This window comes from Sulfitobacter sp. TMED3, assembly GCF_002167505.1.
GTDB classification, from domain to species: domain Bacteria; phylum Pseudomonadota; class Alphaproteobacteria; order Rhodobacterales; family Rhodobacteraceae; genus Sulfitobacter; species Sulfitobacter pontiacus.
Genome location: NZ_NHBI01000062.1, coordinates 1 through 51,620, shown reverse-complemented (window position 1 = coordinate 51,620; position 51,620 = coordinate 1). Strand labels below are relative to the sequence as shown.

Here is a 51,620-nt window from a genome sequence, read left to right as displayed (position 1 = left end):
GATCAAGAACGCGTCAGAGGCGGCAGGCCCCTCGGGCGGGACGATCCGGTTGCACAGCTACTATGAACATTCGTTCCGCATGCGCCGATCCGACGGCACGGCGCAATCGTTGCCCTTGCAGATCGAAGTCATCGACGACGGCCCCGGTCTACCAGAGGCGATCCGCGCTGACGTGTTCGAACCCTTCGTATCCGGGCGCGAGAACGGCACCGGGCTGGGGCTGGCGCTGGTGAGCAAGATCATTTCCGACCACGGCGGCTGGATCACGGTGGATTCTGTGCCCGGCAAGACCGTGTTCCGCATCTCACTGCCGCGGGCCGATAAGACCCAAATTGAAAATACCGCTTCCGATCAGGAGAATTAACGATGGATGGCACCGTTCTGGTCGCTGATGACGACCGCACAATCCGCACCGTTCTGACACAGGCACTGACCCGCGCGGGCTGCAAGGTGCACGCGACATCCAGCCTGACNACCCTGATGCGTTGGGTGGGCGAGGGCAAAGGCGACGTTGTGATCTCGGATGTGGTGATGCCCGACGGNAATGGGCTCGAGATGCTGCCCAAGATCGCGCAGGACCGCCCCGGTTTGCCCGTCATCGTGATCTCGGCGCAGAACACCATCATGACCGCGATCAAGGCGGCAGAGGCGGAAGCCTATGACTACCTGCCCAAGCCTTTCGANCTGCCTGACCTGATGAAACGNACNGCCCGCGCNCTNGANCGCAGNGGNCCNNCNCGNCGTCCGGCGCAGACNAGCTCTGACAGCGATGGGGACCGCGATGATCTGCCGCTGGTGGGGCGCACGCCGGTGATGCAGGCGCTCTACCGCGTGGTGGCGCGGGTGATGAACACGGATCTGCCGGTGTTGATCTGGGGCGAATCCGGCACAGGAAAGTCGCTGATTGGCAAGGCGATCCACGATTTTTCGGACCGGCGGAACCTGCCCTTTGTCACCGTCATCTCGGCCGAGTTGCAAGACCTTGAAGGCCCGACNCGTGTCTTGGCGNGGGTCCGCGGCGGGACGCTGCTGATTGACGAGATCGGNGATTTCTCGGAAGAGATTCAGGCCCGTATCGCACGCATGATGGACACGCCCGGCGAACATGCGCCGCGGTTCCTTGCCACCAGCCAATCGGATCTGGCCGCCGCGATGAANGCGGGCACCCTACGGCGCGATCTGTATTATCGTCTNTCGGGGGCGACGCTGCATGTGCCCGCGCTGCGCGACCGCGTGGATGATATTGCCTTGCTTGCCGCGCATTTCCTTGAACGGTCCGAAACCGGCAATACCGCGCCGCGCGCCCTGTCCGAAGGGGCGGCGAAGGTCTTTGCCAACTATCAATGGCCCGGCAANGTGCGACAGTTGGAACACGCGATGCGGCAACTGGCGCTGACCAGCCGCGCGCCCGAAATCACCCAATCCGAGGCAGAGCATGTGCTGGGGGCGCAACCCGACCCCGAACCGCTGCGCGCGCAGGCCAATACCGAAAAGCTCGGCGCGTCGGTCGAACGTCACCTNCAGNGNTACTTTGACCAGCACGGATCNATGCTGCCGCCCCCCGGGCTNTANGCCCGTATCCTGCGCGAGATCGAAGCCCCGTTGATCGAGATCGCCCTTGCCGCNACCGCTGGNAATCAGGCGAAATGTGCAGACCTTCTGGGAATCAACCGCAATACGCTGAGAAAAAAGATCACGGACCTCGATATTGAGGTGACACGCGGTCGAAAAATGATGTAAAAGCGCCACATAACCGTGGCCATCTAGCCTCAAAGCCGGATCAGGACCACAAAAATGGGCGGTTGATGCATAGGTGCATCACATCATCGGTGAGGATAGCGGGTGCTTACCCGGTCACGCAGCTATTATCTTATGCGGCTTGAGCGCCTGCGCCGGATCAGGCGCGTGCGCAATCTGGCGACCCTGGGNCTTGTNGTTCTGGGGCCGGTGCTGGCGCTTGTCACCTATCTGGTGCTCGGCCCGCTTGAACAAGGCGGAAACACCCCCAGCCTGCGCATCATTCTGCTGATCGATCTGGTCTATATCCTGCTCGTCGCCGCCCTTGTGCTGAGCGAGGTCGCGCGGCTGGTGGCGGCGCGGCGGGCGAAGTCTGCGGGCTCNCGGTTGCACCTGCGTCTGACGGGGGTNTTCGCGCTGATGGCGCTGATCCCGACGGTGAGTGTTGCGATCTTCGCGGGGCTGACGATCAACGTCGGGCTTGAAGGCTGGTTCTCGGATCGGGTGCGGTCGGTGGTGGGCAATTCGCTGGCCGCCGCCGAAGCCTATGAGAACGAGCAAAGCGACGATCTGCGCGAAGATGCCATCGCCTTGGCCCGCGCGATTGATCAAGCGCGCACGCAGGGCGTTGATGTACCTGACACCCAGCTTTTGGCGGACGGGCAACGCCTGATCCAGCGCGGCTTGCGCGAGGCCTATATGATCGACGGCACCGGCCAGATCCGCGCGCGCGGCGACCGGTCCTATCTGTTCGATTTCGAAGAACCGACACCCGAACAGATCCGCGAGGCACAAGAGCTCGACGGCGCGCCGCTGGTGATCGAGGATTGGGACAACAACGAATTCCGCGCGCTGGTGCTGATGGAAGCCTTTGTCGACCGCTATCTTTACGTCAGCCGCGATGTGGACGGAAAAATCCTGTCGCTGCTGGACGATACCAAGGAAACGGTGCGGCTNTACCAACAGCTTGAAAACGAGCGCGGCAAGCTGCTGTTCGAATTCGGTCTGCTTTATGTGGGCTTTGCGGTGATCCTGATTCTCGCAGCGGTCTGGCTGGGGCTGTGGTTTGCCGANCGTCTGTCAGGGCCAGTNGGNCGNNTNACCGGCGCGGCGCAGCAGGTCGGTGCCGGTGATCTTGAGGTTCAGGTCCGCGAGGAAGAAGGCGATGACGAGATCGCCATGCTTGGCCGCTACTTCAACCAGATGACCAAACAGTTGAAAGGCCAGCGCGAGACGTTGCTGGATAACACCCGCCAGATCGAACGCCGTCGNCGCCTGTTCGATTCGGTGCTNAGCTCNGTNACNTCAGGCGTCGTGGGGCTGGACCCCGAAGGGCGGGTNACCTTCGTCAACCGCTCTGCCGCGCGGCTGCTGGANTGGAGCGAGGACCAGCAATCGCTGGCGCTCTCTGTCGCGGTGCCGGAGTTCGGCCCGCTGTTCAATTCGGTCGTCAAAGGGCAGAACGAGGTCGCGCAGGGCGAGATCAAGGTCTCGCGTCAGGGGCAGATGGAAAATCTGCTGGTGCGCGTCGCCACACGGCGCAGCGAAGACGGGCGGCTAGAGGGCTATGTTGTCGCCTTTGACGATGTGACCGATCTGGTAAGCGCGCAGCGCATGGCCGCATGGGGCGACGTGGCGCGGCGNATTGCCCANGAGATCAAGAACCCGCTNACCCCGATCCAGCTGAGCGCCGAGCGGATCAAACGCAAGTTCGGCCCCAAGTTGCCCGACGACNCCGCCAGCCTTGACCAGATGACCGGCGTGATCATCCGCCAGACCGGCGACNTGCGGCGTATCGTCGANGAATTCTCCAANTTCGCGCGCATGCCAGAGCCTGANACCTCTGTGCAGAATGTCGTTCAGGTGNTGCAGGATGCGGTCGTGTTGCAGCAGTCGGGCCANCCNGACGTGACCATCAGCGCCAATCTGCCGACACAAGAGATACTGGCGCGNGTNGACCAGACAATGCTGTCGCAAGCCTTAACAAATTTGATTAAGAACGCNGGCGAAGCCATTGAAAGCCGTAAGCAAAANGACCCAGANGNCGANATAGACCCGCGCATCGAGGTGCAGTTGACCACAACCCAAACGGCGCTACAAATCACCATAGCGGATAATGGCATCGGATTGCCGGAAGACCGCGCGCGACTGTTCGAGCCATATGTCACCACCCGATCCGAAGGGACTGGCCTTGGCCTGCCCATCGTGAAAAAGATCATCGAAGAACACGGCGGGACGTTGTCGTTGGAAAACGCGCCGGTCTTCGCGGGCGAAACACATTTCGGCGCAATGGCGGTTATCACGCTACCCCTTGCTGCCCCCACCGGAACCCCAGAACTGGAGACCCATAATGAGTGACATCCTGATCGTTGACGACGAACGCGACATCCGCGAGTTGATTTCGGACATTCTGGAAGACGAAGGCTTTGTCACGCGGTTGGCCGGCAATTCGGACGAGGCNATCTCGGCCATCAACGCGGAGCCGCCNGCNCTGATGATCCTTGATATCTGGTTGAANGACAGCCGGATGGACGGGATCGACATTCTGAAAACGGTAAAGCGGGACAATCCGGATGTGCCTGTTGTCATCATCTCGGGGCATGGGAACATCGAAATCGCGGTCGCGGCGATCAAGCAGGGTGCCTATGACTTCATCGAAAAACCCTTCAATATCGACCAGTTGATGGTGGTGATCCGCCGCGCGATGGAAACCTCGCGCTTGCGTCGCGAGAACCACAGCCTCAAACGGCGCGAAGTCGCGAGCACCGATATGATCGGCAGCTCGACCGCCTTCAAAACGCTGATGGGGCAGCTTGACAAGGTCACGAAATCGAACGGTCGGGTGATGCTGCGCGGCCCTGCGGGGGCGGGCAAAGAGATCGCCGCGCGCTATATCCATGCCAATTCCAACCGTGCCTCGGCCCCCTTCGTAACGGTCAACTGCGCCAGTGTGGCGCCAGACCGCATGGAAGAAGTGTTGTTTGGCCGCGAAACCCCTGACCGTGGGGTAGAGCCGGGCCTGCTGGAACAGGCGCATGGCGGGGTGATCTTCTTTGACGAGGTGGCCGATCTGCCGCTGGGAACACAATCGAAAATCCTGCGTGTACTGGTGGACCAGCAATTCACCCGCGTCGGTGGCAACGACAAGGTGCGTGTCGATCTGCGCGTGATATCCAGCACAAACAAGGATTTGGACGCCGCGATTAAAGCGGACAACTTCCGGCAGGAGCTATTTCACCGGCTCAACGTCGTGCCGATCTCTGTCCCCTCGCTAGAGGACCGCCGCGAGGATATCCCCGTCTTGGCGCGCCACTTTATCGCGGACTTCAACGCCTCGCAGGGGTTGCCGCTGCGCGAATTCTCGGGCGACGCTGAGGCGTTGTTGCAGACAATGGTCTGGCCGGGCAACGTGCGGCAGCTCAAGAACCTGGTGGAACGTGTGCTGATCCTTGGCGACGGCACCGGCCCGATCGAAGCGCGCGAGCTGCCGGGCGAAGAAGAAACCACCGATGAAGAAGGCCGCGTGGTGCTGTCCGGTGCCTTGGCGACCTTGCCCCTGCGCGAGGCCCGCGAGGCGTTTGAACGCGAATACCTGCTGACCCAGATCAACCGCTTCGGCGGCAACATCAGCCGCACCGCGAATTTCGTCGGCATGGAACGCTCGGCGCTGCACCGCAAGCTCAAAAGTCTCGGGGTGGTGACCTCGGCCAAGTCGGGCACGCGGGTGGCGCATGTGGATGATGACGGGGCAGCCGATAGCTGACCCCGCTCGCTACCCCCGCGTCACGATCTGGAAACTGCCGTCGTCATTGCGGATCACGCAGGCGTTTTCAGTCAGCGCGGGCAGGGCGGTTGTGCGCCCCTGCGGCGCGGCCTTGGCGATGCCTGCGGGGCATTGCGGGATCGACACCGGCGCAAAGCCGGCATCGGCCATACATTGCGTTTCAACCCTTTTGCGCAGATCTGCACTGGGATCGACCGTATAGGTCTGCCCGGGCTCGAGATACCCCGCGCGGGAAGTGCAACGGCCATCGGACCGGCAGACGCGGCGCGGCGGGATGAAACGGGGCGGGGTGCGCACGGTTTGCAGCGCCACAGGCACCTGCGCCAAGGCATCGACCTGACATTGCGTGGTCTGCCGTTCAACCATCGCGACAGTGGCGCCGGGTTTGTAGTAGGTGTTCAACGGTGCGCAGGCCGCCAGTGCCACGCCCCCCCAGATGATCAATGCCGTTTTCCGCATATGCGCCCCCTTCTTGCTATGGAAGCAAGTCTGACATTTGAATTGACCCTTGCATAGCCATCTGTCATTCAAATCACTGGCATATCACGGGTCACGCGGGCACGCCCCAGCTGGTGACGCAAGGCAAGGCTTCACGCCAAAGGAACCCCATTTATGAAAGTGATCATTTGCGGCGCAGGGCAGGTCGGGTGGCAGATTGCCCGCCATCTTTCGGGCGAACGCAACGACGTCACAATCGTTGACAGCAACGCCGATCTGGTGCGCCGCGCCACAGATACGCTGGATGTGCAAGGGATCGCTGGCTTTGCAAGCTACCCCGACGTGCTGGACCGCGCCGGTGCCCGCGATGCCGAGATGATTATTGCCGCCACCCATTCGGACGAGGTGAACATGGTCACCTGTCAGGTGGCCCACTCGGTCTTTGGCATCAACCGCAAGATCGCGCGGCTGCGCAGCCAATCCTATCTGACGGCGATCTATTCCGATCTTTATCGTCGCGATCACATGCCGATCGACGTTGTGATCTCGCCCGAGAAAGAGGTGGCGAATGCGGCTTTGCAGCGGCTTTCGGCCCCGGCAGCCTTCGATACAGAGACGTTCATGGACGGGATGGCGCATCTGATCGGCATCCAGATCGACGAAGACTGCCCGGTTGTGAACACGCCGCTGCGACAGTTGACCGATCTGTTCTCGACACTGCGCGCCGTTGTCGTTGGTGTGCGCCGCGACGGGACGCTGTTTGCGCCGGAATCCAAGGACCAGCTGTTTGTCGGTGACGCCTGCTATGTCTTTTGCCACCGCGATGACATCCCCCGCACGCTCGAGATTTTCGGCAAGACCACCAGCAAGCTTGAACGTGTCGTGCTTGTGGGCGGGGGGAATGTCGGGCTGGCCGTGGCCCAGAACCTCGAGGCGCGCGGCAAGCGGGTGCGCACCAAGATGATCGAGAAGAACCGCCGCATCGCGGAACGCGCCGCCGAGGCGTTGGAGCGGACGATCGTGCTTAACGGTGACGGGCTGGACGCGTCCCTGCTGGCCGAAGCGGGCATTGGCCGCGCCGATGCGATGATGGCGATCACCGATGATGACAAGACCAACATGCTGGCCTGCGTGCGCGCCAAATCCGAAGGCTGCCCCTATGTCATCGCGCTGATCAATGACCCCACGCTGGTCCCGCTGATGGAGCCTTTGGGCATCGACGCCTATATCAACCCGCGTTCCACCACCGTCAGCTCTATCCTGCGGCACATCCGTCACGGGCGGGTGCGGTCGGTCTATTCCATCGGCGACGCCGAGGCAGAGGTGATCGAGGCCGAAGTGCTGTCGACCTCTCCGATTGCGGGCAAACGCGTGTCCGACATTGATTTCCCCGAAGGGGCATTGATGGGCATGGTCCGCAAGGGCGACGAGGTCATGCGCCCCCTTGGCACCACACGCATCGAAGAAGGTGACGTCATCGCTGTGTTCTGTCTGGCCAAAGACGTGCCGCAGGTCGAACAGCTGATGCAGGTCTCCATCGACTTTTTCTGATGGTGCCTGCGTCCAAATTACCGGAGCGCCGCACGTGAGACGCAAATCCTATATCCGCCGCGAGATCCTTGAACTGCCGCTGTTCTTGCTGATTTTCGGCGTGTTCAGCGCCTCGACAATCTTTCCGGCAATCTTTGCGCTGACCACCCAAGACCATCTGGCATCGCGGGCGTTTTTCTATTCGGGGCTGCTGGGGGTGATTATCTTTACCCTGATTGCGGTCGCCCATGCCGGACGGCGCGCGCGGCACGGGGCCTTGGGGCCGTTGATGTCGCTGTTTTCCAGCTTTGTCTTTTTGCCCGCGCTGCTGGCGATCCCGTTTCTCGAGGCTCTGCCGACCACGCGGTTCCTGCACGCCTATTTCGATATGGTCAGCGCGATCACCACGACCGGCGCGACGCTGTTCGATGATCCCGGGCGGATCAGTGACACGCTGCATCTGTGGCGCGCGCAGGTCGCCTGGATGGGCGGGCTGCTGATGTGGATCGCGGCCTCGGCCATTCTGGCCCCCTTGCACCTTGGCGGATTCGAGGTGACCTCGCAGGCCGAACCCGGCAACCCGGACGAACGCCGCAGCAATATGGGCCAGATCGACCCGCGCCAACGGTTGCTCAGGTCCGCGGCGGCGCTGACGCCCACCTATCTGGCGCTGACGCTGATGCTGTGGCTGCTGCTGCTGGCCAACGGAGATCGATCGCTGGTGGCGCTGTGCCATGCGATGTCGGTGCTAGCGACCTCGGGCATCTCCCCACTTGGGGGGACGCATGACACCGGTGTCGGTTTCGGGGCCGAGGCGATGATGATGCTGTTCATGCTGTTCGCGCTGTCGCGGCTGACCTTTTCCAAAGACACGGTGACGGCGACGCAAGGGGGGCTTTTTACCGATCCGGAATTCCGCATGGGGCTGGCGCTGATCCTCGGCGTGCCTGTGGTGCTGTTCGTGCGTCATTTCCTTGGCGCTTTCGATGTGGATGCCAGCGCCGAAGCGCTTGAGACCGGCAGCGCCTTCTGGGGGGCCATGTTCACAGTCACCTCCTTTCTGACCACCACCGGATTTGTCAGCGCGTCCTGGGCCGAAGCCCAAAGCTGGTCGGGGCTCGAGACTCCGGGGCTGATCCTCATGGGGCTGGCGCTGATCGGCGGCGGGGTGGCGACCACGGCCGGAGGGGTCAAGCTGCTGCGGGTCTTTGCGCTGTATCGCAACGGCGTCCGCGAGATGGAACGGCTGGTCCATCCGCACTCTGTTTCAGGCGCCGGTCAAGCGGGGCGGCGGCTGCAAAGCAACGGAGCGTTTATCGCATGGATCTTCTTTATGCTCTTCGCGCTGTCGCTGGCGGGGGTGACCCTGCTGCTAACCTTCGTCGGCGCGCCCTTTGCCGATGCGCTGGTGATGTCGGTGGCCACACTGGCGACAACCGGCCCGTTGATGGAGTTTGCCGCCGATGCCCCCATCGCGTTGATCCAGCTGGGCGACGGGGCAAAGATGATCCTATGTGCGGCAATGGTGCTGGGGCGGCTGGAAACCTTGGCAATTATTGCGCTGCTCACCCCTGATCTGTGGCGCGCGTGACACGGCATGCGGCTTTGCGTGCAACAGTTCTGACATTTTGGGGTGGAAAGTCTGTGCGCGGGTCTTCATAGTCTTCCGAAGGGGTGAACCGATCCGCGGTTGCCAGCAAGAACAACAGCAAGAATAAGAGCGAGACCAACAATGGCGGCTGACCGACAAAACCTGCAAGACGCATTCCTGAACCATGTGCGCAAGACAAAGGTGCCGGTAACGATTTTCCTGATCAACGGTGTGAAGCTGCAAGGCGTCATCACATGGTTTGACAATTTCTGTGTTCTTCTGCGCCGTGATGGCCAATCGCAGCTTGTGTACAAACATGCGATTTCCACGATCATGCCAAGCACGCCGATCTCGCTATACGAGGGTGAAGACGCTAATTGAGCCGTCCTCCGTTTCAAATTGATGACACCGCAGGCCCGAAGCGTACCCGGGCTTGGGTGATTCACCCTGACATCAAGTCAGACAATGACCGCCGCATCGCGGAGCCCGCCTTGGCGGAAGCCGTTGCATTGGCTCGTGCCCTCCCGCATCTGGACGTGGAAGGGGCCAATATCGTGCCCCTGCGCACCGTCAGCGCGGGCATGCTCTTCGGCTCTGGCAAGATCGAGGAGCTTAAGCACATCTTTGAAGAGGCCGAGGTTGAACTGGTGCTGGTCGATGGACCAGTAACGCCGGTCCAGCAGCGCAACCTTGAAAAAGCATGGGGCGTCAAACTTCTTGACCGTACCGGTCTGATCCTCGAGATTTTCAGCGATCGCGCCGCCACCCGCGAAGGTGTGCTGCAGGTCGAAATGGCTGCGCTGAACTACCAGCGCACGCGTCTGGTCCGTGCCTGGACCCACCTTGAACGTCAAAGGGGTGGATTGGGCTTTGTCGGGGGCCCCGGCGAAACCCAGATTGAATCGGACCGCCGCGCCATTGACGAACAACTGGTGCGCTTGCGCCGGCAGTTGGACAAGGTCGTCAAGACTCGGGCCCTGCACCGCGCCGCGCGTGCCAAGGTACCGTTCCCCATCGTGGCGCTGGTGGGCTATACCAACGCAGGCAAATCGACGTTGTTCAACCGGATGACCGGTGCCGATGTGATGGCGAAAGACATGTTGTTTGCGACGCTGGACCCGACCATGCGCAGCCTTGTGCTGCCCGACGGACCAGAGATCATTCTAAGCGACACCGTGGGCTTCATCTCTGACCTGCCGACTGAACTGGTCGCCGCCTTCCGCGCGACGCTAGAAGAGGTTCTGGCCGCCGATATCATCTGCCACGTGCGCGATATCTCTCATGCAGAGACGGAAAGCCAGGCACGCAATGTGCGCGATATCCTGACGTCCTTGGGCGTGCCCAAGGATACGCGCAGCTTCGAGGTCTGGAACAAGCTTGACCAGTTGGATGACGACCGAGCCGCCGCCGTACGCGCCCGTGCGCAGCGCGACGACAGTGTTCTTGCCATCTCTGCCATCACGGGTGAGGGGTTGGAGGAGTTGCAAGCGGTCATCGCCGAAGCGCTGCAAGGTGCTGTGCGCGAAGGCGAGCTGACGCTGGCCTTTGCCGACGGCAAGAAACGCGCCTGGCTGTTCGAACAGGACGTCGTGATCGAGGAAACCCAAACCGAAGACGGGTTCAATCTGGTCGTGCGTTGGTCGGCACAGCAAGAAGCGCAATACCAGCGGCTGTAAGGCCGGCAGGTCTCGGGACCATTCAAAATAAGATAAAAAACGCCCGGAAAAGTCGCATTTTCCGGGCGCTGCTGCATATGATTGGGGAGCGTTGATTTTTCCCGGAGCCCCCGATGACTTTGATTATTCTTTATGTACTGACATTCGCGATCTTTCTGGGGCTCGACTTTCTTGGCCTGAGCTATCTGATCAAGCCGGTTTTCAGCCGCGATATCGGCCCCTTGCTGCTGGACCAGTTCCGGCTGCTGCCTGCCTTTGTCTTCTATGCCTTCTATATTGCTGTGCTGCTGTATTTCGTCAGCTGGCCCGCGATTGCACAGGATAAATCCTTGCTGTGGGTCTTTGGCAATGCGGCGCTGATCGGGGCCTTGGGGTATGGCACCTATGAGTTCACCAACCTCGCGACGTTGAAAGACTGGACACCGCAGATGGTGGCGACCGATTTCTCTTGGGGGGTGGTGTTGACCGGGACCTCTGCCACCTTGGGGGTCTGGGGCACGCGGGTGTTTTCCTGACGGTTCAGGGGTCAGGGAAAAGGGGGCCAGCCCCCCGGCCTTTGGCCGCCCCCCGGGATTTTGGGCCATTTGGAATTAGCGGCCAAGCTCGGACGAGAAGCGCCATGCGCCGGGTTGGAGCTTGTGCAGTTCCCAGTCTCCGACGCGCGCGCGGATCAGGCGGAGTGTCGGCAGGCCAACATGGGCCGTCATGCGCCGCACCTGACGATTGCGACCTTCGGTGATCGTGATCTCGAGCCAGGCATCAGGGACGGATTTGCGAAACCGCACCGGCGGGTCGCGGTCCCACAGAGGGTCGGGCGGGTCCATCAGCCGCGCCTTGGCGGGGGCGGTCTTGCCGTCTTTGAGCGTGACACCGCTGCGCAAAGCGGCGAGGGCTTGTTCATCCGGCGTGCCCTCGACCTGCACCCAATAGGTTTTGGCCAGTTTATATTTCGGATGCGAGATACGCGCTTGCAGCGGGCCGCTGTCAGTCAGCACCATCAGCCCTTCGCTGTCGCGGTCCAGCCGTCCGGCTGGGTAGAAGCCTTTTTCATCGATATAGGCCGACAGGGTCGGACGCGGCGAGCCCTCGGTGCCCTTGTCGGTGAATTGGGACAAGACGCCAAAGGGTTTGTTGAAAAGGATCACGCGGTTCATTCTGCCTCCGGTATCAGCTTGGTGATGCCGACGGGGGCGGCGCGGGCAAGCTCTTCGTCCAGCGACATGGGAATGTATTCGCCACGCCGCCAGAGCTGTGCCAGATCGTCGTAGTGATGCGACAGGAAGTGGCCCGATTGGCCCGTCGATGTAATGAACACCGATGAATCCGGATCGGCAAAGTCATAAACCCCGCGAAAGCCTGCGCCGTGGACATTGGCGAAAGGGTCCGGCCCCGTGCCACGGGTGCGGCCACGCAGCAGGGTGTTGTCACCGCCCGAGGTCGATTGTCGGATGTTCATGAAGTAGCGCAACACGGGTACTTCACCCAAGGTCTGGTGGTCGTGTGTGGCTTGGTGTGCGTCGCCCCACCGCAGGGATTCCAGCTGGGTGCCCCATGTCTCGTTGATCCAGATCAGCGCGTCGTCCAGCGCCATGCGGGCCATGTCGGGGCAGGTCTCTTTCGGGGCGGATTGCAGCACGTCGCACCATGCGGCCGCACCGTCCACATCGCGGAAAACACGTTCGATGAACAGCGGATCGACATGATCGAATTCCTCCGCCAGGGCCCCAAGCTCGTCCTGGATCAGCCGTTGCTGCAAGGCGCGCAGCCAGGCGGCATAGATCAGCGGTTCGGGCAGATGTTCGTTCATCTCGCCCGACCAGCCGGCAAGCAGGGTCAGCGCGCGTTGGCGTTGGCGCTCAGACGTGCCTTCGGGCGCGGTTTCGCCGGTGAACCAAAGCTCGGCCCCGATCAGCGGTAGCAGAGAGCGCGCGGTGAAGCTGACCGTATCCAGCTGCGCTTCGATAAAGCTGTCGCGCGTGTGCACCTGGCGGCGCTGCATCAGATTGCGCCACCGCTGGATGCGTTGCGTATCGCCCCAAAGGAAGGACACGTGGTTGGGGAAGGGGCGGTCCACCGTCTTGTTGTTGGTATTGCCGATGATCCCACCACGGGGCGAGAGGAATTCGGGGTTTGCGCTATAGGGCAGGCGGCCCTGCCAGCGGTTCGCGGCGATCCAGCCCGGTGTGGGCATGCGCCCCTGGCTTTGATGCGCGGCGTCGCGGGCNGGCAGCGCGCCGATGGTTTTCATCGCGATGGTATTCACATCCACCAGCGTCAGNTTTTGCGACGGCGCGATATAGGCCNCGCCCGCGGTGATCCCTTCCTCGACGGTCTTGGCCTCCATCANCTGCATGGCCGCGGCGATCGAGGTATCGGCGGGGTCAAGCGCGGTCCAGTTCAGCGCGGCGACATGACCGGGCGGGGTGATCGCAGCGAGGTTATAGTGGCTGCCGGGAAGCACTGGCCCATTGTCGGTCCAGCGCAGGGTCAGCGTGATCGGATCGGCATCCTTGACCGTGATAATCGACGCGCGTTTGGCGAATTTCTTGAACCCGTCGGGGGTGCGNTATTCNTCGCTGTTGTCGGGGTTCAGNTCTTCGATATAGNCGTCCTGATCGTCNGCATAGGATGAGGTGATCCCCCAGCCAAGCGCGCTGCTGCGCCCTGTCAGCACCACGGGGATACCGGGGATNGTGCCGCCGATGACNCCGCCCGATTGCAACTCGAGCCGCGCGAGGTACCAGATGGTCGGNGCGGTGAAGCCCAGATGCGGGTCATTGGCGATCAGCGTCCCGCCCGAGGCAGAGCGATCCCGTGCGGCAGCCCAGGCGTTGGANGCNCCNGCCAGATCAAAGGATTTGAACGGCGACAGCGGAGAGGGATCGAGGGGGATATTGGCGGCGAACTGCGGCAGGCCGGGGGCCAGCTGCGCATATTCGGGCAGGGCGGCGATGCCACTGCCGGGGGCGTCNGGCAGGATATCGGACAGGCGCTTTTGATCGGGCAGCGCNAGCGAGGTGCGGGCGCGCTTGACCTCGGCATCCAGATGCCCCGACAGCTGCAAGGCCATCANCTTGACCAGCGCNACGGAATCCGCNGCGCGCCAGGGNGCGACGGGNGCATCAAACAGCAGCATTTCGGGGGCACCGCGNCCCAGGGCTTCGGTGTTGATCTGNTCCANCCGGGCATTCACCCCGGCGGCATAGGCATCCAGCGCNGCGCGGGTCTTNGGGTCGAGCGCCTGAAGCGANTGCACCGACAAGGTATAAAGATCAAAGCGGCGCAGCAGGCGGTCGATACGGACNGTGGTGGTGCCGAAAACCTCGGACAAGCGGCCTTGNACCGTGCGGCGCATGGTGATCATCTGCCANAGACGGTCCTGCGCATGGGCAAAGCCCAGCCCGTAGAACACATCTTGGTCANTTTCCCCGAAGATATGCGGCACATTGGCGTTGTCGCGCACGATCTCCACCTCGGCCCCGAGGTTGGGCACGCGGACCGTATCGTCGTAGTCNGGCAGCGACCGCGAGGCCAGCCAATAGGCACCGCCGACACCAATCACCGCCAGCACCACCAAGAGCGTTGCAATTCGCATCAGCCACCGAAAAACCACTGCCATGTCACGCTCCTGGGTATNTCTACGCGCGATTGACCAATGCGCGCAGGGTGATAGGTTCCTCTCAGGCAATAGCGCAACTGAATGACAAGGAAAAGACGATGGCAAAGCTCGCATTTTTGGGATTGGGCGTGATGGGNGCGCCAATGGCCGCGCATCTGCAAAAAGCGGGGCATGACGTGACCGTGTACAACCGCACCACAGAGAAGGCGCGCGCTTGGGCAGAAACNCACGGTGGCAANATGGCAGAGACGCCCAAAGCCGCCGCTGAAGGGGCAGAGATCGTTTTTTCCTGNGTCGGNAATGATGACGATCTGCGNTCCGTCTGCGTTGGCGACGACGGCGCTTTTGCCGGAATGGNTGAGGGCACGATTTTTGTCGATCACACCACGGTCTCGGCCGCGGTTACGCGCGAATTGCACGCGGCGGCGGATGCNCGCCAGATCAGCTTTGTCGATGCGCCGATTTCCGGCGGGCAGGCGGGGGCGGAGAATGGCCAGCTGTCCATCATGTGCGGTGGCGATTCCGGTGCCTTTGATCGTGCGCTGCCCGTGATGGAGGTTTACGCCAAGATCTGCCGTCGCCTTGGCGANAGTGGTGCNGGNCAGATGACCAAGATGTGCAACCAGATTGCCATTGCCGGTCTGGTGCAGGGCCTGAGCGAGGCGCTGCATTTCGCCCAGAAGGCCGGATTGGACGGGCGCGATGTGGTCGAGGTGATCAGCCAGGGTGCCGCAGGCAGCTGGCAGATGGCCAACCGCTACGAGACAATGCTGGANGATAAATTCGACCACGGGTTTGCCGTGGACTGGATGCGCAAGGATCTGGGGATTTGTCTGGACACCGGTAACGAGATTGACGCGAGCCTGCCTGTCACGGCGCTGGTCGATCANTTCTATAAGGATGTGCAGAAAATGGGGGGCGGACGTTGGGATACGTCGGCGCTGTTCAAACGTCTGAACGCCTTGGGTTAGGCCCAAAGCTGCCCGATCCGCGATGGTGCGGATCGGGCGTTTTGCTTAGGGAATNATGCGCGAATATTTCGTGCCTTCNAGCGTGGCNCCGATACGCAGACCGGCGCGGCCAAAGACGGCGGCCAGCACGGGGGCAAGCACGGTTGTGGTATCCGCTTCGACGCTTTCGCCACGATCCGAGATGACATATTCCAGATCGGCACCCGCAGCCCAACCGGGGGAGCGGCGGAAATCGCTGAGTGCTGCTTCGGTCATGAAGAACAGCACATGCGCATATTGCTGCGCCCCGATCTGCAAGCCGCCCGTCGCCTTGGTGACCGAGTAATAGTCGACAGTCACGTTATTCACCCGCAGCGCACCACGGCCATAGGCACCGCCAAAACCAAGGCCNGCCTCGGTCACCAGCGGCATGATCAGCATACCGTTGGATTTTTCCGCCAGNTGCCGCGTGTTGGGNAAGCTGCGGTACATNGCGTTGAGCGTCGCATCNACGCGGGCGTCGATCATCCCGCTGCCACGGCTGCCGACACCGTTGCCACATGCCGCAACGGCACCCGCGCTTGCAATCGCACCCAAAGCGAAAGCCCGGCGCGAGAAAGTGTTGTTTGTCATAGTCTTCTGCCTGTAATTGCCTGTGCCGGTTCATCCGGTTTCTGCGCGATCTTATGCTCAAAACCCGCGGGTGTCACGAATTTAGGGCTTGAATCGGCGGTGATCTGCCACAAGTGGCGTGNTATTTGCGCATCGAAGCNGCGTTATCCGTTCATCAACCGCGCCACGGCGGGGGCAAAATAGGTCAAGACCCCGTCACAGCCCGCNCGTTTGAACCCCATCAGGCTNTCCATCATCACGCGNTNTTCNTCGATCCAGCCATTCTGGGCGGCGGCTTTCACCATGCTGTATTCACCCGANACCTGATAGGCAAAGGTCGGCGCCCCNAAGCTGGATTTCACGCGGTGGCAGATATCAAGATANGGCATGCCGGGTTTGACCATGACCATATCGGCCCCTTCGCGCAGATCACGCTCGATCAGGCGGATCGCCTCGTTGCTGTTGGCGTAATCCATCTGATAGGTCTTCTTGTCGCCGGTCAGCGCCCCCGAGGCCCCGACAGCATCGCGGAACGGGCCATAGAAGGCCGAGGCGTATTTCGCCGCATAGCTCATGATCATCACATCCGAATGGCGCGCCCCTTCAAGGCCCGCGCGGATCGCGGCGATGCGCCCGTCCATCATATCGGACGGCCCGATGATATCCGCCCCCGCGTCGGCCTGNGCCAGCGCCATCTTGACCAATGCCTCGACCGTGCGGTCGTTGACGATGATCCCGTCTTCGACAAAGCCGTCATGGCCGTTGATATTATAGGTATCCAGCGCGACATCGGTCATGAGGACCATATCGGGCACCGCCTTGCGGATCGCGCGAAGGGCGCGGTTGGCGTTGTTTTCAGGATCCCAGGCACCGGCGCAATCCTCTGTCCGGTCCTCGATACCGGTGTAAGGNAAGATACACATCGCCCCGATCCCCAGATCAGAAGCCTCGCGCGCGGCATCGACCAGCTTGTCAACGCTGCGCCGATAGACGCCGGGCATGGAGGGGACGGGCTCTTCCACGCCCTCACCGCTGCGCACGAACACCGGCCAGATCAGATCCCCCAANGACAGCGCATTTTCACGNACCAATGCGCGGACGCCCTCGGATTGACGGGTGCGGCGCAGGCGGGTGGCGGGAAAGGGGGCTTGTTGGGGTCTCATGCAAAAATACCTCAGATGCTATCGGGCAAGGCTTGCCACGTATTTTTGCACGGCTCAAGGCTAGGAATTTCGNGAACGCGCNGCTATGACAGGCAGACGATTGTAGGGCAGCACGTCTGAACACAATGATTTCACTTCAAAGATGAGCGCACCTTGACCCTCTATCAGACAATTTTCGAAGTCATCGACATGCGGTCTTTTTCCAACCTGTGGTACTGGATCGCCGTTGCTGTGATCTGGTCTTCTGCCAGCCATTGGGTCTTGGGCGTGCCCTTTGATATGGTGCTGCGCGCGCGGCGCAACGGTGAACAGGCGCTGGTCGACCTGGAGGATATGGCGCGCATCAACGTGAACCGTATNCTATATATNACCCAAGTGTCCGGCATCTGGATTTTGGGGTTCACCTGCTTTTTCATGACGATGCTCTTTACGCTGGCGGTTTTCTACCGGTTCGAATTCGCCCANGCCGTGCTGTTGCTNGCNTTTCCGCTGTGTCTGGTAGGGGTGCTGAGCGTGTCGACCGCGCAGCAGATCCNCGAGGATTCCGGCACCGGCGACCGCCTGATCAAACGGCTGAACCGTCACCGTCTTTATACCCAGATCATCGGGATGATTTCGATTTTCATCACATCGATGTGGGGCATGTACCAAAACCTTTATACAGGTCCGTTTGGCGGTTGAAAAAACCGCGATNGGATACAGGTAGCTGCTGATGTCAGAGAAATCCCAAATCACGCTGTCCGGCGTTCCCGAAGGTTTTGACGCACAGGCGGTGCTGAACGAACTGGGCAAAAACGGCACACCGGTGTTGCATATTGCCCGCGATGACAAACGCATGGCGGCNATGCAGGCGGCGCTNCGCTTTTTCGCGCCGGATGTGCCTGTGGTCGTCTTCCCCGGATGGGATTGCCTGCCCTATGACCGCGTGTCGCCCAATGCCGATATCTCGGCGCAGCGGATGGCNACGCTNGCGGGACTGGTGCATGGAATGCCGGACCGTTTTATCCTGCTNACCACGCTGAACGCNGCGACCCAGCGGGTGCCTGCGCGCGATGTGCTGCGCGATGCCGCGTTTTCGGCCCGTGTGGGCGACCGGATAGACGAGGCGGCNTTGCGCGGNTTCCTTGTCCGCATGGGCTTTGTCCAGAGCCCGACNGTGACCGAGCCGGGCGACTACGCGATCCGCGGCGGCATCATCGACATTTTCCCNCCCGGTGATCTTGGCCCTGTGCGGCTGGACCTCTTTGGCGATACGCTGGACGGNGCGCGNCGCTTTGATCCGGTGACACAGCGCACCACAGAAAAGCTGGAGCTCGTGGAGCTTGCCCCCGTCAGCGAAGTCATNCTTGANGAANGNGCNATCACCCGTTTCCGCCAGAACTACCGGATCGAATTCGGGGCCGCGGGCNCCGACGATCCGCTATACGAAGCGATCAGCGCAGGGCGCAAGCATCAGGGCGCGGAACACTGGATGTCGTTCTTTCANGAGACGCTCGAGACCTTGTTCGACTATGTGCCGCNGGCGACGATCACGCTGGACGACCANCTGACCGCGCAACGTCTGTCGCGGTGGGAGAGTATCGCAGATCAATACGAAACCCGCAGGCTGGCGATGGCGAACCGGTCGAAAATGGACAGCGTCTATAAGCCCGCACCGCCCGAGGGGCTGTACCTGACAGACACCGCATGGGAAACCGCGCTGATCGGCAAACGCGTGATCAGTTTCAAGCCGCTCCCACAGCCGACGGGTCCGAATGTGCTGGATGCGGGTGGACGCTTGGGGCGCAACTTCGCGCCCGAGCGGCAACAGGAAACTGTAAGCCTTTTCGGTGCCTTGGCCGCACATATTAAAGCAAAACTTCAAGAAGGGCCGGTGGTCATCGCCAGCTATTCAGACGGCGCGCGCGAACGGCTGACCGGCCTGATCGAAGACGAAGGCATGGGCGAGACCATCGCCATCAAGAACGGCACCCGCATCGGCAAACGCGGGCTGCATCTGGCGGTTTGGGCGTTGGAACACGGGTTCGAAGCCCCGTGGGAAAGCGGCAGCAGCGCGTCGAAACTGACTGTCATCTCAGAACAGGACATCCTTGGCGACCGCTTGATCCGCGCGCCGAAACGTAAACGGCGGGCCGAGAACTTCCTGACCGAGACACAATCGCTGAGCCCCGGCGATCTGGTCGTGCATGTGGATCACGGTGTCGGCCGCTATCTGGGGATGGAGGTGGTGACCGCCGCCGGTGCCGCCCATGAATGTCTGCTGCTGGAATACGCCGAAAGCTCGAAGCTCTATCTGCCGGTCGAGAATATCGAACTGCTGTCGCGCTATGGCCATGAGGAAGGGCTGCTTGACAAATTGGGCGGTGGCGCGTGGCAGTCCAAGAAAGCCAAGCTCAAGGAACGCATCCGCGAGATGGCGGACAAGCTGATCCGCATCGCCGCCGAACGTGCGCTGCGCAAGGCGCCTGTCATGGATCCGCCCCCCGGCATGTGGGACGCGTTTGCCGCGCGCTTCCCCTATACCGAGACCGACGACCAGTTGAATGCCATCTCAGATGTGCTGGACGATCTGACCAGCGGCAACCCGATGGACCGGCTGATCTGCGGCGACGTGGGCTTTGGCAAGACAGAGGTCGCCATGCGCGCCGCCTTTGTCGCGGCGATGTCAGGGCTGCAGGTGGCGATTGTGGCGCCGACGACCCTGCTGGCACGTCAACACTATAAATCCTTCGCCGAACGCTTCCGTGGCTTCCCGCTTGAGGTGCGTCAACTGTCGCGTTTTGTCTCTGCAAAAGAGGCCACAGCCACCCGCGACGGCATCAATCGCGGCACCGTCGATGTGGTGGTCGGCACCCACGCGCTGCTAGCAAAGACGGTCAAGTTCAAGAACCTCGGCCTGCTGATTATTGATGAAGAACAACACTTTGGCGTGGGTCACAAAGAACGTCTGAAGGCGATGCGCACGGATATTCACGTGCTGACCCTGACCGCCACGCCGATCCCGCGCACCCTGCAGCTTAGCCTGACCGGCGTGCGCGACCTGTCGATCATCGGCACGCCCCCTGTCGACCGTCTGGCCATCCGCACCTATGTCAGCGAATTTGATGCCGTCACGCTGCGCGAGGCGCTGTTGCGCGAACATTATCGCGGCGGGCAGTCCTTCTATGTTGTGCCCCGCATCACCGATCTGCCCGAAATCGAAGCGTTCCTGAAAGAGCAACTGCCCGAGCTGACGTATCTTGTTGCCCACGGCCAGATGGCCGCCGGAGAGCTCGACGACCGGATGAACGCCTTTTACGACGGGAAATATGACATCCTGCTGGCCACGACGATTGTGGAATCCGGTCTGGATATCCCGACCGCCAATACGATGATCGTGCACCGTGCCGATATGTTTGGTCTGGCGCAGCTGTACCAGATCAGGGGCAGGGTGGGCCGGTCAAAAACCCGCGCCTATGCCTATCTGACAACCAAACCTCGTGCCAAGCTGACTGCCACCGCAGAGAAGCGTTTGCGGGTGTTGGGCAGTCTCGACACGCTTGGGGCAGGCTTTACGCTGGCGTCGCAGGATCTTGATATTCGGGGTGCGGGCAACTTGCTGGGCGAGGAACAATCCGGCCAGATGCGCGACGTGGGGTTCGAGCTTTATCAATCCATGCTGGAAGACGCGATTGCCAAGATCAAGTCGGGCGAGCTGGAAGGCGTGATCGACGACGATGGGCAGTGGGCACCACAGATCAATCTGGGCGTGCCGGTGCTGATCCCCGAGGATTACGTGCCTGATCTGGATGTGCGGCTTGGGCTCTACCGTCGCCTGTCCGAACTGACCACCAAGGTCGAGCTGGAAGGCTTTGCCGCAGAGCTGATCGACCGTTTCGGCAAGCTGCCGAAAGAGGTGAACACGCTGATGCTGGTCGTGCGGATCAAGGCGATGTGCAAACGCGCCGGTATTGCCAAGCTGGATGGCGGGCCCAAGGGCGTCACGATCCAGTTCCACAACGACAAATTCGCCTCGCCCGAGGGGTTGGTCACCTTCATTCAGGACCAACGCGGGCTGGCGAAGGTCAAAGAGAACAAGATCGTCGTCAAGCGCGACTGGAAAACCGATGCTGACAAGATCAAAGGGGCCTTTGCCATCGCCCGTGATCTGGCAGAGCATGTGATCGCCAAGGAAAAGAAGGCCAAGAAAGCAAAAGCCTGACCCGTTGCCGGATCAGGCTTTCACAACCGTCTGTGGTCAGGCCGCGCCGCTTTAGGTGTAGAGCGACGGCACCCCCATCTGCGCGTGGATCTCGTTCACTGCGGCGGGCTGCATTCCATAGGCGCTGGCTAGCTTGTGCAGATATTGCGCCTCTTCCTGCGTATCCAGATCAATCGCCAGCAGCGACATCGCATAGATTTGCGGGCCCATGCCGTCGGGGGTCTGGGCAACCAGCGCGTCGACATCCACAGGGGCTTCCATCTGGCCTTGTACGAATGCGGCCTCGTCGGCGTCCACGTCGCCCAGATGGTTCAGCAGCTTTTCACGCTCGGACTCATCAAAAGTGCCGTCGGATTTCGCGGCCTGGATCATCGCGGCGATCATCAGCGCGGCGGTGGCCTCCTGATCGCGCGAGGGGGTGATTTCGGGGGCAGGGTTGCTGTCGAATTGCGAGTTCAGCACCGCGCCAAAGTCCGCCTCTGGCCGTTCGGGGGCTTGTTGGCTGGCACCGCCAAAGCTGGACAGCAAGCCTCCCGCACCGGCGGCACCGGCAAGCCCACCCAGCAGCCCGCCAAGGCCGCCCGAGCTTCCAGACGTGCTGGTGCCTGTGCCGCCACCAAGCTGGTTCAGCAAACCGCCCAAGCCGCCGCTGCTGGCACCGGACGATCCCCCCATCAAACCACCCAGCATGTCCTGCAGGTTACCGCCCGAGCCGCCCGTGCTGCCGCCAGTCAGACCGCCCAGCAATCCACCCAGTCCGCCGCCGCTGCTGGCGCTGCCGGTCGTGGATTTATTCTTGTTCATCATCGCGCTGGCCCCTTTGGCCACAGCCACGCCGATCGCCACTTTGGCCAATGTTTTCATCAAGCTCATTATCGATAATCCTTTTGGGTCAAATCGCCTGCAAGTCTGTTGCAGTTTACTGTGCAAAACAACCAAAAGATCGCGGGGGTTCCCGCTTGTCGACGTGCTTGACGGNGGGACAACGGGTGGCACCTGCCACCCGCTGGCCGCTCAGGTGCCGCAGAAGGTGGCCGGCACGATTTCCTGNGTCGTCGGCGCGCGGTGCAGATCGGCGTCGGTTTCGCGGTACGGGNNGGCAAGCGCTGTCATCAGCCGGTGGAACGGGTCCATATCACCGGCAACGGCGGCGTTGATCATCGCCTCTATCCGGTGGTTGCGCGGGATCACGGCGGGGTTGGCGGCATCCATGACCGATTTAGGGTCAGGCTCAAACGCGATGCGCTGCTGCCACGCGTCGCGCCAGTTGGCAAAGGCCGCGCGGTCGGTGAANTGNNCGGCGGCATCATCGCCTGACAGCGCCCGGAAAGCATTGGTAAAATCCGCGCCATCCGTTTGCATCAGCGACAATAGGGCGTCGATCAGCNCAGTATCTTCAGCCTTGGGCGTCGTGATCCCGATCTTGGCAGCAAAGCGTCTCAGCCAGGCTTGCTCGATCAACGCGGGCATGGCGTGCACGATCTCTGTCGCCTCGGCCACNCCGCTTTCGGGATCATCAAGCTGCTGCAACAACGAGGTTGCAAGCTGCGCCATATTCCACACGACGATCTGCGGCTGATTGGCATAGGCATAGCGCCCCTGACGGTCGATGGAGCTGAACACACGGTTGGGGTGNAACGCATCCATGAAGGCGCAGGGGCCGTAATCAATCGTCTCGCCCGAGATGGCGCANTTATCGGTGTTCATCACCCCGTGAATAAAGCCNACNGACATCCACGCCGCGACNAGATCCGCCTGTGCNGNGCANACCNCGCGCAGCAGNCNCAANGGCCCGTCCGCCTGCGGGTANTGCCGCTGGATCGCATAGTCGGTGAGGCGGCGCAGGTTTTCGNCCTCGCCCCGATGGGCAAAGACCTGAAACGTCCCCACACGCAGATGGCTTGCGGCGACNCGGGTCAGCACGGCACCGGGCAGGGCGGTTTCGCGNAAGACATCCTCGCCACTTTGCACAGCGGCCAAGGCGCGGGTGGTGGGGATGCCNAGGGCGTGCATCGCCTCNGACACNACATATTCNCGCANNACCGGCCCAAGCCAGGCGCGCCCGTCGCCGCCACGGGAATAGGGCGTGCGCCCNGATCCTTTCAGCTGGATATCGCGGCGCTGGCCCTTTGCATCCAGCACCTCGCCCAAGAGGATCGCGCGACCATCGCCAAGCTGCGGGTTGTAATTGCCGAANTGNTGCCCCGCATAAAGCTGCGCCAGCGGGTCGGCACCGGCGGGNAGTTCGTTCCCGCTGAAGATAAAGGCCAGATCCTCGGTCGATCCGTGGGTGATCCCCAGGGTCTTNGCCAGCGGCGCGTTGAAAGCCAGCAGTTTGGGNTCNGCCACCGGNGTNGGNGTGGTGCGGGTNAAAAAGCCANCGGGCAAGGCCGCGTAGCTGTTATCGAAGGGGGCTGATACTGTCATAGNGCAGATATAGGGGCCGCGGCCCCANCTTGCCAGNCCGCGTCAGAATTTGCGCGACATGAACATNTAGTTTTCGCGGGGGCGAAAGCCTGCACGGTGGTAAAGCTTCTGCGCGATCTCGTTGCTACGCTCTACCTCAAGATGGATCGCGCGCAGACCGCCGCCCGCCAGCGCATTCGGGACGGCCAGCAATGCCTCTGTCGCGATNCCACGGCCACGCACGCCGGGGCGCACGTAGATTTCATCGATGATCGCGTCCAGACCGCCGAACTCAACCGACCAGCCGAAGGTGATGATGATATAGCCGATGGGCGCACGGGCAGGGCCGATCAGATAGGCCACCCCATAGGGCGTGCCTTCNAGCAGAGGTGCCAGCCCGTTGCGGCGGTCGTCATCCGTCTGCTCGATCCCCGTCTCGGCGTGAAAGCTGCCCACGAGGGCAACGAGACGGTCCAGATGCTCTGGCTTGGCAAGGGTGAAGGCCGCGCTCATAGACGGGCCAACCGTTCGGTCAGCAGGGCAAAGAAGCCATCAGAATCCAGATCGCCCATAAAGGTCGCATTGGGGGCGCGGTCGGTCACGCCCCACCAATCGGCGACGGTCATNCCCATGGTCAGCTCTGACTCTGTCTCGATCTCGACGTTGATATGGCGGCCTTTGAACAGATCGGGGTTGATCAGATAGGCGGTGACGCAAGGGTCATGCAGCGGCGCGCCGTCAGAGCCGTATTTCTCTTTGTCGAACCGTTCGAAGAAATCGGTCATTTCCGCCACGGCGATGCCCACAGGCGTGCCAAGGGCGCGGAAAGCGTCGTTGCGCGCTTTGGTCACCAGCGCCTTATGGGTAACGTCCAGCGGCATGACAACGATAGGAGCGCCGGATTTAAACACGATATCAGCCGCTTGCGGATCGACATAGATGTTGAACTCCGCCGTTGGGGTGATGTTACCCCCTTCGAAATAGCCNCCGCCCATCAGCACGATCTTGGCGATNCGATCGGCGATATCGGGTGCTTTTTGCAACGCGGTGGCGATATTGGTCAGCGGNCCCAGCGGGCATAGCGTGACGGTNCCCGGAGCGTTATCGCGCAGCGTGTCGATGATGAAATCCACCGCATGGCCTTCGGCCATCGGCATGGTAGGNTCGGGCANATCGGGGCCGTCCAGCCCGGTCTTGCCGTGCACATGCTCTGCCGTGACCAGNNCGCGGCCCAGGGGGCGGTCGCATCCGGCAAAGACTTTGACATCCCGTTTGCCTGCCAATTCGCACACGATCCGCGCGTTGCGCGANGTGAGGTCCAGCGGCACATTGCCCGCGACGCAGGTGATCCCCAGAACATCAAGCTCTTCGGGGCTGGCCAAAGCGACAAGGATCGCTACGGCGTCATCCTGACCGGGGTCCGTGTCGATAATGATCTTGCGCGGTGTCATGGGCTCTCCTGTCTTGGCTGTGCCAGAGCCTTGCCGCAAGTGCCGCGACTTGTCCAGCAGGCACGGGCGGTCCTAGCTGCGTTCCGCCCGTTTTACATCCTCCCACANGGCATCCATCTCGGCGAGATCACTNTCCGAGGGNGATTTACCTCGTGCGGCCAACCGCGCCTCTACCCCGTTGAAGCGGCGNATGAATTTGGCGTTGGCNGCGCGCAGNGCGGCTTCGGGTTCGACNCCAAGATGCCGGCCCANATTGGCCATAACGAACATCAGGTCNCCGTATTCCTCGGTNACCTCGGCCTGGGTCAGNGTATCACGCGCCTCGACCAGTTCGGTNGCTTCCTCGGTGATCTTGGCGATCACATCATCGACCTGCGGCCAGTCAAACCCGACACGGGCCGCNCGTTTTTGCAGCTTGTAGGCGCGCAGCAGCGCGGGCAGGCCNACNGCNACNCCGTCAAGCGTTCCCCCCTGGGCCTTGCCCGCGCGTTCTGCCGCCTTGATCTTTTCCCAATCCGCGGTCTGNTGNTCGGCNGATTTATCGCGGCTTTCATCGCCGAAAACATGCGGGTGCCGNGCGACCATCTTGTCCGAGATATTGCGCACCACNGTCTGAAAGCTGAACCGCCCGTCCTCTTCGCCCATGGCCGTGTGATACACGGTCTGGAGCAGCAGATCGCCCAACTCTCCCTCAAGCTCGGGCCAGTCGCGACGCTCGATCGCATCGGCGACTTCATANGCTTCTTCAATGGTATAGGGGGCNATGCTGTCGAAATCCTGTTCGATATCCCAAGGGCATCCGGTTTGCGGGTCACGCAGGCGGCGCATGATTTCCANCAAGCGTTCGATCCCGGCGTCGCGATCGTGGATCAACGCATCATTTCTTGTCTCGGCCATTGCAGCCCCCATGTGTCTGATGTCAGATGCAACCTGACCAACATCCCCACAGGAGTCCAGTAATGCCCGTCGTGAACCGTATCGCGGATTATGCCCCCCANATGACAGAATGGCGCAGATATCTGCACACGATCCCGGAACTGGGGAANGACTGCTTCAAGACCGCGGCTTTCGTGGCGGAACGCCTGCGGGACTTCGGCGTGGACGAGCTGCACGAAGGCTTTGCCACCACGGGCATNGTNGCNATNATCAACGGTCAGGCCGAGGGGCCGACCATCGGGNTGCGCGCCGATATGGATGCGCTGCCGATCCCCGAGGAAACCGGGCTGGACTATGCCAGCACCCACGCAGGCAAGATGCACGCCTGCGGGCANGACGGGCANACAACGATGCTGCTGGGGGCGGCGAAATATCTGGCGGAAACNCGCAATTTCGCGGGCCGCGTGGCGCTGATCTTCCAACCNGCNGAAGAAACCGGCGGTGGGGCCGANGTGATGGTCGAGGAAGGNATCCTTGATCGCTTCGACATCGGNCAGGTCTATGCGCTGCACAATGCGCCCGGCTTTGANAAAGGGGGNTTTTACACATCCCCCGGCGCGATGATGGCGGCGGTNGATGAATTTCANATCCACATCAAGGGNTTGGGNGGTCATGGTGCCACACCNCATCTGACCCGCGATCCGGTCGTTGCCGCCTGTGGNATTGCGACGGCATTGCAAACCATCGTCAGCCGCAACCACTATGCGCAGGATGATCTTGTCGTTTCGGTCACGCAGATCCACACGGGTACCACCGACAACGTGATCCCCGAAACAGCCTATATCAACGGCACGGTACGCAGCTTTGACAAAGAGGTGCAGGCCATGGTGATCCGCCGGATGGAGCAGATCGTCGCCGGGCAGGCCGCCAGCTATGATGTCAGCGCGACACTGGAATATGAAAAGGGCTATCCCGCCACGGTGAACACCCCGGAAGAGGCCGGATTTGCCGCCGCCGTTGCCANCGAGATTGCGGGCGCGGACCGCGTNATTGCCGATAATGGCCGCGANATGGGGGCCGAGGATTTCAGTTATATGCTGGAAAAACGCCCCGGTGCCTATTTGTTCATCGGGCAGGGTGACACCGCAGGGCTGCACCACGCCGCCTATAACTTCGACGATGAGATCGCGCCCGTGGGTGCATCCTTTTTTGCCCGCATCGTCGAGCGGGCCCAACCANTAGGAGCCAAGTAACATGGGTTTGGAAGACGCGAAAAATCAGGTTGATCAAGCCTTTACCCGCGATGATCTAAAAGGGCCGAGCTTCGAGAACGCCTTTGGCGGGGCCACGTCCTTTCTGCGGCGGCGCTATANCAAAGACCTGCGCGGCGTGGACATCGCCGTGACCGGCGTGCCCTTTGATCAGGCNGTNACCAACCGTACCGGNACCCGTCTGGGCCCGCGCGCGATCCGCGANGCGTCTTCCTTGCAGCCCTACGANCCGCCCTATGGCTGGGATTTCGANGTGCTCAGCGAGTTTGCCATCGCCGACTATGGCGATCTGGCGTTCGACTATGGTCACACAAGCCAGTTTCCNGCCGCTTTAACAANCCATATCAAAGGGATACTGGACGCAGGTGCAGCNAGNGTGACCCTGGGCGGAGATCACTACATCAGTTTNCCGATCCTCAAGGCCTATGCCGAAAAATACGGTCCTATCAGTCTGTTACAGTTCGATGCNCATTCGGATACATGGCCNGACGATGATATGGACCGGATCGACCACGGCACNATGTTCTACAAGGCGGTGAAATCGGGCATCGTTGATCCGAAAACCTCGGTTCAGGTGGGCATCCGCACGACCAACCCNGATACGCTTGGCGTGACAACCATCGACGCGCGCGAGGTCCACGAGAAGGGGCCGCAGGCAGCCGTTGCCAAAATAAAACANGTACTTGGCGACCGTCCTTGCTATCTTACATTCGATATCGANGCGCTTGATCCGGCCTTTGCGCCGGGCACNGGCACGCCGGTATGGGGCGGGCTCACGTCAGCACAAGCGGCGATCATGATGCGGGATCTTGCGGGGATCAACATCGTGGGCGGCGACATCGTTGAAGTCTCTCCGCCTTTTGACACGACAGGTGCGACAGCGATCGCGGGGGCCCATGTGGCGACCGAGATCCTGTGCTTGCTGGGGTGGAACATGCGGCAGACCAAAGCCCGCGCATAACCACTGGCGGCGCAGTTTGCGACAGCAGGACGCTCCGCGAGGAGTTTATCTGGCAAAATGAAGGCAAAGATAATGATGGCATTTTTCTGGATCGCACTGGCGATTTTCGTCGCCTTGCAGGCGTACATCCGCCTTGCACCCGCCCCCGCGGCCCGCTGGGAATTGGGCGCGGTCGACAAGGCCCCCGGCGATTNCCCGTCGGAGGGGGGCTTTATGGCCGTGCGCGAGGTTGANGGCGATGGCACGGCGTTCTTGAACCGGTTTGANGACGCGATGTTGTCGTTGCCCCGAACCCAGCGGATCGANANCANNGCAGGTCAGGCGCTTTATGTCACACGCTCGGGCTTCTGGGGCTTTCCCGANTACACCAGCGTCGCGGTCACCCCCGTTGACGGGGCGGATCAGAGCCGCGCGGTGGTCTATGGGCGGCTGCGNTTTGGCCGGTCAGATATGGGTGTGAACGCCAAGCGTTTGAAGCGGGTTCTGGCCCAAGCCGGGGTCTAGGCGCTGTGCGAGGCCGGGGCAGGCCTCGCCGATATCGCGCCACATGGGCACATTCAGNGACATCTGGCATTGCGCGGCAAAGCGGCGACCGTTGACATCGAGGCAGATCGTTTGCCCCAGCTCGACCCGCTGGCCNTNGCGGTCGGTGCAATAGCACTCNACCGTTTTGCGCCCCGAGGGCGCAGGNTCCGCCGCAAGCGACGGGGCAAGGCAGATCAGACTGAAAACCAGCGAAATGCGTTTCATAGGGGCATCATAGCACAGGCTGGGTCTTGACCATAGCCGCTTCATCAGCGACATCCAGCGGTATGATCCCCATGGACCGCCTTGCCCAAATCACCCAACGTTTCCAGTTTCTGGAGGCGTCGATGTCTGCTGGCTCTGACGGGGCGGATTTTGCCAAGCTGGCCAAGGAATACGCCGATCTGCGCCCCGTGGTCGAACAGATCGACGCNTATCGCCAGTTGCTGCAAGACATGGACGACGCNCGCGCCATGCTGAAAGACNCCGAGATGGCGGANCTGGCCGAGGAAGAGCTGCCGCGCCTGAAGGCCGCCTTGCCGCAGGCGGAGGCTGATTTGCAGTTGGCGCTGCTGCCGCGGGACGAGGCCGACAAAAAGCCCGCGATGCTGGAGATCCGCCCCGGGACCGGCGGGGNTGAGGCNGCNCTTTTCGCCGCNGATCTGCTGCGCATGTATCAACGCTATGCCGAGGCGCGGGGCTGGAAGNTNGAGCTGATCGANCAACAGTTCACCGANCTTGGCGGCGTCAAAGAGGTCGTGGCCCATATCAAGGGCGAGAATGTCTTTGCCCGTCTGAAATACGAATCCGGTGTGCACCGCGTGCAGCGNGTGCCCTCTACCGAAAGCGGCGGGCGTATCCATACTTCTGCCGCGACTGTCGCCGTTCTGCCAGAGGCAGAGGATGTGGATATTCACATCGACGCCAATGATCTGCGGATCGATACNATGCGCAGTTCAGGGGCGGGNGGGCAACACGTCAACACCACCGATTCTGCCGTGCGCATCACCCACCTGCCGACGGGGCTGGTGGTGACGTCTTCCGAGAAATCGCAGCACCGCAACCGCGAGATCGCGATGCAGGTGCTGAAAGCGCGGCTTTATGATATGGAGCGTCAGCGGGTGGACAGTGAACGNTCGGCCAGCCGTGCGGCGCAGGTNGGGTCGGGGGACCGGTCTGAACGGATCCGGACCTATAACTTCCCGCAAGGGCGCCTGACCGACCACCGGATCAACCTCACCCTNTACCGGCTTGAAGCCGTNATGCAGGGCGATCTGGACGAGATTGTCGATGCGNTGACCGCGGATGCGCAGGCGCAGCTGCTGGCCGAGATGGGGCAGTGAGCGCGCCAACCGCCGCGCAAGCCATGGTCGCCGCCACAGCGCGATTGCGCGCGGCGGGCGTGCCTGACCCCGCACGGGATGCGCGGATCTTGCTGGCGCATGCGGCGTCAGTCGATGCGGCGCGGGTGACGTTGATCGCGCCCGAGGAAATCGCNCCGGATATTGCCGAACGCTANGAAAAGCTGATCGCCTTGCGGGCGGTGCGCGTGCCGGTCTCGCATCTGGTNGGGCAGCGGGCGTTTTACGGGCGCGACTTCAAGGTCAGCCGCGATGTGCTCGACCCGCGGCCCGAGACCGAATCCCTTATTGAACTGGCGCTGTCCGAGCCCTTTGAACGGGTGCTTGATCTGGGCACCGGATCGGGCTGTATTCTGGTGACGCTTCTGGCCGAACAGCAAGACGCACGCGGCGTGGGCCTTGATCTGTCCGAAGCTGCCTGTCTGCAGGCCAGCGCCAATGCGGTGTTGCACGGGGTGCAGGCACGCGCGGAGATCACGCAATCGGANTGGTTCAGCGCGGCGGAGGGGCGGTTCGATCTGATCGTCTCCAACCCGCCTTATCTGGCACAAAGCGAGATGGCGGATGTCTCGCCCGAACTGCGCCTGCATGAACCCGAGATGGCATTGACCGACGGGCAGGACGGGTTGAGTGTGTACCGTATCATCGCCGCGCAGGCGCAGGGGTATCTGGCCCCCACAGGTCGCGTTCTGGCAGAAATCGGCTGGCAACAGGGTGCCGATGTGAAAGCGGTCTTCGAGGCAGCCGGTTGGGGCCGGGTGCGCATCTTGCCCGATCTGGGCGGGCGCGACCGTGTCCTTTGGGCCGATACGCCAGCATAAACACGCCAAAACTTGTCATTTGGGGGTGTTTTTCGCCAATTTCCACTTGCTCCAAATCATTTGCCGTGCTTATTCAAGGATGTTGCAGCGGTGGATGCCTTTTGGGCGGTCCCGCGCGGCGTTAAGCCCAACAGAGCGTAAAGCTAGCTTTTCAGGGACGCGACTGCGTCCGGCAGCTTATTCCGAAGCCCAGCATAACAAGGCTGAACTGATTACATGAAATCTTCCAGATCACGGTCCCGGTCCAAGAATAATCGCAACCGTCAGCCGCAAGGTGGCAACGTCGTTAACCGCGTTTTCGACAGTTCTGGCCCCGAAGGCAAGGTCCGCGGCACGCCGCAGCAGATTATCGAGAAATACAACCAGTTGGCGCGTGATGCCCAGCTGAGCAACGACCGCGTGGCGGCAGAGAACTTCCAGCAGCACGCCGAACATTACCTGCGGATGCTGTCCGAAGCACAACGCGAGATTGACCAGCGTCGCGATCAGCAAGAACGCGAGAACCGCGAACGTCAGGCAGAGCGGGACCGCGAGCGGGTAGAGCGTCAGGAACGCGAAGCTGCCCAAGCCGGTCAGAACACTGCGGATCAACCTGCTGCGGAAACAGATACGGGCGAAAAATCCGACGCGCCCCAGCAGGACAACACCAAGGGTGATGCCCCCAAGCGCCGCCGCAGCCGCAGCAACAACAACAACAACCAGAATGACAACGCTCCTAAGTCGGACAGCGCGCCCAAGTCGGATGGCGATGACGCGCAAGACGGCAGCGCCGCGGAGGACAATCTGGTCGAGACGCCCGAGAACAAGCCCAAGCCCCGTCGCGCACCGCGCCGCAAACCTGCCCCCAAGGCAGAGACGAGCGAACCGGCTAAGGACAACAGTGGCGACCAGCCCGAAGCGGCTGAATAAACGCTTTTACATCGTAACAAAGGCCCCGCGATTGCGGGGCCTTTTGCGTTTCGGACCGTGGGTGTTTAACCTTAAGTGTCTGGCCGTGGATGCCTTGCGGAAGCCTTAGCCCTTGGCGATTTCGCGGGCCAGCGCGCAGAAGCCTTCCAACGGCACCTGTTCGGCGCGCTCCGTCGGTTTCAATCCGGCCGCAAGCAAACGATCCTCGATATCCGGTGCGGTTCCTTTGAGGGCAGAGCGTAGCATTTTGCGCCGCTGATTAAAGGCGGCCGCCACAACGCGGTTCAACACATCAGGATCCGCCGGAAAGCGGGGTTCGGGCAGGGCCGTCAGATGCACCACAGCAGAGGAGACTTTGGGCGGCGGGGTAAACGCCTCTGGCGGCAGGTTCAGCACGATACGCGCATCGGCCCGCCACTGTGCAAGCAGCGCCAGACGGCCATAGGCCTTGGAGCCGGGCTTGGCCACAATCCGCTCTGCCACTTCGCGCTGGAACATCAACGTCAGGCTTTGCCAGAACGGTGGCCATTCCTGCGGGGTCAGCCAACGCACCAACAGCTCTGTCCCCACGTTATAAGGCAGGTTCGCCGCAATACGGATCGGTGGGGTCAGATGGGCCAGCGGATCGATTTCAAGGGCGTCGCCTTCGATCACCGTCAGACGGTCGGGATAGGCCTCGGCGATCTCGGCCAAAGCGGGCAGGCAGCGTTTGTCTTTCTCGATCGCCAGCACGCGGCGCGCGCCTTCGGACAGCAACCCGCGCGTCAACCCCCCGGGGCCCGGCCCGATTTCAAGCACATCACATTCGGTCATATCGCCCGCTTGTCGCGCAATCTTGGCGGTGAGGTTCAGGTCGAGCAGAAAGTTCTGACCCAGCGATTTGCGCGCCTTCAGGTCATGGGTATTGATCACCTCGCGCAGGGGCGGCAGGTTGTCGATTGTGCTCATTCTTGGACCTGTGAAGCAGAAGGGTTCCGGGGGCGCGGGGTCATGATTGCGCCATACGATAGGCCATGCGCAGCGCCTCGACCATACTGGTAGGGTTGGCGATGCCCTGACCCGCGATGTCAAAGGCGGTGCCGTGATCGGGAGAGGGGCGGATGAACGGCAGACCGAGCGTCACATTGACGCCGCGGTCGAAATCCAGCGTCTTGATCGGGATCAGCGCCTGATCGTGATACATGGCAATCGCCGCGTCATAGCGCGACCGTGCGGCGGCGTGGAACATCGTATCGCCAGGGTGCGGGCCGCTCAGGTCATAGCCTTCGTCCTGCATCCGGGTGACCAGCGCCGTCATCCAATCTGCTTCCTGACGACCCATCGTGCCGCCTTCGCCCGCATGGGGGTTCAGACCTGCGATGGCGATCCTGGGGGCCTTGATCCCGAATTGAGAGCGAAGCCCCGCCGCCGTGATCTCTATCACGCGGCGCAGATGGGCTGGGGTCAGCACATTGGGGACTTGATCCAGCGCGATATGGATTGTGGCCGGCACCACCCGCAGTTGGTCAGAGGCGAGCATCATCACCACATCGCTTCCGCCCGCCAGCGCGGCAAGATATTCGGTGTGGCCCGGATAGGCGAAACCGGCCCCGTCCTTCAGCGCCTTTTTGTGAATGGGCGCGGTGGTCAGCGCACAAGCGACCCCGCTGCGCACCAGATCAACACCGCGCGCGATCACGTCGATCACCCCTCGGGCATTGGCGGGGTCCGGTTTGCCCGCAACGGCACTGGCGGCAAAATCGTGGCGCAGCACGGGCAAGGCGTCGCTACCCGCGGCAAGCGCGTCCGACGGGCTGTCGATAATGCAATGGGGAATGTCTTGGGGCAGGTGGCGCGGATCACCGATCCAGGCGAGCGGCACTTCGCCTGCCAGCATCGCCCAGGCCCGTGCGGCGACCTCTGGCCCGATGCCAGAGGGTTCGCCGCAAGAGATCACAACCGGCTTGTCGGCCAAGCCCGTTTTGGCTTGGGTCATTTGCGAACGATGCGCGCGTCGGCCCGCAATTGCTCCAGCAGCTGTTCGGCATAGCCGGTCAGCCGTTCCTGGCGCAGCGCATTGGTCACATCCTCGCGCGAGGCGGAGGCATTGGCGGCGGCGGTACGCCCACACATCATCAGCAGCATCAGCGTCTGACCATTGGCGCGGGTCAGCGTGGTCGAAACCTCGCCCGTGTCGAGCTTGGACAGTTCAATCGCCACGTCCTGCGGGATGTCCGAAGGGGCTTTTTTCACACGCTCCAACACTTCGGCGGGCTGGCCTTTGGCGATGCCGTAAAGGTCATCGCAGGTATCGATGCGGCCACGGATCTGCGCCGCCTGAGCCAGCGCGGCTTCTGTGCGGCCACCGGGGATGTAATAGGCTGCGTATTCAATCTCGGAATAAGTCGGCGCGGTGACGCTGGTTTCCTCGATGTCGCGCAGTTGAAACAGTGCCACGGCGTTGGGGATCGGCAGCGGGTCGGTAACCTCGCCCGGGGCGAGGTTCAGGATCAGCGGCTGCAGGCTTGGCGGCAGGTCCGTCAGGTTCTGCCACGGCAGCCGACCGCCACGCCCGCGCGAGGCGGTCGCGGAATAGCGGCTGGCGTAGTTCGAAAACTCTGCCGTTGATTTGGATTGCGAGATTTGTTCGGCCAGCGCGTTCACCCGTGCGGCTTGCTGAGGCGGAGCGGGAATGATGATCTCGGACACGAGCACGCGCACACCGCTGCCTTGGGTTTCGCCCAAAGCGCGGTTGATTTCAGCGTCGGTGATCTGCACGCGGCTGGCATAGCGGGCACGCACCAGTTCGCGCCACCCGACCGAGTTTACGACGAAATCGCGAAATGTTTCGCGCGAGACGCCGGATTGACCAAGGGCCTGGGTAAATTCTTCGGTGCTCAGATCCGCGCGCGAGGCGAATTCGGCAAGGCTGTCTTCGATGCCCTGCGGCGTCAGTTCGATGCCCGCTTCGGCCACGGCCTCGTTACGCAGGCGTTCATCGATCAGCGAGGTCAGCGCCCCTTCGCGGGTCGCCCCCGGTGCGTTCAACACCTCGAGAAAGCGCTGGCGCTGCTGGACTTCGAATTCGGTTACAACGGATTCATTCACCTTGGCGACGGGCGCAAAGAGGTTTTGCGCCGAAACGGGGGCGGCGGTCATCAGACCCAGCCCAAGGACGGCGATGCTTCGTGTCAGACGGTTCAGGTTCATCTTACTTATTTCCCACATGATCGCTCATATCTTTCTGTTCCGTTGGAGGCCGAGAAGCCCCGCAGGCCGATGTTAAACCCGATATCGGTAGAGGGCTCAACACTTGTTGAGGAGGTATAGCGGCGGCGCACCGAAAGGTCGACGCTCACACATTCATTATTGTAGGTCAGGCCAAGCCCCGCCGTCGCCGCTGTATTGTTTTGCACGTCATAGCGCACATCGGCGCTGGCGGACCATTGCTTGTTGATGTCGTAGCTGCCGTCGAACGACACCTCGGAAATCGCTTCGGTCCGGTCTTCTTCAGTATCCGCCAAAAGCCAGACATAGGTGCCTTCGACGGTGGTTTTGCCAAAGCTCCACCCACCGCGCAGTTCCGCCTTGGAGATGTCGAAATTGGAGTCGACCAAGGTCCGCGCGGTCAGCGAAAGACCGGCGTTATTCTTGATCTGCCCCGCCAGCAGCACATCAGAGCGCACGCCAGACAGGCCGGACGTATCGGTAAAGTCAGGGTCGCTGATGCTGCGGAACACCTGACCGACCGCGACATAGGTGTCCCAGCCATTGGGGTCAAAGCGCGACCAGTTCACCGCCACCGCNGCNGTTGTGCCGCGTTCGCGCCGGTCGGGGCGCGGAAAGCGCGAGAGNGACAGGATGTTGCCCTGATCGAATTCCACGCGCGTGCTTTCCTCGTTCGGAATGTCGAGCCGGCTGCCATCGGTCCAGCCCAGTTGCACCACGGGCGTCAGCACCTGCGATGCACCACCAGCCTCGCGGCGTGCCATCGGGTAGCTTAGNCCGACCGCTGCGAAAGGCGCGATGTCGCTGTGGTTCTGCGCAAAGGTATCGTCTTGGGTGATGTCAAAGAAATTGAACGTCGTGCCGACCTGCGCATCGGTGACCAAGCCGGAGCGATGGGTGAAGCGACGCAGATATTTNAGCGACCCGTTGATCCGCGATACATCGCGGCCAATCACATCCNNATCNGAAGATCGCCAATGGCTNTGCGCCTCCAGCCCGAACCGCAGCTCGCCCCCCCATGCCTTGGGGAAAAAGCGCCGTTCGAATTCGCCGTCGATCACGACTGTGGGCAGGGTGCTGTTCAACTCTCCGGGGCGCAGGGTTTCGAAGTTGTAAAGGCTGGTACGCACAAAGCTGTCNCGNCGCGCGCGTGAAAGTGTGAGGTCACTGCGCAAACGGTCCTCGTCCGAATAGCCGTATTCGGTAAAGTAAGAGCTGTCGCTGACGGCCTCGATCGTGAAGCTCAGCTTGTAGCCGCGCTCAAGCTCAAAGCTGCCTTCACCGAACAGATAGCCGCGGGTNTCATCTGGNAGNTGGTCATCGCGGGTGTAGGCTCCGTTAAACTCGATATCACCGTTGGTGAACGCCTGCCGATAGCGGAATTCAAGCGTGCGTGTCGAGGACGACAGATAGGGCGTCAGNGTCAGGTCNCGGCTTTCGCCCAAGGTGATGAAATANGGCAGCTTCAGCCCCGTGCCCAACANCGACGTGGTGCGNATNGATGGGGCCAAAAACCCGTCNGCGCGGTCCAGTGTCGGGTCGGGCAGCCGCAAACGGGGCAGGTAGAACACCGGCACCGACCGGATGTGAAAAGTCGCATCATCGAAATACAGTTGCTGCGCCTCGGTATCATGCACCACGCGGCGCGCGCGGATCTGCCAGAGGGGCAGCTCGCCGTCATTGCAGGTTTTGCACGAGGTCACGGCGGTCTTGTACAGCTGGCTATAGCGCCCCTCGACACGGTCGATCTGGACGGCGGCCATCTGCACCTGCTGGTTCAGCACCATACGTGCGCCGCGCAGCAGACCGTTCTGCAACCCCTGATCCAGCTCTGCCGCATCNGCGAGAATGACGGTGCCATCACCGTCGTTCAGCACAATCGGCCCTTCGATCACCAAGGCACCGGTTTCNTCATTATAGCGGATCGCAGAGGCACGGATGCGGGTCGTGCCTTGAAACGCCTCTACGTTACCTTGGGCGACCAGTTCCCGGTCACGGGTGATGAACAGNTCATCGGCCACCAGAACGGCAGGGCGNTCNCTGTNTTGNGCNGCAGCNGGCAGNCCAAGGGCGACAAGAAGGGTCAGGAGCAAACGGCGCATGTCAGCCATCCTCTGAATGAAGTAGAAGGCCAAGCGCCAGAAGAATGGACGCGACAGGCGGTGCCCAGGCCGCAAGAAGAACCGGAATTTGCCCGTTCTCCCCCAGAATTTGCGCAAAACTGCGAATAAAATACAAGCCGAACCCCATCAGAACAGAGGCCAGCACCGCAACGCCCGTGCCTCCGAACCTCGTATGGCGCATGGTAAACGCGCTCGCAACCAGAACCATCGCAACCAGAAAGAACGGGCGCGCCAGTTCGGTCTGCAGCCAGACCTTGTGGCGGCGCGGGCTGAAGCCTGCCAGTTCAAGCTGCTTGATGTAATCGGGCAGATCATAGATCGAGACGGCACCGGGATCGGTGATGCTGTCGCGGATACGGTCCAGCGTCAGGGTCGAGGGCAGGGTGAGCGTGTCAAATGTCTCGGCCGCGCCTTCGGCGTTCACCCCCACTTCAAGCGGCCATGACTTCGCATCGGTCAACGTCCAGATACCATCTTCCAGCGCGGCGCTGTCCGCTTCGATCCGCCGTGCGGGACCGCCCTCGGGGGCGTAGCTGAGGAATGTGACATCATAAAGCACCGAGGCGTCCTTGTTTGACCGCCATGCGCGGATCACGGTCTGCCCCTCGTCACTGCCCTGGCGCAGCCACAGCCCTTCGTCGCTGACCGACAGGACAGAGGTCCCGCCCGCGCGAATGCTGTCGCTGAGCTGGATGTATCGTTTCGCGGTCGCCGCAACGATGGGGTTCAACATGCCCACAGCCATCACGCCAATGATGAACGCCACCCAGATCGGGGCCTGCAACGCGCTGAGCGCTGAGCGGCCGGCGGCACGGGTCACCACCAGTTCTGACGAGCGTGCCAGCGACAAAAACAGCACCACGGTCGCAAGAATCATAATCAGCGGCAGGATCAGGTTCATGGTTTCGGGCGTCTTTAACAACGTCATCCCGAAGAGCCGCAGCCAGCCGATATCGTAGCTGCTGAACCGGCGCGCCTGATCGACCATATCCACCAACACGAGCAGAGAGAACAGCACAGCGGAGATGAGGATAAACCCCATAATAAAGCGGCGCGCGAAATAGAGATGCAGGATCATGCGACGCCCCTTTGCTTGCCCATCCGTTTGGTCCAGCCCGGATGGGCCGTTTGCCAGATCATCCCGATCACAATCACAGCGCCAATCAGGCTGGGCAGGAACAGCAGCGGCCAGCGGCTGGCATCGTCGCGCACCGTATCAACCAAAGTGCCGCGCAACCCGTCAAGCGCGATGAGCAGACCAAAGGCGATCACGATCTCGCGCCACACTCCGAAGCGCGAAAACCCTCCGAGCACCAGTGTCGCATAGCCGATCATCGCGGCGATCATGCAAAAGGCTGCCGAGGAAAAGCGCTGCGCCAGCTCTTCTGCGATGTCACCCGCGCTGGATTTGGTGATCGCCTCAAGCTGATCCCACTGGGCAAACATCTCGGCCGTGGTCATGGCGTCGATGGATTGGGTGCGGGGTTTGTCGCTGCTGACCAAGGACGAGATATCGAACGAGAAATCGCGGAACTTGGCGGTCGACAACCGCTTGCCGGCCATCTCAAGCCGTTGCGCCATGCCATCGACCATGATCAACGTCGTACCATCGCCATTGCGGATCAGATAGGCTTCGGACGCGGTATAGATCACGCCCTCGTCGGGGTTGCGTCGGTCCGAGAGGAACACATCGCGCAACACCCCGTCGGCGTCGATCACGCGGGTATAGAACGTAACCTTGGAGGTCGGATGCAGGAATGTGCCCTCGGTCAGCAGCCGTGCGGTGACATTCTGCGAAATCTCAGCCTCGCGTTCAGACAGCTGTCCGTTGGACAGGGGCAACAGCAGATGGGTCAGCACCGACATCATGATCGCGACGCATAGGCCATAGACGAACACGGGCCGCGCCAGACGCCAAGGGCTGGTGCCCGTCGCCTGCAGCACCGTCAGCTCGGATTCGCTGGTCATCCGGTTGATCACATAGACCGATCCCGCAAAGGTCGCGATCGGCAGCACGGTGGTGATCAGCTTGGGCAGCCCCAGCACGGTAAATTCAAGAAACACCAGTGCCGTCTGGCCGTCGCCAATCAGCCGGTCAAACAGCACCACGGCGCGGTTGATCCAGAAAATCGCCACTAGGATCAACGCAAAGAAACTGAACAAAATCAGGAACTGGGACAACATATAGCGGTCGAACTTGGCCAATCTGCATCCCTTGGGTATCAACACGGGTGAACTTTCGCCCGACGATAAAGTAAATTTCCGCCCACGAAAACTGCTATCTGGCCTTAACGGCGCACGCAGGATACGTCTAAGCGAAATTCAGACAAAAGGGGTTCACCTGATGACCGCATTGACGCCAATGACATTTACCGAAACCGATATTGACCAGATCGCGGGTCACACGGGCCGTGTGGCTGTGACTGTGGGCGCGGATGGCAAGCTCAACCCCTCCGCGCGGCGCATCAACAAGCTGACCAAAGGCGCGCTGGAACGTCTGGTGGCCAGCGACAGCTTCACGAAATTGTCAGCGGGCGATGCTGTCAGCCTCGGGTTTCCCACCGGCATGGCGGCCGAGGCCGTGGATGTGGTGCAACTGGCGAATAACGCCGATCAGGAAGCCCTGCGCGCAGCCGGTGCGGCGCTTGCGAAACGGCGCGGCGATGCGGATCTGCTGGTGTTGACCGGCGGTTTGCGCAAAGCGGCCGAGCTTTGCTTTGGACTGGCCATGCGCGACTACACGTTTGAGGATCGCAAAAGCAATGGCAAGCCACGCAAGGGGCAGGTCGTGATCATGAATTCCAAACCCGAAGAGGTCGAAGCCGCTGCGGCACCCCTGCTGGCCATCGCCGACGGCGCCTTTATGACGCGCGACCTGACGAACGAACCCGCGAATATCCTGACCACCACCGAATTCGCCGACCGTCTGGCCGAGATGAGTTCAATCGGCCTTGAGGTCGAAGTGCTGGACGAAGCCAAGCTGGAAGAACTGGGGATGCGCACCTTGCTCAGCGTCGGGCAGGGGTCGGCCAGCCCGTCCTACGTCGTGGTTATGAAATGGAACGGCGGCGAGAAAGACGCGGCCCCGCTGGCGTTGGTCGGCAAGGGCGTGGTGTTCGACACCGGCGGCATCAGCCTGAAACCGGGCGCGGGCATGGAAGACATGACCATGGACATGGGCGGCGCAGGCGTTGTCTCGGGCGTGATGCGCAGCCTTGCCCTGCGTAAGGCCAAGGCCAATGTCGTCGGGCTGGTCGGTATCGTAGAGAACATGCCATCCAGCACGGCAACCCGCCCCGGTGACGTAATCAAGACGATGAAGGGCGACACGGTCGAGGTGATCAATACCGACGCCGAAGGCCGTTTGGTGCTTTGTGATGTGCTCTGGTATGCGCAAGAACGGTTTAACCCCGCGGGCGTGATCGATTTGGCGACGCTGACCGGCGCGATTATCATCGGCTTGGGTCATGACAATGCGGGCGTTTTCTCGAACGACGATACGCTGTGCAACGCCTTCCTCAAGGCCGCGCAAACCGAGGGCGAAGGCGCGTGGCGGATGCCCTTGGGCGCGGGGTATGACAAGCTGCTGAAAAGCCGCATCGCCGACATGAAAAACATCGGCGGGCGGCCTGCCGGGTCGATCACGGCGGCGCAATTCCTGCAACGGTTCATCAAGGACGGCACGCCGTGGATTCACCTNGATATCGCCGGTGTGGCNTCNGTCAAATCCGAGACAGCGCTGGCNCCCGTCGGGGCCACGGGCTGGGGCGTTGCGGCGTTGAACCGATTGATTACAAACCTCTACGAGACAGAGTAAACCTGATGGGTGCCGCGTATTTCTACCATCTGACCCAGCGACCGCTGGTCGAAACGCTNACCATGCTTTTGGGCAAAGCCCAAGGCGCGGGCTGGCGTGTGGCGGTACGCGGCACCGATCAATCCTTGCTGGAACAGCTTGACGTCGCCCTGTGGCGCGGGCCCGAGGATGGCTTTCTGCCCCATGGNCTGGCCGGTGGCCCCCATGATGCCGAACAGCCGGTGTTGCTGACCACGGACACCCACGNGCCGAATAACGCAAGCTGCGTNTTCTCGATCCATGGCGCGGCTGTGTCGGCACAGGAAGTCGCGGCGCTGGATCGGGTGTGCATCCTGTTCGACGGGCTGGACGACCACGCCTTGAACGTCGCGCGGGACCAGTGGAAATCGCTGAAAGCCGCAGGAGCCTCTGCGCAATACTGGTCCGAGGAATCGGGNCGNTGGGAGAAAAAGGCAGAGACCTGANGGCGTTACGCCGCGNTNTANCGGGTGAGGATCAACTCTCCGTTGGTGATCTCGATCCGNCCCCAGCGTTGCAGATAGCCCATCCCCANCAAGGATTGCCGCATCTCTCCTTCGTTCACGACCGCGGGCACATCGGTATCGCGCACCCCGCCCAGTTCAACCTCGTCCAGCCGCACATAGGCAGTGCGCACTTCGCCATTGGCGGTGCTGGCACGGCCCAGATAGTTCAGGCTATCGGGCGAAAGCCCTGCGGCTTCGGCATCGGCGCGGGTCAGCACCATATCCGTCGCGCCGGTGTCCACCACAAAGCGGAGCGGCGTGCCNTTGATCGTCGCCGTCAGATAATAATGCCCGTCGCGGGCGCGTGGCAGGGTGACGCTGCCGNTGCTGGCCTCATAGGCTTGGCGCGGGATGTCGCCTTGCCGGTTGATATCCTCCCACAGGCCGTAGCCCGCGGCNNCACCGGTAAAGATCATGGCCCAGACCGCGACCTGTTGCAGCGTCTTGTTCCAGCCCTGACGGCTTTGCATNAAGAACCAGCCCGCGACCATCGCCATGAGCACGATCAGATAGATCAAACGTCCTGTTTCAATGTCCGGCATCGTATATCCTTTGGCAATCTTCCAAAGATATGGGGGCAGNGCNNGGAAAAGTCAGCCCGGACCCGGCCCGAAACCGAAAGCGCTAAGCCCGTCGAGCACGAATTGCACCGACAGCGCGGCNAGCAGCATNCCCAAAAGCCGCGTNATCACGTTGATCCCGACCTTGCCCAAAGCGTTTTCAAGGTAGCCGCTGGCCTGCATCGTGATACCCATGATGATCAGGACNGCAAAAGTGATCGCGACGACGGTCACCAGCCCTTCAAGGCCCGGTTTCTCGCCCGTCAGCAGGATCACCGACGCGATAGANCCGGGGCCCGCGATCAAGGGAATGGCCAGCGGAAATACCGATGGGTCGTCGTGATCGTCATCCGCCTCGGCATGGCCCTCGCGGCGTTTCGTGCGGCGGTCGAACAACATATCAAGCGCGGTCAGAAACAGCAGCACGCCCCCCGCGACACGGAAGGCGGGCATGGAGATGCCGATAAAGCCNAGCACAGCCTCGCCAAAGGCGGCNAAGACNAGCAGCAGCAGCCCCGCGATGACCACGGACCGCCACGCAATCAANCGGCGCTGGCGCGGGGTCATNCCGGGGGTCAGGGCNAGAAACATNGGGCCAATCGCAAAGGGGTCAATGATCACGATCATCGTCGCGAACGCGGTGATCATGAATGCCAGATCAAGTGCCATCATAAANNGTCACCGGGGCCAGCCCCGTCCTTATCCCTTGCGCCGCGNNGGCNTTACGCCGACGCGGTTTCCAGTTTNTCCAACGCGCCCATCCAGATCGCTTCCGCCCGTTCAAGCGCGGCCATGACNTCGGCGTATTTCTTGTTCCAGACCTCAAGTTCGCCGACTTTGTCCTTTTCGTAAAGGGCAGGGTCCGCGAGCTTTTTCGCNAGCTTGTCGCGCATGTCGTTGATCTTGGTCACCCGCGCCTCGGCCGTGCGCACTTCGGNGCGNANGGCAAGGATGTCTTCGCGGTTGGCNCGNTTGGGTTTTGGCGCTTCCTTGACCGGTTTGGGGTTCTTGCTGACGGGCTTTTCCACGGTCAACAGCATCTTGCGATAGGCTTCGAGGTCATCCTCATAGGGTTTGACCGTGCCNTTCGACACCAGCCACAGACGGTCCGCGACCATCGACAAAAGGTGCATATCGTGGCTGACAAGGATCACAGCNCCCGAATAGCGNGTCAANGCCTCGACCAGCGCTTCGCGCGATTCNATATCAAGGTGGTTGGTCGGCTCATCGAGGATCAGCAGATGCGGNGCNTCCAATGTGGCGAGCAGCAGCGACAGACGCGCCTTTTGCCCCCCCGACAAACGCCCCACTTCGGTATCGGCCTGATCCGGCCCCAGACCGAACCCCGCCAGCTGTGCGCGCAGCTTGGATTGCATCACACCGGGGCGCGCGCTGATCATATGTTGAAGCGGCGTTTCATGGACGATCAATTCGTCCACCTGATGCTGTGCAAAGAACCCGATGCGCAGCTTGCTGGAGTTGATCGCCTTGCCCTCGAACAACACCAAACGGTTGGAGAGCAGCTTTGACAGCGTAGATTTACCCTGACCGTTTTTGCCCAATAGCGCGATGCGGTCGTCTTGGTCGATCCGCAGGTTCAGGCGCGACAGGACGGGCTGGCCCTCGGTATAGCCGGTCGATCCGCCTTCGATACTGATGATGGGCGGCGAAAGCTCATCGGGCTGCGGAAAGGTAAAGACCTTGCGCGCGGCTTCTTCCGGCGGCGTGATTGTCACCATCTTCTCGATGGCCTTCATCCGCGACTGCGCCTGTTTCGCCTTGGACGCCTTGGCCTTGAAGCGGTCCACAAAGGCCTGCATATGCGCCTTATGCGCTTGCTGCTTTTTCGCCTGCGCGGTCAGCTGCGCACGCTTTTCGGCCCGCATTTTCGCGAATTGGTCGTAATTACCCTGATAATACGTGAGCTTACGGTCTTCGAGGTGCAGGATACCACCGACGGCACGGTTCAACAGACCACGGTCGTGGCTGATGATGATCACCGTATGCGGGTATTTCGACAGGTAGTTTTCCAGCCACAACGCGCCTTCAAGATCAAGGTAGTTGGTCGGTTCGTCCAACAGCAGCAAATCTGGCTGCGCGAACAGAACGCCCGCCAGCGCCACGCGCATCCGCCACCCGCCCGAATAGGCCGAACAGGGCTGCTGCTGATCATGGTCGTCAAAGCCGAGCCCCTTGAGGATCGCCGCGGCGCGGCCTTCGGCGGACCAGGCGTCGATATCGGCAAGGCGGGTCTGCACTTCGGCGATGCGCGCGGGATCATCCGTTGTCTCTGCCTCGTGCATCAAGGCGGCGCGTTCGACATCGGCGGCCAGCACCGTATCGATCAGCGACACGTCAGAGGACGGGACCTCTTGGGCGATGCCCCCGATCTTAGCGCGCGAGGGCAGGCTGATGTCGCCCGCGTCCAGCGACAGCTCTCCGCGAATGATTTTGAACAGCGTGGTTTTACCCGCACCGTTTTGCCCGACCAGACCCACTTTGTGGCCTTCGGGGATGACCGCGCTGGCTTCCTCGAACAAGGGACGGCCTTCGACGGAATAGTTGATTTCTGAAATGCTTAACATGGACGCGGTGTGAACCATGTCTGGCCCCGCGTCAATCGCGGCTTTTCACGGGGCATGACCCATGCTAGGGAGCGGCCAAATCAACCCACCTAGGAGAGCTATCATGGCCCTTGAGCGCACATTCTCGATCATCAAACCAGACGCAACACGCCGCAACCTGACCGGCAAAATCAACGCCAAATTCGAAGAAGCCGGCCTGCGCATCGTCGCACAAAAGCGTATTCACATGACAAAAGCACAAGCCGGCGTTTTCTATGCCGTGCACGCCGAGCGTCCTTTCTATGACGAACTGTGCGAATTCATGGCGTCCGAGCCTGTTGTTGTTCAGGTTCTCGAAGGCGAAGGTGCCATCGCGAAAAACCGCGAAGTGATGGGCGCAACCAACCCAGCAGACGCAGCCGAAGGCACGATCCGCGCAGAATTCGCCGAATCCGTTGGCGAAAACTCCGTTCACGGGTCCGACGCACCTGAAACAGCCGCAGTCGAAATCGCGTATTTCTTCTCCGGTCTGGAACTGGTTGGCTAACCCTTCACAGGTTTGGACAGATGAAAAGGGCCGCAGGCAACTGCGGCCCTTTTTTCATGCAACCGGCATCACATAACGGCGGCCGACCTGTTCAGCCTTTAAGGGTCGGATGGTGTGACGACAGCTCACCGTCCACAGGGCTCACGGTTTTCATCGGCGCCGTTTGTTCAAGATGACGGTGCAACAGATCGACGTTGCGGATGTTTGCCTTCCAGCCCACGTCAAAGATGTCACCGATCAGGGGGATCGCACCGATCGCAAGGTCGATGCCCACATTCGCCCCCATACGCGCCAGGACCGAGCGGCTTGCGCCCATGCGATGCGCTTCCTTCAAGATATAGCCCGCCGGTGCCAAAGCCAGAACGTCGCCAACACCGGGTATCAGGCCAAGGATGCTGTCCCAGCCCAGCCGAATGCCCAGCACAGGCACCCGTAGGGCGCTGTCCATCGTACGGGCAAGGCCACGCAGCCGGTCAAGGTCGTGTTGAACATCGGGGGTATGTGGCATGGGGCAGGGTGTCCTGTTGGGGCTACGTTAGCGACCCAACGCCTATGGGCGCAGTGCCGTTCCGCTGGCGCCTTCAGGTGTCGCAGGGACGCATTACGCCTCGCGCACACCGATCAGGTTCATCATGCGTTCGAATTCAGAGCGTCCGGTATCATGGGCACGGGCCTTGATCGCGTCGAACTTGACCCGCAGGGCTTTCTTTTCTTCTCCCTTGCAGTCGTTCCACGGGCGCCCCTGAAGCCCCATCACCAGAACATAGTATCCTATGAAGTGGGGGCGCTGACCATTGTGCAGCAACCTCTCGTAGGCCGCATCGGCACCAAGATCGCGCAGCTCTTGCGCAGAGTGGATGCCAGCACGGGCGCAGCTTTCCTCGAACGCGGGGCCAAGATTGCGGATGGAAGAAACAGGGTCGGTCATACCGGGCTGTTTATACCGCAGCGAGCCGCCTGTCACTTTCAGATGCTGGCATAATCCGTAAATATCACCGGCTGGGGTTTTTCCGGCGCGGGTTTGGGTGGGGCGGATTGTTGCGGCTGCGGCGATTGCTTGGTCATGGGTCTTCTCCGGCTTGTGTTGGTCTCTCCGTTTCAGGGGCTACCAACGTTCGGGCGGCCCTTTCGTTCACGGTGAAGTCGAAAACTGCCGGTTTAAGGGCTGGATATGGGCGGTTTTGGGACGAAACTGTGCCATTTAAGCCATGCGTTTTCCGCATATCCACTATGGTTTGCACCTTTGCTGCACCGCACACATATGACGGTCACGGGCATTGAAGCCCTGAAATGGAAAGCTGGAAAATGAAAACCGAAGCTACATACAAAACCGCCACTCCGGTCGAAGTCGACCGTCTTCTTGCCGAAGCCAACGCGCTGCGCAGTGCCTATATCTCTGCCGCTGTTGCCAAAGCATCGCGCAAGTTTACCGGCCTGTTCCGCACCGCACCCCGCGGCACGGCAGCAGCCTAAACCGCCAGCGCTTCGCTGACGGAACATACCAAACCGAATGCGGTGGATAGGCCGCCGCATAGACGTGAAAGAGAGAATAAGAAATGAGCTATACATCCACATATACCGCCGCACCTGTTGCGGGTCTGATGCCCAAGCTGCGCCAGTCGCTTGATGCATTCCGTGCCTACAGCGCTGATCAACGCGCCAAACGCCAGACCTTCCGCGAGCTGTCGGCGATGAATGACCGGGATCTGGCAGATATCGGTGTTGCACGTGGCGAGATCCGCCATATTGCCTCGCAAGCGGTTGCCCTGCGCTAACCACGACGCCAAAAGCCACAAGAATTTCCCCGCCGCAAAGTCCTCCCACTTTGCGGCGGTTTTATTTTGTCTGATCAGATGCTTATGCGGTGCAATCCGGCGCTGGTGATTCCCCCGATTGCGCGCTGCATCGCTTGATATCTTCCCCCAAAGCCCCTTCCGCCGCTGCGGCCCCCGAAACAGCGTTTCGCGATCAAAGCGCTTGCCAGAATTATATTCCTGACCAAGGATGAATGACACCACCTCGGACTTGCTTGACGCTGCGCCATTGAAGCGCGGCTGCGTCATGTTACCTCCCCCTTAGACGTAACGGAGAATATCATGATCAAACACGCCACACTCACCGCAATCGCCCTTGCTACCGGCGTCAGTGCTGCTCAGGCAGAGACGCTGAATGTCGGCATGTCGGGCGGGTACTTTCCCTTTACCTTCGTAAAGCTTGACGAGCTTCAAGGGTTCGAGGTCGATTTCATCAACGCCGTCGCCAAGGAAACCGGCGACGAAGTTAACTTTGTCACCATGTCCTTTTCCGGCCTGATCGGCGCGCTGGAATCTGGCCGCATCGACACGATCGCCAACCAGATCACCATCACCCCCGAACGCGAGGCGAAATTTGCCTTTTCGCAGCCCTATGTCTTTGACGGGGCGCAGGTCGTGGTGAAAGAGGGCAACGAAGACACCATCGGCAGTGTCGAGGATCTGAGCGGGAAGACCGTTGCGGTCAACCTCGGCTCCAACTTCGAGGAACTGCTGAACGAGCTGCCGAACGCGGGCGAGATCGACATTCGCACATATGAAAGCAACATTGCGCAAGACACGGCCCTTGGTCGCGTGGATGCCTTTGTGATGGACCGCGTTTCTTCGGCCCAGCTGATCGCGGAAAGCCCGCTGCCGCTGGCGCTTGCGGGCAAACCCTTTAGCGAGATCCGCAACGCGCTGCCTTTCCGTAACGATGACGAAGGTCAGGCCCTGCGTGACCGGTTCGATGCCGCGATTACCAAGCTGAAAGAAGACGGCACCCTGACCGAGATTTCGGAAAAATGGTTCGGCTCTGACATCACAACAGCCGAGTAACACAAGATGCGGGGACTGGATTTCGAATATATGTGGGGCCTGCTGCCCGTGTTGCTGGGCTATGTCCCGCTGACGCTGTTCATGGCGTTTGTGGGCATGGTCTGCGCATTGGTGCTGGCCTCTGTGCTCGCGGTTGAACGGGTGTTTCGGGTTCCGGTCCTCGACGTTTTTGTGCGGCTGTTCATCAGCTTCTTCCGCGGCACGCCGTTGCTGGTGCAGTTGTTCCTGTTCTACTACGGCCTGCCGCAAGTCCTGAGTTTTCTGGGCAAGATCGACGGCGTCACCGCGACCATCATGGGGCTGACGCTGCATTTCTCGGCCTATATGGCGGAAAGCATCCGCGCCGCCATTCTGGGTGTGGACCGCAGCCAGTGGGAGGCCGCGCAGGCCGTGGGCATGACCCAAGGCCAGATGATGCGCCAGATCATCCTGCCACAGGCCTCGCGGGTCGCGGCACCGACTTTGGTGAATTACTTTATCGATATGATCAAAGGCACCTCGCTGGCCTTTACCCTTGGCGTGACCGAACTGATGGGGGCGACCCAGAAAGAGGCGGCGGGCAGCTTCCTCTACTTCGAGGCCTTTCTCGTCGTCGCCGCGATCTATTGGGTTATGGTCGAGACATTGGCCTTCGCACAGCGTCACCTAGAGGTCTATCTGAACAAGGCGCACGCGCGATGATCGATACACAAAGCATTCCAGAGACGGGCAGGGCGACGNNTGACGGGATCACCATATCCGGCCTGACCAAATCCTTTGGCAGCACCGCCGTGCTGAAAGACATCTCGCTTGATATTGCCCAAGGCGAACGGGTGGTGATCATCGGGCCGTCGGGTACGGGGAAGTCCACCTTGCTGCGCTGCCTGAACTTTCTTGATGCGCCTGACGCGGGCATCATCCGCATTGGCGANATGTCTGTCGATGCNGCNACGGCGAAACGCGCNGATATTCTGGCGCTGCGGCGGCGCACGTCCTTCGTGTTCCAGAACTACGCGCTGTTTGCCAACAAGACCGCGCGCGAGAATATCACTCAGGCGCTGATNACCGTTCAGGGCTATAGCAAGGCCGAGGCCAACGCCCGTGCCGATGCGACGCTGCGCGAAACCGGTCTGTTCGAGAAAGCCGANAGCTANCCCGCNGCACTGTCGGGCGGCCAGCAGCAACGGGTGGGCATCGGCCGCGCGATGGCGCTGGATGCGGATCTGATGCTGTTTGACGAACCGACCTCGGCGCTNGACCCCGAATGGGTGGGAGAGGTGCTCGACCTCATGCGGCGCGTGGCCGAGAAACGACAGACCATGCTGATCGTGACCCACGAGATCCAGTTCGCGCGCGAGATTGCAGATCGGATCGTCTTTATGGACGAGGGGCGGATTGTCGAACANGGCCCACCGGCAGAACTGCTTGATGCGCCCAAAGACCCGCGCACCCAATCCTTTCTACGGCGTGTCACNGGGTAGGGANNAGACCTTGATNACCGTGCACCCATGGGCGGCGGCGCGGGACAGCAGATCGGGCGACAGCACGGCCCCTGTAACAAGGTAATCATAAGCCCAGATCTCNCCGTGCTGGCAGGCAAGGTCCAAATCCGCCTTGCCCTGATCGGCCACCAGGATCGTTGTCTTGGCGCAGCCCGCAATCGCNTTGCGCGCCAGCACCTCGTCCGAGTTATAGTCCATCACCGCGCCCGACCCCGACAGCCCGCCGCAGCTGAAAACCGCGTAATCCATGCGGTAACCCGCAAAAAACGCCAGCGCCGCAGCGCCGATCAGATCCAGATCGCGCATCCGTACATTGCCGCCCGCCAGCTCCACCATCACGCCCGCGGCATTCTGCAGGGCGCACACCGCGTGGATGCTATTGGTCGCGACGAACAGGTCTTTGTGCGACGACAGAAACCGCGCGCAATGCTCAACCGTGGTCCCCGTCCCAAGCGCCACCCGTGCGCCATCGGGGATCAGGTTCTTGACCGCCAAGGCGATGCGCTGCTTTTCCTGTCGCGCGATGGTTTCGCGGGGCAGGTAGCCGATATTCTCGCTTTGCTGGCGCAGCTGCACCTTTCCCTTGCGGCGCTGCACCAGNGCCGCGTCNTCAAGGTCGCGCAGGTCNGCGCGGATGGTCTGCACCGANACNTCNANANGCTGCGATAGTTCGGCAGGGGACAAAGCGTCGTTCTGCGACAGCAGCGCAATGATCCTGTCGCGCCGGTCGGTCAGAGTNGGTCGCGCCATCTATTTTCCTTCGAAAACAACTCAAGGTTAGCNGGACCCTAGAGCGACCCCGTCNACGNCGCAATATANTTAAATCTGTTANGNAAATGTCATAAATCTGTAGCGTANGATGGGAATAAGGCGAGCGTGAANTGCTTTCGTACGAAAGCTACCTTTTCAGGAGAGCCCCATGAAAACCATCCTCACCACCACCGCTTTTGCCCTGATGGCCAGCACGGCCCTTGCAGATACAATCACACTTTACACCTCGCAGCCCAATGCAGATGCGCAGCAGACTGTGGACGCCTTCAAAGCCGCCAACCCCGATACCGATGTCGAATGGGTCCGCGACGGCACGACCAAACTGATGGCCCGTCTGCGCGCCGAGATCGAGGCAGGCAACCCGCAGCCCGACGTGCTGCTGATCGCCGACACCGTGACGCTGGAGGGCATGGCCCAAGACGGTCTGCTGACCNCCTACCAATCCCCCGAGGCTGCCAATTATGACAGCGCGCTTTATTCTGCCGACGGCTTCTATCACTCGACCAAGCTGATCACGACAGGCATCGTCTATAACACCGGCGTCGAGACGGCTCCGACNTCGTGGAACGACCTGAGCGATGCGGCNCTGAAAGGGCAGGTGGCNATGCCATCCCCGCTGTATTCCGGTGCGGCGCTGATCCATCTGGCAACCCTGACCGGCGATGACAGCCTTGGCTGGGGCTATTACGAACAACTGGCGGAAAACGACGCNCGCGCCCAAGGCGGCAACGGCGGCACGTTCAAGGCNGTGGCCTCGGGCGAGAAACCNTATGGCATGGTCGTCGACTTCCTCGCGATCCGCAACAAGGCCGAAGGGTCGCCTGTCGAATTCGTCTTCCCGACCGAAGGCGTATCCTATGTGACCGAGCCTGTGGCGATCATGTCGACCGCCAAGAACGTCGAAGGCGCACAGAAGTTCGTCGATTTCCTGCTCAGCGCGGAAGGTCAGGATGTGGTGCTTGAGATGGGCTATATCCCCGCACGCAACGGCATGGGCGTGCCCGCCGGTTTCCCTGCGCGCGAAGACATCAAACTGATGGATTTCGATCCCGCGACCGCGTTGAAAGACGCCGAAGCCAACAAGGCCAAATTCACAGAGCTGTTTGGCACCGAGTAATGGGCGTTCTGACAAAAAACGGGGGCAGCCGGTCCGAGGGGTGGCTGCTCTCTACCATTTTGATTGTGGCGATCAGCCTGACCCTTGCGCCGGTGCTGCGCCTGTTTGTCGAAGGCGTGACGGATCAGGGCGCGGTTGGCCTGTCGCTCGCGGGCGAGGTGCTGCGCCAGCCATCGAC

Annotated in this window: 49 protein-coding genes; 27 read left to right on the top strand and 22 right to left on the bottom strand. The window is 61.3% G+C overall.

The genetic code is table 11. The features are described 5' to 3' along the window. From CBB63_RS14850 to ntrX, 4 genes are all read left to right on the top strand, one after another. Positions 1-364 (top strand): ATP-binding protein (locus CBB63_RS14850; RefSeq protein WP_286699693.1); only part of this gene is annotated, 364 nt, incomplete at its 5' end. Between the two features lie 2 nt (positions 365-366). Beyond that, positions 367-1,740 (top strand): response regulator, encoded by a 1,374-nt coding sequence (locus CBB63_RS14845; protein ID WP_286699692.1) that lies wholly within the window; start codon positions 367-369, stop codon positions 1,738-1,740. Between the two features lie 132 nt (positions 1,741-1,872). Further along, positions 1,873-4,095, top strand: coding sequence for a sensor histidine kinase NtrY-like (locus CBB63_RS14840; RefSeq protein WP_286699697.1), 2,223 nt, complete (start codon positions 1,873-1,875; stop codon positions 4,093-4,095). Beyond that, positions 4,088-5,500 carry a nitrogen assimilation response regulator NtrX gene (ntrX, locus tag CBB63_RS14835; protein WP_286699691.1) on the top strand — a complete coding sequence of 471 codons (1,413 nt, stop codon included), beginning with the start codon at positions 4,088-4,090 and terminating at the stop codon, positions 5,498-5,500. The genes CBB63_RS14840 and ntrX overlap by 8 nt, the downstream gene beginning before the upstream one ends. Positions 5,501-5,509: 9 nt before the next feature. Here ntrX and CBB63_RS14830 read toward each other — a convergent pair whose 3' ends face one another. Then, a complete protein-coding gene (locus CBB63_RS14830) occupies positions 5,510-5,980 on the bottom strand; it encodes a hypothetical protein (RefSeq protein WP_286699690.1) in 471 nt (156 codons plus the stop codon). Positions 5,981-6,133: 153 nt separating this feature from the next. On the opposite strand from CBB63_RS14830, the gene trkA reads away from it, so the two are divergent. From trkA to CBB63_RS14805, 5 genes are all read left to right on the top strand, one after another. Then, complete coding sequence (gene trkA, locus CBB63_RS14825) at positions 6,134-7,510, top strand: Trk system potassium transporter TrkA (protein ID WP_005853494.1); 1,377 nt, start codon at positions 6,134-6,136, stop codon at positions 7,508-7,510. Positions 7,511-7,544: 34 nt separating this feature from the next. Beyond that, positions 7,545-9,080 carry a TrkH family potassium uptake protein gene (locus tag CBB63_RS14820; RefSeq protein ID WP_005853496.1) on the top strand — a complete coding sequence of 512 codons (1,536 nt, stop codon included), beginning with the start codon at positions 7,545-7,547 and terminating at the stop codon, positions 9,078-9,080. 141 nt (positions 9,081-9,221) lie between these two features. Beyond that, positions 9,222-9,461, top strand: coding sequence for an RNA chaperone Hfq (gene hfq, locus CBB63_RS14815; RefSeq protein ID WP_005853497.1), 240 nt, complete (start codon positions 9,222-9,224; stop codon positions 9,459-9,461). Next, the gene (gene hflX / locus CBB63_RS14810; RefSeq protein WP_502695948.1) at positions 9,458-10,756 is read left to right on the top strand and encodes a GTPase HflX; all 1,299 of its coding nucleotides are present in this window, start codon (positions 9,458-9,460) and stop codon (positions 10,754-10,756) included. Before hfq ends, hflX begins: the two co-directional genes overlap by 4 nt. A gap of 113 nt (positions 10,757-10,869) precedes the next feature. Continuing rightward, positions 10,870-11,271 carry a DUF2177 family protein gene (locus tag CBB63_RS14805; protein ID WP_005853501.1) on the top strand — a complete coding sequence of 134 codons (402 nt, stop codon included), beginning with the start codon at positions 10,870-10,872 and terminating at the stop codon, positions 11,269-11,271. Between the two features lie 75 nt (positions 11,272-11,346). Here the strand turns inward: CBB63_RS14805 and CBB63_RS14800 are convergent, their stop codons facing one another. Next, a complete protein-coding gene (locus CBB63_RS14800; RefSeq protein WP_037944262.1) occupies positions 11,347-11,910 on the bottom strand; it encodes a pseudouridine synthase in 564 nt (187 codons plus the stop codon). Next, positions 11,907-14,375 (bottom strand): penicillin acylase family protein, encoded by a 2,469-nt coding sequence (locus CBB63_RS14795; RefSeq protein WP_286699688.1) that lies wholly within the window; start codon positions 14,373-14,375, stop codon positions 11,907-11,909. Before CBB63_RS14795 ends, CBB63_RS14800 begins: the two co-directional genes overlap by 4 nt. Positions 14,376-14,473: 98 nt before the next feature. On the opposite strand from CBB63_RS14795, the gene CBB63_RS14790 reads away from it, so the two are divergent. Beyond that, positions 14,474-15,346: an NAD(P)-dependent oxidoreductase gene (locus tag CBB63_RS14790; protein ID WP_286699687.1), complete on the top strand. Its 873-nt coding sequence runs from the start codon at positions 14,474-14,476 to the stop codon at positions 15,344-15,346. Between the two features lie 45 nt (positions 15,347-15,391). Here the strand turns inward: CBB63_RS14790 and CBB63_RS14785 are convergent, their stop codons facing one another. Next, positions 15,392-15,958 carry a lipid-binding SYLF domain-containing protein gene (locus CBB63_RS14785; protein WP_286699686.1) on the bottom strand — a complete coding sequence of 189 codons (567 nt, stop codon included), beginning with the start codon at positions 15,956-15,958 and terminating at the stop codon, positions 15,392-15,394. Positions 15,959-16,101: 143 nt separating this feature from the next. Continuing rightward, positions 16,102-17,100: a porphobilinogen synthase gene (gene hemB, locus CBB63_RS14780; RefSeq protein ID WP_286699685.1), complete on the bottom strand. Its 999-nt coding sequence runs from the start codon at positions 17,098-17,100 to the stop codon at positions 16,102-16,104. Between the two features lie 153 nt (positions 17,101-17,253). On the opposite strand from hemB, the gene CBB63_RS14775 reads away from it, so the two are divergent. Then, positions 17,254-17,781: a component of SufBCD complex gene (locus CBB63_RS14775; RefSeq protein WP_286699684.1), complete on the top strand. Its 528-nt coding sequence runs from the start codon at positions 17,254-17,256 to the stop codon at positions 17,779-17,781. A 31-nt stretch (positions 17,782-17,812) separates the two neighbouring features. Continuing rightward, positions 17,813-21,301, top strand: a complete 3,489-nt coding sequence (mfd, locus tag CBB63_RS14770) for a transcription-repair coupling factor (protein ID WP_286699683.1) — start codon at positions 17,813-17,815, stop codon at positions 21,299-21,301. 51 nt (positions 21,302-21,352) lie between these two features. Here the strand turns inward: mfd and CBB63_RS14765 are convergent, their stop codons facing one another. From CBB63_RS14765 to mazG, 5 genes are all read right to left on the bottom strand, one after another. Continuing rightward, complete coding sequence (locus tag CBB63_RS14765; RefSeq protein ID WP_286699682.1) at positions 21,353-22,174, bottom strand: DUF533 domain-containing protein; 822 nt, start codon at positions 22,172-22,174, stop codon at positions 21,353-21,355. A gap of 141 nt (positions 22,175-22,315) precedes the next feature. Beyond that, positions 22,316-23,728: a protein adenylyltransferase SelO gene (locus tag CBB63_RS14760; protein ID WP_286699681.1), complete on the bottom strand. Its 1,413-nt coding sequence runs from the start codon at positions 23,726-23,728 to the stop codon at positions 22,316-22,318. Positions 23,729-23,770: 42 nt separating this feature from the next. Beyond that, positions 23,771-24,220 (bottom strand): GNAT family N-acetyltransferase, encoded by a 450-nt coding sequence (locus CBB63_RS14755; protein WP_286699680.1) that lies wholly within the window; start codon positions 24,218-24,220, stop codon positions 23,771-23,773. After that, a complete protein-coding gene (locus CBB63_RS14750) occupies positions 24,217-25,158 on the bottom strand; it encodes a nucleoside hydrolase (protein WP_286699679.1) in 942 nt (313 codons plus the stop codon). The genes CBB63_RS14755 and CBB63_RS14750 overlap by 4 nt, the downstream gene beginning before the upstream one ends. A 72-nt stretch (positions 25,159-25,230) precedes the next feature. Further along, positions 25,231-26,055, bottom strand: coding sequence for a nucleoside triphosphate pyrophosphohydrolase (gene mazG / locus CBB63_RS14745; protein WP_286699678.1), 825 nt, complete (start codon positions 26,053-26,055; stop codon positions 25,231-25,233). Between the two features lie 62 nt (positions 26,056-26,117). Here mazG and CBB63_RS14740 point away from each other — a divergent pair, with 62 nt between their 5' ends. The 6 genes from CBB63_RS14740 (at position 26,118) to CBB63_RS14710 (ending at position 31,882) form a co-directional block, all read left to right on the top strand. Then, a complete protein-coding gene (locus CBB63_RS14740; RefSeq protein ID WP_286699677.1) occupies positions 26,118-27,287 on the top strand; it encodes a M20 aminoacylase family protein in 1,170 nt (389 codons plus the stop codon). Position 27,288: 1 nt separating this feature from the next. Further along, positions 27,289-28,266: an agmatinase gene (gene speB / locus CBB63_RS14735; RefSeq protein ID WP_286699676.1), complete on the top strand. Its 978-nt coding sequence runs from the start codon at positions 27,289-27,291 to the stop codon at positions 28,264-28,266. Between the two features lie 57 nt (positions 28,267-28,323). Continuing rightward, complete coding sequence (locus CBB63_RS14730) at positions 28,324-28,770, top strand: DUF1499 domain-containing protein (protein ID WP_502695947.1); 447 nt, start codon at positions 28,324-28,326, stop codon at positions 28,768-28,770. Positions 28,771-29,078: 308 nt separating this feature from the next. Next, positions 29,079-30,134 (top strand): peptide chain release factor 1, encoded by a 1,056-nt coding sequence (gene prfA, locus CBB63_RS14720; RefSeq protein ID WP_286699696.1) that lies wholly within the window; start codon positions 29,079-29,081, stop codon positions 30,132-30,134. Continuing rightward, on the top strand, positions 30,131-30,973 hold the full coding sequence (gene prmC / locus CBB63_RS14715; RefSeq protein ID WP_286699673.1) for a peptide chain release factor N(5)-glutamine methyltransferase: 843 nt from the start codon (positions 30,131-30,133) through the stop codon (positions 30,971-30,973). The genes prfA and prmC overlap by 4 nt, the downstream gene beginning before the upstream one ends. Positions 30,974-31,189: 216 nt before the next feature. Beyond that, a complete protein-coding gene (locus CBB63_RS14710; protein WP_286699672.1) occupies positions 31,190-31,882 on the top strand; it encodes a DUF4167 domain-containing protein in 693 nt (230 codons plus the stop codon). A 105-nt stretch (positions 31,883-31,987) separates the two neighbouring features. Here the strand turns inward: CBB63_RS14710 and rsmA are convergent, their stop codons facing one another. The 6 genes from rsmA to lptF form a co-directional block, all read right to left on the bottom strand. Continuing rightward, positions 31,988-32,830: a 16S rRNA (adenine(1518)-N(6)/adenine(1519)-N(6))-dimethyltransferase RsmA gene (rsmA, locus tag CBB63_RS14705; RefSeq protein WP_064216525.1), complete on the bottom strand. Its 843-nt coding sequence runs from the start codon at positions 32,828-32,830 to the stop codon at positions 31,988-31,990. A 40-nt stretch (positions 32,831-32,870) separates the two neighbouring features. Next, positions 32,871-33,857 carry a 4-hydroxythreonine-4-phosphate dehydrogenase PdxA gene (pdxA, locus tag CBB63_RS14700; RefSeq protein ID WP_286699671.1) on the bottom strand — a complete coding sequence of 329 codons (987 nt, stop codon included), beginning with the start codon at positions 33,855-33,857 and terminating at the stop codon, positions 32,871-32,873. Further along, the gene (locus CBB63_RS14695; protein ID WP_009824614.1) at positions 33,854-35,071 is read right to left on the bottom strand and encodes a peptidylprolyl isomerase; all 1,218 of its coding nucleotides are present in this window, start codon (positions 35,069-35,071) and stop codon (positions 33,854-33,856) included. The genes pdxA and CBB63_RS14695 overlap by 4 nt, the downstream gene beginning before the upstream one ends. 5 nt (positions 35,072-35,076) lie before the next feature. Then, positions 35,077-36,852, bottom strand: coding sequence for an LPS-assembly protein LptD (locus tag CBB63_RS14690; protein WP_502695949.1), 1,776 nt, complete (start codon positions 36,850-36,852; stop codon positions 35,077-35,079). Between the two features lie 340 nt (positions 36,853-37,192). After that, positions 37,193-38,290 (bottom strand): LPS export ABC transporter permease LptG, encoded by a 1,098-nt coding sequence (gene lptG / locus CBB63_RS14685; protein WP_278374754.1) that lies wholly within the window; start codon positions 38,288-38,290, stop codon positions 37,193-37,195. Next, positions 38,287-39,417, bottom strand: a complete 1,131-nt coding sequence (gene lptF, locus CBB63_RS14680) for an LPS export ABC transporter permease LptF (RefSeq protein WP_278374753.1) — start codon at positions 39,415-39,417, stop codon at positions 38,287-38,289. The genes lptG and lptF overlap by 4 nt, the downstream gene beginning before the upstream one ends. Positions 39,418-39,556: 139 nt before the next feature. On the opposite strand from lptF, the gene CBB63_RS14675 reads away from it, so the two are divergent. Further along, the gene (locus CBB63_RS14675; protein WP_286699669.1) at positions 39,557-41,029 is read left to right on the top strand and encodes a leucyl aminopeptidase; all 1,473 of its coding nucleotides are present in this window, start codon (positions 39,557-39,559) and stop codon (positions 41,027-41,029) included. A gap of 5 nt (positions 41,030-41,034) precedes the next feature. After that, on the top strand, positions 41,035-41,493 hold the full coding sequence (locus CBB63_RS14670) for a DNA polymerase III subunit chi (RefSeq protein ID WP_286699668.1): 459 nt from the start codon (positions 41,035-41,037) through the stop codon (positions 41,491-41,493). 5 nt (positions 41,494-41,498) lie between these two features. On the opposite strand, the gene CBB63_RS14665 is transcribed toward CBB63_RS14670, so the two are convergent. From CBB63_RS14665 to CBB63_RS14655, 3 genes are all read right to left on the bottom strand, one after another. After that, complete coding sequence (locus CBB63_RS14665; RefSeq protein ID WP_286699667.1) at positions 41,499-42,095, bottom strand: retropepsin-like aspartic protease family protein; 597 nt, start codon at positions 42,093-42,095, stop codon at positions 41,499-41,501. Positions 42,096-42,146: 51 nt separating this feature from the next. Further along, on the bottom strand, positions 42,147-42,782 hold the full coding sequence (locus CBB63_RS14660) for a MarC family protein (protein WP_286699695.1): 636 nt from the start codon (positions 42,780-42,782) through the stop codon (positions 42,147-42,149). 53 nt (positions 42,783-42,835) lie between these two features. Further along, a complete protein-coding gene (locus CBB63_RS14655) occupies positions 42,836-44,698 on the bottom strand; it encodes an ABC-F family ATP-binding cassette domain-containing protein (protein WP_286699694.1) in 1,863 nt (620 codons plus the stop codon). Between the two features lie 103 nt (positions 44,699-44,801). On the opposite strand from CBB63_RS14655, the gene ndk reads away from it, so the two are divergent. After that, positions 44,802-45,224, top strand: a complete 423-nt coding sequence (gene ndk, locus CBB63_RS14650; RefSeq protein WP_005853549.1) for a nucleoside-diphosphate kinase — start codon at positions 44,802-44,804, stop codon at positions 45,222-45,224. Between the two features lie 91 nt (positions 45,225-45,315). Here the strand turns inward: ndk and CBB63_RS14645 are convergent, their stop codons facing one another. Together CBB63_RS14645 and CBB63_RS14640 are read right to left on the bottom strand one after the other, a co-directional pair. Then, on the bottom strand, positions 45,316-45,732 hold the full coding sequence (locus tag CBB63_RS14645) for a DUF4112 domain-containing protein (RefSeq protein WP_009824622.1): 417 nt from the start codon (positions 45,730-45,732) through the stop codon (positions 45,316-45,318). Between the two features lie 93 nt (positions 45,733-45,825). Next, positions 45,826-46,152 carry a TfoX/Sxy family DNA transformation protein gene (locus CBB63_RS14640; protein WP_037953684.1) on the bottom strand — a complete coding sequence of 109 codons (327 nt, stop codon included), beginning with the start codon at positions 46,150-46,152 and terminating at the stop codon, positions 45,826-45,828. Positions 46,153-46,529: 377 nt separating this feature from the next. On the opposite strand from CBB63_RS14640, the gene CBB63_RS14635 reads away from it, so the two are divergent. The 5 genes from CBB63_RS14635 (at position 46,530) to CBB63_RS14615 (ending at position 49,533) form a co-directional block, all read left to right on the top strand. Further along, positions 46,530-46,697: an RSP_7527 family protein gene (locus CBB63_RS14635; protein WP_235183784.1), complete on the top strand. Its 168-nt coding sequence runs from the start codon at positions 46,530-46,532 to the stop codon at positions 46,695-46,697. An 83-nt stretch (positions 46,698-46,780) separates the two neighbouring features. Beyond that, positions 46,781-46,999: a DUF1127 domain-containing protein gene (locus CBB63_RS14630; protein ID WP_009824624.1), complete on the top strand. Its 219-nt coding sequence runs from the start codon at positions 46,781-46,783 to the stop codon at positions 46,997-46,999. A gap of 321 nt (positions 47,000-47,320) precedes the next feature. Further along, entirely contained in the window at positions 47,321-48,073 is a 753-nt protein-coding gene (locus CBB63_RS14625) for an amino acid ABC transporter substrate-binding protein (protein ID WP_005853554.1), read from the top strand. Positions 48,074-48,079: 6 nt separating this feature from the next. Then, the gene (locus CBB63_RS14620; protein ID WP_005853555.1) at positions 48,080-48,754 is read left to right on the top strand and encodes an amino acid ABC transporter permease; all 675 of its coding nucleotides are present in this window, start codon (positions 48,080-48,082) and stop codon (positions 48,752-48,754) included. Next, complete coding sequence (locus CBB63_RS14615; protein ID WP_286699666.1) at positions 48,751-49,533, top strand: amino acid ABC transporter ATP-binding protein; 783 nt, start codon at positions 48,751-48,753, stop codon at positions 49,531-49,533. The genes CBB63_RS14620 and CBB63_RS14615 overlap by 4 nt, the downstream gene beginning before the upstream one ends. Here the strand turns inward: CBB63_RS14615 and CBB63_RS14610 are convergent. Beyond that, the gene (locus tag CBB63_RS14610; RefSeq protein WP_286699665.1) at positions 49,513-50,304 is read right to left on the bottom strand and encodes a DeoR/GlpR family DNA-binding transcription regulator; all 792 of its coding nucleotides are present in this window, start codon (positions 50,302-50,304) and stop codon (positions 49,513-49,515) included. The two genes, CBB63_RS14615 and CBB63_RS14610, sit on opposite strands and share 21 nt — an antisense overlap. Before the next feature lie 169 nt (positions 50,305-50,473). Between CBB63_RS14610 and CBB63_RS14605 the strand changes: the two genes are divergently transcribed. Then, positions 50,474-51,442: an ABC transporter substrate-binding protein gene (locus CBB63_RS14605; protein ID WP_286699664.1), complete on the top strand. Its 969-nt coding sequence runs from the start codon at positions 50,474-50,476 to the stop codon at positions 51,440-51,442. Positions 51,443-51,620 lie beyond the last annotated feature (178 nt).

Bases quoted from the DNA above. Each gene is read 5' to 3' on its own strand.
- hfq (WP_005853497.1), top strand. From the start codon at position 9,222: ATGGCGGCTGACCGACAAAACCTGCAAGACGCATTCCTGAACCATGTG.
- CBB63_RS14620 (WP_005853555.1), top strand. From the start codon at position 48,080: ATGCGGGGACTGGATTTCGAATATATGTGGGGCCTGCTGCCCGTGTTG.
- lptG (WP_278374754.1), bottom strand. From the start codon at position 38,290: ATGATCCTGCATCTCTATTTCGCGCGCCGCTTTATTATGGGGTTTATC.
- CBB63_RS14710 (WP_286699672.1), top strand. From the start codon at position 31,190: ATGAAATCTTCCAGATCACGGTCCCGGTCCAAGAATAATCGCAACCGT.
- CBB63_RS14830 (WP_286699690.1), bottom strand. From the start codon at position 5,980: ATGCGGAAAACGGCATTGATCATCTGGGGGGGCGTGGCACTGGCGGCC.
- pdxA (WP_286699671.1), bottom strand. From the start codon at position 33,857: ATGACCCAAGCCAAAACGGGCTTGGCCGACAAGCCGGTTGTGATCTCT.
- CBB63_RS14635 (WP_235183784.1), top strand. From the start codon at position 46,530: ATGAAAACCGAAGCTACATACAAAACCGCCACTCCGGTCGAAGTCGAC.
- CBB63_RS14630 (WP_009824624.1), top strand. From the start codon at position 46,781: ATGAGCTATACATCCACATATACCGCCGCACCTGTTGCGGGTCTGATG.
- CBB63_RS14640 (WP_037953684.1), bottom strand. From the start codon at position 46,152: ATGACCGACCCTGTTTCTTCCATCCGCAATCTTGGCCCCGCGTTCGAG.
- CBB63_RS14695 (WP_009824614.1), bottom strand. From the start codon at position 35,071: ATGAACCTGAACCGTCTGACACGAAGCATCGCCGTCCTTGGGCTGGGT.
- ndk (WP_005853549.1), top strand. From the start codon at position 44,802: ATGGCCCTTGAGCGCACATTCTCGATCATCAAACCAGACGCAACACGC.
- CBB63_RS14645 (WP_009824622.1), bottom strand. From the start codon at position 45,732: ATGCCACATACCCCCGATGTTCAACACGACCTTGACCGGCTGCGTGGC.
- CBB63_RS14625 (WP_005853554.1), top strand. From the start codon at position 47,321: ATGATCAAACACGCCACACTCACCGCAATCGCCCTTGCTACCGGCGTC.
- CBB63_RS14800 (WP_037944262.1), bottom strand. From the start codon at position 11,910: ATGAACCGCGTGATCCTTTTCAACAAACCCTTTGGCGTCTTGTCCCAA.
- rsmA (WP_064216525.1), bottom strand. From the start codon at position 32,830: ATGAGCACAATCGACAACCTGCCGCCCCTGCGCGAGGTGATCAATACC.
- CBB63_RS14765 (WP_286699682.1), bottom strand. From the start codon at position 22,174: ATGAGCTTGATGAAAACATTGGCCAAAGTGGCGATCGGCGTGGCTGTG.
- CBB63_RS14805 (WP_005853501.1), top strand. From the start codon at position 10,870: ATGACTTTGATTATTCTTTATGTACTGACATTCGCGATCTTTCTGGGG.
- trkA (WP_005853494.1), top strand. From the start codon at position 6,134: ATGAAAGTGATCATTTGCGGCGCAGGGCAGGTCGGGTGGCAGATTGCC.